General features: G+C 40.9%; 63 protein-coding genes, 3 pseudogenes and 1 riboswitch (1 of these 67 running past the window's edge). Of the genes and pseudogenes, 5 read left to right on the forward strand and 61 right to left on the reverse strand.

Features of this window, described 5'->3' with window-relative positions; translation table 11 throughout:
• Positions 1-122: 122 nt before the first annotated feature.
• The 7 genes from DWX96_RS11945 to thrH all read right to left on the reverse strand — a co-directional run bounded on the left by DWX96_RS11945 (position 123) and on the right by thrH (position 8,004).
• Complete coding sequence (locus DWX96_RS11945) at positions 123-335, reverse strand: FeoA family protein (protein WP_117697354.1); 213 nt, start codon at positions 333-335, stop codon at positions 123-125.
• A gap of 123 nt (positions 336-458) precedes the next feature.
• Entirely contained in the window at positions 459-2,054 is a 1,596-nt protein-coding gene (locus DWX96_RS11950) for a MutS-related protein (protein ID WP_118057656.1), read from the reverse strand.
• A 38-nt stretch (positions 2,055-2,092) separates the two neighbouring features.
• Positions 2,093-3,589 (reverse strand): C69 family dipeptidase, encoded by a 1,497-nt coding sequence (locus DWX96_RS11955; protein ID WP_117697357.1) that lies wholly within the window; start codon positions 3,587-3,589, stop codon positions 2,093-2,095.
• A gap of 40 nt (positions 3,590-3,629) precedes the next feature.
• Positions 3,630-4,526 carry a YARHG domain-containing protein gene (locus DWX96_RS11960; RefSeq protein WP_117697359.1) on the reverse strand — a complete coding sequence of 299 codons (897 nt, stop codon included), beginning with the start codon at positions 4,524-4,526 and terminating at the stop codon, positions 3,630-3,632.
• Positions 4,527-4,653: 127 nt separating this feature from the next.
• Positions 4,654-6,303 (reverse strand): Na+/H+ antiporter NhaC family protein, encoded by a 1,650-nt coding sequence (locus tag DWX96_RS11965; RefSeq protein ID WP_118057666.1) that lies wholly within the window; start codon positions 6,301-6,303, stop codon positions 4,654-4,656.
• Positions 6,304-6,346: 43 nt separating this feature from the next.
• Positions 6,347-7,402 (reverse strand): 16S rRNA (cytosine(1402)-N(4))-methyltransferase RsmH, encoded by a 1,056-nt coding sequence (gene rsmH, locus DWX96_RS11970; protein ID WP_022244131.1) that lies wholly within the window; start codon positions 7,400-7,402, stop codon positions 6,347-6,349.
• Positions 7,403-7,404: 2 nt separating this feature from the next.
• On the reverse strand, positions 7,405-8,004 hold the full coding sequence (gene thrH / locus DWX96_RS11975; protein ID WP_118057665.1) for a bifunctional phosphoserine phosphatase/homoserine phosphotransferase ThrH: 600 nt from the start codon (positions 8,002-8,004) through the stop codon (positions 7,405-7,407).
• A gap of 143 nt (positions 8,005-8,147) precedes the next feature.
• On the opposite strand from thrH, the gene DWX96_RS11980 reads away from it, so the two are divergent.
• Both DWX96_RS11980 and DWX96_RS11985 read left to right on the forward strand, forming a co-directional pair.
• Positions 8,148-8,549 carry an AEC family transporter gene (locus DWX96_RS11980; RefSeq protein ID WP_118057655.1) on the forward strand — a complete coding sequence of 134 codons (402 nt, stop codon included), beginning with the start codon at positions 8,148-8,150 and terminating at the stop codon, positions 8,547-8,549.
• Positions 8,550-8,771: 222 nt separating this feature from the next.
• Positions 8,772-10,265: a hypothetical protein gene (locus DWX96_RS11985; RefSeq protein WP_118057654.1), complete on the forward strand. Its 1,494-nt coding sequence runs from the start codon at positions 8,772-8,774 to the stop codon at positions 10,263-10,265.
• Between the two features lies 1 nt (position 10,266).
• Here the strand turns inward: DWX96_RS11985 and DWX96_RS11990 are convergent, their stop codons facing one another.
• Together DWX96_RS11990 and DWX96_RS11995 are read right to left on the reverse strand one after the other, a co-directional pair.
• Positions 10,267-10,554, reverse strand: a complete 288-nt coding sequence (locus tag DWX96_RS11990; RefSeq protein WP_197420827.1) for a hypothetical protein — start codon at positions 10,552-10,554, stop codon at positions 10,267-10,269.
• A gap of 23 nt (positions 10,555-10,577) precedes the next feature.
• Positions 10,578-11,111 carry a histidine phosphatase family protein gene (locus tag DWX96_RS11995; protein WP_118057653.1) on the reverse strand — a complete coding sequence of 178 codons (534 nt, stop codon included), beginning with the start codon at positions 11,109-11,111 and terminating at the stop codon, positions 10,578-10,580.
• Positions 11,112-11,366: 255 nt separating this feature from the next.
• Here DWX96_RS11995 and DWX96_RS12000 point away from each other — a divergent pair, with 255 nt between their 5' ends.
• Positions 11,367-13,076 (forward strand): methyl-accepting chemotaxis protein, encoded by a 1,710-nt coding sequence (locus DWX96_RS12000; protein ID WP_118057652.1) that lies wholly within the window; start codon positions 11,367-11,369, stop codon positions 13,074-13,076.
• Between the two features lie 69 nt (positions 13,077-13,145).
• On the opposite strand, the gene DWX96_RS12005 is transcribed toward DWX96_RS12000, so the two are convergent.
• The 22 genes and pseudogenes from DWX96_RS12005 to DWX96_RS12110 form a co-directional block, all read right to left on the reverse strand.
• Positions 13,146-14,252, reverse strand: coding sequence for an ABC transporter ATP-binding protein (locus tag DWX96_RS12005; RefSeq protein WP_118057664.1), 1,107 nt, complete (start codon positions 14,250-14,252; stop codon positions 13,146-13,148).
• A gap of 56 nt (positions 14,253-14,308) precedes the next feature.
• Positions 14,309-15,313, reverse strand: coding sequence for a FecCD family ABC transporter permease (locus DWX96_RS12010; protein ID WP_022244138.1), 1,005 nt, complete (start codon positions 15,311-15,313; stop codon positions 14,309-14,311).
• A 6-nt stretch (positions 15,314-15,319) separates the two neighbouring features.
• Entirely contained in the window at positions 15,320-16,465 is a 1,146-nt protein-coding gene (locus DWX96_RS12015; RefSeq protein WP_118057651.1) for an ABC transporter substrate-binding protein, read from the reverse strand.
• 1 nt (position 16,466) lies between these two features.
• Positions 16,467-16,715, reverse strand: a complete 249-nt coding sequence (locus DWX96_RS12020) for a hypothetical protein (RefSeq protein ID WP_022244140.1) — start codon at positions 16,713-16,715, stop codon at positions 16,467-16,469.
• 464 nt (positions 16,716-17,179) lie between these two features.
• Positions 17,180-18,382: pseudogene (locus DWX96_RS12025) on the reverse strand (sirohydrochlorin cobaltochelatase); the annotation flags it as partial.
• 163 nt (positions 18,383-18,545) lie between these two features.
• A riboswitch (cobalamin riboswitch) is annotated at positions 18,546-18,756 on the reverse strand.
• An 83-nt stretch (positions 18,757-18,839) separates the two neighbouring features.
• Positions 18,840-19,808, reverse strand: coding sequence for a precorrin-2 C(20)-methyltransferase (gene cobI / locus DWX96_RS12030; RefSeq protein ID WP_118083005.1), 969 nt, complete (start codon positions 19,806-19,808; stop codon positions 18,840-18,842).
• 34 nt (positions 19,809-19,842) lie between these two features.
• Positions 19,843-21,309 carry a cobyrinate a,c-diamide synthase gene (locus tag DWX96_RS12035; protein ID WP_118057649.1) on the reverse strand — a complete coding sequence of 489 codons (1,467 nt, stop codon included), beginning with the start codon at positions 21,307-21,309 and terminating at the stop codon, positions 19,843-19,845.
• A complete protein-coding gene (gene cobK / locus DWX96_RS12040) occupies positions 21,296-23,428 on the reverse strand; it encodes a precorrin-6A reductase (RefSeq protein WP_118057648.1) in 2,133 nt (710 codons plus the stop codon). The genes DWX96_RS12035 and cobK overlap by 14 nt, the downstream gene beginning before the upstream one ends.
• Entirely contained in the window at positions 23,425-24,162 is a 738-nt protein-coding gene (cobJ, locus tag DWX96_RS12045) for a precorrin-3B C(17)-methyltransferase (RefSeq protein WP_118057647.1), read from the reverse strand. Before cobJ ends, cobK begins: the two co-directional genes overlap by 4 nt.
• Positions 24,152-25,153 (reverse strand): cobalt-precorrin 5A hydrolase, encoded by a 1,002-nt coding sequence (locus tag DWX96_RS12050; RefSeq protein ID WP_242988792.1) that lies wholly within the window; start codon positions 25,151-25,153, stop codon positions 24,152-24,154. Before DWX96_RS12050 ends, cobJ begins: the two co-directional genes overlap by 11 nt.
• Before the next feature lie 15 nt (positions 25,154-25,168).
• Complete coding sequence (cobM, locus tag DWX96_RS12055; RefSeq protein WP_118057646.1) at positions 25,169-25,930, reverse strand: precorrin-4 C(11)-methyltransferase; 762 nt, start codon at positions 25,928-25,930, stop codon at positions 25,169-25,171.
• On the reverse strand, positions 25,927-27,036 hold the full coding sequence (cbiD, locus tag DWX96_RS12060) for a cobalt-precorrin-5B (C(1))-methyltransferase CbiD (RefSeq protein ID WP_118057645.1): 1,110 nt from the start codon (positions 27,034-27,036) through the stop codon (positions 25,927-25,929). Before cbiD ends, cobM begins: the two co-directional genes overlap by 4 nt.
• A gap of 20 nt (positions 27,037-27,056) precedes the next feature.
• A complete protein-coding gene (locus DWX96_RS12065) occupies positions 27,057-27,692 on the reverse strand; it encodes a precorrin-8X methylmutase (RefSeq protein WP_022244149.1) in 636 nt (211 codons plus the stop codon).
• Entirely contained in the window at positions 27,689-28,723 is a 1,035-nt protein-coding gene (locus tag DWX96_RS12070) for a pyridoxal phosphate-dependent aminotransferase (RefSeq protein ID WP_118057644.1), read from the reverse strand. Before DWX96_RS12070 ends, DWX96_RS12065 begins: the two co-directional genes overlap by 4 nt.
• A 35-nt stretch (positions 28,724-28,758) precedes the next feature.
• On the reverse strand, positions 28,759-29,727 hold the full coding sequence (cbiB, locus tag DWX96_RS12075) for an adenosylcobinamide-phosphate synthase CbiB (RefSeq protein WP_118057643.1): 969 nt from the start codon (positions 29,725-29,727) through the stop codon (positions 28,759-28,761).
• The gene (locus tag DWX96_RS12080) at positions 29,724-30,458 is read right to left on the reverse strand and encodes a histidine phosphatase family protein (RefSeq protein ID WP_118057642.1); all 735 of its coding nucleotides are present in this window, start codon (positions 30,456-30,458) and stop codon (positions 29,724-29,726) included. Before DWX96_RS12080 ends, cbiB begins: the two co-directional genes overlap by 4 nt.
• Positions 30,431-30,835, reverse strand: coding sequence for a bifunctional adenosylcobinamide kinase/adenosylcobinamide-phosphate guanylyltransferase (locus tag DWX96_RS12085; RefSeq protein WP_118057641.1), 405 nt, complete (start codon positions 30,833-30,835; stop codon positions 30,431-30,433). Before DWX96_RS12085 ends, DWX96_RS12080 begins: the two co-directional genes overlap by 28 nt.
• Before the next feature lie 124 nt (positions 30,836-30,959).
• A complete protein-coding gene (locus tag DWX96_RS12090; RefSeq protein ID WP_118057662.1) occupies positions 30,960-31,742 on the reverse strand; it encodes an adenosylcobinamide-GDP ribazoletransferase in 783 nt (260 codons plus the stop codon).
• Positions 31,743-31,758: 16 nt separating this feature from the next.
• The gene (locus tag DWX96_RS12095; RefSeq protein ID WP_118057640.1) at positions 31,759-32,352 is read right to left on the reverse strand and encodes a bifunctional adenosylcobinamide kinase/adenosylcobinamide-phosphate guanylyltransferase; all 594 of its coding nucleotides are present in this window, start codon (positions 32,350-32,352) and stop codon (positions 31,759-31,761) included.
• Positions 32,349-33,413 carry a nicotinate-nucleotide--dimethylbenzimidazole phosphoribosyltransferase gene (gene cobT, locus DWX96_RS12100; RefSeq protein WP_242988793.1) on the reverse strand — a complete coding sequence of 355 codons (1,065 nt, stop codon included), beginning with the start codon at positions 33,411-33,413 and terminating at the stop codon, positions 32,349-32,351. Before cobT ends, DWX96_RS12095 begins: the two co-directional genes overlap by 4 nt.
• Entirely contained in the window at positions 33,391-34,950 is a 1,560-nt protein-coding gene (locus DWX96_RS12105; protein WP_118057638.1) for a cobyric acid synthase, read from the reverse strand. The genes cobT and DWX96_RS12105 overlap by 23 nt, the downstream gene beginning before the upstream one ends.
• A 34-nt stretch (positions 34,951-34,984) precedes the next feature.
• The gene (locus DWX96_RS12110; protein ID WP_118057637.1) at positions 34,985-35,368 is read right to left on the reverse strand and encodes a hypothetical protein; all 384 of its coding nucleotides are present in this window, start codon (positions 35,366-35,368) and stop codon (positions 34,985-34,987) included.
• A gap of 264 nt (positions 35,369-35,632) precedes the next feature.
• Here DWX96_RS12110 and DWX96_RS12115 point away from each other — a divergent pair, with 264 nt between their 5' ends.
• On the forward strand, positions 35,633-35,896 hold the full coding sequence (locus tag DWX96_RS12115) for a type II toxin-antitoxin system Phd/YefM family antitoxin (RefSeq protein WP_118057661.1): 264 nt from the start codon (positions 35,633-35,635) through the stop codon (positions 35,894-35,896).
• Complete coding sequence (locus DWX96_RS12120; RefSeq protein ID WP_118057636.1) at positions 35,893-36,225, forward strand: type II toxin-antitoxin system RelE/ParE family toxin; 333 nt, start codon at positions 35,893-35,895, stop codon at positions 36,223-36,225. Before DWX96_RS12115 ends, DWX96_RS12120 begins: the two co-directional genes overlap by 4 nt.
• An 84-nt stretch (positions 36,226-36,309) precedes the next feature.
• Here the strand turns inward: DWX96_RS12120 and DWX96_RS12125 are convergent, their stop codons facing one another.
• From DWX96_RS12125 to lysS, 30 genes and pseudogenes are all read right to left on the reverse strand, one after another.
• Positions 36,310-36,720, reverse strand: coding sequence for a peptide deformylase (locus tag DWX96_RS12125; protein WP_118057635.1), 411 nt, complete (start codon positions 36,718-36,720; stop codon positions 36,310-36,312).
• A gap of 265 nt (positions 36,721-36,985) precedes the next feature.
• Complete coding sequence (locus DWX96_RS12130) at positions 36,986-37,180, reverse strand: hypothetical protein (protein WP_118057634.1); 195 nt, start codon at positions 37,178-37,180, stop codon at positions 36,986-36,988.
• Between the two features lie 8 nt (positions 37,181-37,188).
• The gene (locus DWX96_RS12135) at positions 37,189-37,413 is read right to left on the reverse strand and encodes a hypothetical protein (protein ID WP_117841920.1); all 225 of its coding nucleotides are present in this window, start codon (positions 37,411-37,413) and stop codon (positions 37,189-37,191) included.
• A gap of 141 nt (positions 37,414-37,554) precedes the next feature.
• Entirely contained in the window at positions 37,555-37,824 is a 270-nt protein-coding gene (locus DWX96_RS12140) for a hypothetical protein (RefSeq protein ID WP_176935823.1), read from the reverse strand.
• Between the two features lie 32 nt (positions 37,825-37,856).
• Positions 37,857-38,672: a sugar phosphate isomerase/epimerase family protein gene (locus DWX96_RS12145; RefSeq protein ID WP_118057633.1), complete on the reverse strand. Its 816-nt coding sequence runs from the start codon at positions 38,670-38,672 to the stop codon at positions 37,857-37,859.
• Between the two features lie 910 nt (positions 38,673-39,582).
• Positions 39,583-40,044 (reverse strand): hypothetical protein, encoded by a 462-nt coding sequence (locus tag DWX96_RS14435; RefSeq protein WP_197420826.1) that lies wholly within the window; start codon positions 40,042-40,044, stop codon positions 39,583-39,585.
• Positions 40,045-40,090: 46 nt separating this feature from the next.
• Positions 40,091-40,306 carry a hypothetical protein gene (locus DWX96_RS12160; RefSeq protein ID WP_118057631.1) on the reverse strand — a complete coding sequence of 72 codons (216 nt, stop codon included), beginning with the start codon at positions 40,304-40,306 and terminating at the stop codon, positions 40,091-40,093.
• 169 nt (positions 40,307-40,475) lie between these two features.
• Positions 40,476-40,619, reverse strand: coding sequence for a hypothetical protein (locus DWX96_RS14290; RefSeq protein WP_156454677.1), 144 nt, complete (start codon positions 40,617-40,619; stop codon positions 40,476-40,478).
• A 126-nt stretch (positions 40,620-40,745) separates the two neighbouring features.
• Entirely contained in the window at positions 40,746-41,528 is a 783-nt protein-coding gene (locus DWX96_RS12165) for an arginase family protein (protein WP_118057630.1), read from the reverse strand.
• Positions 41,525-42,136 (reverse strand): VWA-like domain-containing protein, encoded by a 612-nt coding sequence (locus DWX96_RS12170; RefSeq protein WP_118057629.1) that lies wholly within the window; start codon positions 42,134-42,136, stop codon positions 41,525-41,527. Before DWX96_RS12170 ends, DWX96_RS12165 begins: the two co-directional genes overlap by 4 nt.
• A 48-nt stretch (positions 42,137-42,184) precedes the next feature.
• A complete protein-coding gene (locus DWX96_RS12175; RefSeq protein WP_278336409.1) occupies positions 42,185-42,433 on the reverse strand; it encodes a helix-turn-helix domain-containing protein in 249 nt (82 codons plus the stop codon).
• 94 nt (positions 42,434-42,527) lie between these two features.
• Complete coding sequence (locus DWX96_RS12180) at positions 42,528-43,463, reverse strand: Fic family protein (protein WP_118057627.1); 936 nt, start codon at positions 43,461-43,463, stop codon at positions 42,528-42,530.
• Between the two features lie 478 nt (positions 43,464-43,941).
• Entirely contained in the window at positions 43,942-45,318 is a 1,377-nt protein-coding gene (locus tag DWX96_RS12185) for a sensor histidine kinase (RefSeq protein ID WP_118057626.1), read from the reverse strand.
• Positions 45,306-45,968: a response regulator transcription factor gene (locus tag DWX96_RS12190; RefSeq protein ID WP_118057625.1), complete on the reverse strand. Its 663-nt coding sequence runs from the start codon at positions 45,966-45,968 to the stop codon at positions 45,306-45,308. The genes DWX96_RS12185 and DWX96_RS12190 overlap by 13 nt, the downstream gene beginning before the upstream one ends.
• Positions 45,969-45,982: 14 nt before the next feature.
• Positions 45,983-46,723 (reverse strand): lantibiotic immunity ABC transporter MutG family permease subunit, encoded by a 741-nt coding sequence (locus DWX96_RS12195; RefSeq protein WP_118057624.1) that lies wholly within the window; start codon positions 46,721-46,723, stop codon positions 45,983-45,985.
• A 1-nt stretch (position 46,724) separates the two neighbouring features.
• Entirely contained in the window at positions 46,725-47,456 is a 732-nt protein-coding gene (locus DWX96_RS12200) for a lantibiotic immunity ABC transporter MutE/EpiE family permease subunit (protein ID WP_118057623.1), read from the reverse strand.
• Positions 47,449-48,162 (reverse strand): lantibiotic protection ABC transporter ATP-binding protein, encoded by a 714-nt coding sequence (locus DWX96_RS12205; RefSeq protein WP_117697413.1) that lies wholly within the window; start codon positions 48,160-48,162, stop codon positions 47,449-47,451. The genes DWX96_RS12200 and DWX96_RS12205 overlap by 8 nt, the downstream gene beginning before the upstream one ends.
• A gap of 87 nt (positions 48,163-48,249) precedes the next feature.
• On the reverse strand, positions 48,250-48,873 hold the full coding sequence (locus DWX96_RS12210) for a GNAT family N-acetyltransferase (protein ID WP_117697445.1): 624 nt from the start codon (positions 48,871-48,873) through the stop codon (positions 48,250-48,252).
• A gap of 19 nt (positions 48,874-48,892) precedes the next feature.
• Positions 48,893-49,474 carry a TetR/AcrR family transcriptional regulator gene (locus DWX96_RS12215; protein ID WP_118057622.1) on the reverse strand — a complete coding sequence of 194 codons (582 nt, stop codon included), beginning with the start codon at positions 49,472-49,474 and terminating at the stop codon, positions 48,893-48,895.
• A 390-nt stretch (positions 49,475-49,864) separates the two neighbouring features.
• Positions 49,865-50,203 (reverse strand): hypothetical protein, encoded by a 339-nt coding sequence (locus DWX96_RS12220; protein ID WP_117684373.1) that lies wholly within the window; start codon positions 50,201-50,203, stop codon positions 49,865-49,867.
• A gap of 101 nt (positions 50,204-50,304) precedes the next feature.
• Complete coding sequence (locus DWX96_RS12225; protein ID WP_117691176.1) at positions 50,305-50,499, reverse strand: hypothetical protein; 195 nt, start codon at positions 50,497-50,499, stop codon at positions 50,305-50,307.
• Between the two features lie 37 nt (positions 50,500-50,536).
• Positions 50,537-50,857, reverse strand: a complete 321-nt coding sequence (locus tag DWX96_RS12230) for a type II toxin-antitoxin system RelE/ParE family toxin (protein WP_117947874.1) — start codon at positions 50,855-50,857, stop codon at positions 50,537-50,539.
• Positions 50,857-51,159: a type II toxin-antitoxin system RelB/DinJ family antitoxin gene (locus DWX96_RS12235; RefSeq protein ID WP_199535179.1), complete on the reverse strand. Its 303-nt coding sequence runs from the start codon at positions 51,157-51,159 to the stop codon at positions 50,857-50,859. The genes DWX96_RS12230 and DWX96_RS12235 overlap by 1 nt, the downstream gene beginning before the upstream one ends.
• Positions 51,160-51,213: 54 nt before the next feature.
• Positions 51,214-52,185: pseudogene (gene xerA / locus DWX96_RS12240) on the reverse strand (site-specific tyrosine recombinase/integron integrase).
• Between the two features lie 78 nt (positions 52,186-52,263).
• Positions 52,264-52,869: a helix-turn-helix domain-containing protein gene (locus tag DWX96_RS12245; RefSeq protein ID WP_118057620.1), complete on the reverse strand. Its 606-nt coding sequence runs from the start codon at positions 52,867-52,869 to the stop codon at positions 52,264-52,266.
• A 174-nt stretch (positions 52,870-53,043) separates the two neighbouring features.
• Positions 53,044-53,544, reverse strand: a complete 501-nt coding sequence (locus DWX96_RS12250) for a GDSL-type esterase/lipase family protein (protein WP_330416190.1) — start codon at positions 53,542-53,544, stop codon at positions 53,044-53,046.
• A 123-nt stretch (positions 53,545-53,667) separates the two neighbouring features.
• Positions 53,668-54,864, reverse strand: coding sequence for an ATP-binding protein (locus DWX96_RS12255; RefSeq protein WP_118057619.1), 1,197 nt, complete (start codon positions 54,862-54,864; stop codon positions 53,668-53,670).
• 382 nt (positions 54,865-55,246) lie between these two features.
• Positions 55,247-55,426: pseudogene (locus tag DWX96_RS14765) on the reverse strand (YoaP domain-containing protein); the annotation flags it as partial.
• A 277-nt stretch (positions 55,427-55,703) separates the two neighbouring features.
• Positions 55,704-56,840 carry a Fic family protein gene (locus tag DWX96_RS12265; protein WP_118057618.1) on the reverse strand — a complete coding sequence of 379 codons (1,137 nt, stop codon included), beginning with the start codon at positions 56,838-56,840 and terminating at the stop codon, positions 55,704-55,706.
• A gap of 82 nt (positions 56,841-56,922) precedes the next feature.
• Positions 56,923-57,671, reverse strand: partial view of a lysine--tRNA ligase gene (gene lysS / locus DWX96_RS12270; RefSeq protein WP_118057617.1) — the end only. It continues 1,210 nt past the right edge of the window; only the last 749 of its 1,959 coding nucleotides appear in the window; its start codon lies beyond the right edge, outside the window — the gene reads right to left on this strand; its stop codon occupies positions 56,923-56,925.

The raw sequence follows: 57,671 nt of genomic DNA on the forward strand, positions 1-57,671 counted from the left end.
GCAGCCAATAAAACTGCTACGCTTAAAAGTCTAACTTTTTGGGGTCACATCAACCATCGGACTGCTTCCCTTTTTTTACGCGGATAACCCACAAAATATTTTCCCGCGTTTATACGATTTTCCTATACCTGTATCCGGTCTGCAATTTCATTTCCCATTGCAAATCTGCTGTCTTTTGCCCCAATAATTACATAGTCACGCATTTTCTGGATGAGCTGTATGCGTTCCCCCTCATCTACAGAGTGGCTATGCAAGAAATCAAGCACTTCCGGCTGACCAAACATCCACTGAATGGTATAGGTTTCACCTGGTGTTGCTTTTGACAATGCCTGCATAGAAATCCCTCCTTTTCTCCTATTGTAGTTTTCACCTGCCCTGTTAGTCAATTGCTATCTTAGTTGCAATCTTCCAACAAATAGTATACGTATATAACAGGAGTAAGATACGGATTTTCTCTTTTATCTTTTTAAAATATCCTCCAAATCCAGACCATAACGTTTGGCAATATCCCTTGCATAGCTTAAGCCATCCGGCGTTGTCCGGATGACCCGGTAACTCCGGGTACCCTCTTCTTTGCTCTCCATCATTGCCACCAGATTATCGATTTTTCCTCTATTCTTCATATGCCCATTATAGGTATCCAGCTGCTGTGTCAAATCATGAATATGGGTCACATAAAGACCGCAGCAGCCGATAATTCCAATTCCGGTCAGCACCTCTGATGCTATGTAGCCTGCCTCAAGTCCACTGGTACTGGAAAAAGATTCATCCATCAACAGCATATCCGTATCTGACAGTTGTTTCATGATTTCACTCAGTCTTACACACTCACTTTCCAGTCTGCCCATTCCATAATTATTTTCATCAGAGGATGGAAAATGTGTAAATATTCCGGACACCGGACTCATTACCGCCTCTTCTGCCGGAACAAACAGCCCCAGTTGAAATAACGCCTGCGCCATTCCGATAGAATAGGCAAAAATAGATTTTCCTCCGTGATTTGGACCGGTTATCAGATAGAATCGTCCATTTTCATCCAGTTCAAAGGAATTAGACACAATCGTTTCCTCTACGGAATTCACTGCCAGCATAGGATTGTATACATGCTTTAACTCACAGCGTTTTTCCTGCATGGACGCTATCTTCGGTCTGCACATGGCAAATCCCTTTTCTTTCATGGAAAGAATAAATTTTACTCCGGCAGTCAGAAAACGGATATCATCCAATAAAGCAATAAACATATTGGTATTAATGTGATAATAATTCTGTACCAGCGGTTCAAACTCCCTCAGCGACTTTGCAAAAATAGTCTGCAAAGCCGCATTCATGGAATAGTCTATAGCATCCTGTTCATCATTGTGCAGCACCCGGCTCAGAGGATAGAGTGCCGACATCAGATGCCATTTATCATTTTTCCCTTTTTTCAAAAGCCGGTCCATGATAGTTCCTGGATGGAACTGCTCCTCATTGACAGAAATCAGTCCGGCTTCTTTCGGTCTTAAATTGCCATCAAGATTAATACCTACGGTTACGCTTTTGATATGCCCGAAGTTCAGTTCCATTTTCGGAAGTTCCTCATTCAGGCTCTGGTACTCGCTGCTTGCTACGATTGAGTGAATTTCTTTTTTGAAATTCTGCATACCTTCCGAATGAATCTCTGCTTTTTCCAATGCATCCGCAAACAGATTTACAATTTCCTGATACATTTCAAGATATCGCACCGAACGCAGGGCTGAATCCGTCGTAAAATCACTGTTTAATACTCTTCGCATATCATTGATATTATAAATAATGGATACCGCCTTGCAAAATGCCTCGTAAAGTGATGGATTTTCCACCAGATCTTCTACTACGCCCAGACGATACTCTAATACCCGCTCATCTGTAGAGAAGAAATTTTCCAGTGAAAGGTCTGCCACTCCCCGGTAACTTTCCTTAATCAGTATTACCATAGCATCAATTTTTAATGCGTGGATAAATTTATAATCCTTCATGGGAACGGCTTTGTTCCGGTCATAATCCGGTGGATATAATAAATGAAAATCTGTCTGCATTCCACTTACGCTCCTTTTCTCTATTGTGCCCTTCTCTGTCACGCATCTGAACGTGAATATGCATTTTTCATCTGGCTGCTTAATTCAAACAGTACCTTATCCAAAGTATCCTGTGTTTCTTTCTTAAGCATTTCTGCTATCGCATTATTTGCCTGCTGCATCAGTTTCTGTCTGTTTGCTGCGTCCTTTTCTTCTGCCAGAAGTGCATCATAGGTATGCAGCAGTTCCCGCCCTTTTGCCATCACATGCATCTGATAGCGTTCGATGTGAAAAAGGGATCTGTGATAAGAGGCATCTGCCATAGCTGCAATCATACGGCTTGCCCAGTAGAAATTATCTGTAGAAACTTCTCCGGTGGTATTGGATACATATTCCGGCGTTGTCTCCACTTCCCCGTAAAACGGAACCAGCACATTAAATACATTGGATGCAAATGCTACCCACTGTATGATGCTTCCTGTATTTTCGGTAATGTCCGCCTGCTCCGGCCGCATTTCAATCACAGAAAGGAAATCATTCCGGTTAACTCCAATGGAACGGAATGCGCCTTTCATGGATTTTTCCCCATAAGAACCATATGGGTCATACGGTGTTCCCTGAAAATGTGCGGATAATACATATTTTACATCTTCGATTGTTACCTTTTTCTCCGGTTTTAAGCACCATGGAATATCATCGGATGCCGGCGTATAATCAGCCTGCTCCCCATCCCATTTATAGGTATGTGGGTTGAGATAACGCTCCATAAACCAGGCTCTTGGTGTATTGTATACATGGTCGGAATCATCATGGGAACCAAATGCATCTCTTGGATTTAACTTTCCATCCAAAGAAAGGTCAAGATGATTCTTTTCAATAAATTCCCGCAGATCCTTTGAGCACATATAGTCCTTCTGTGTAGTAAGGGCATCCTCTAAATCAAAGCTGTCAAGTCCCAGCTGGTTTGGCATTACCACATAGACATCATCCGGCACTCTTCCTGCCATCCAGTGATGTCCGCCAATGGTCTCAAGCCACCAGATTTCATCCTTATCCTGAAATGCAATTCCATTCATCTCATAGGTTCCATACTGCTCCAACAAACTGCCCAGGCGAATGACACCCTCTCTTGCACTGTGAATGTACGGAAGCACAATGTATACAATATCCTCTTCTCCAATGCCGCCGATAATCTCTTCCCTGCCATTTTCTGCCGGATGGTAGGTCACCAGAGGATCTGCTCCTAAGACGCGGGGATTGGAAGTTATGGTCTCTGTTGCAGTCATGGCAATCTTCGCCTCATTGACACCGCAGGCAGCCCAGACACCTTCCCCTTCTACCGCATTCGGCATTGCCGTGTAACGCATCGGATGCTCCGGCAATTCTATTTTCACATGAGATAATACCGACTGATAGATTGTCGGCTGTTCTTCCGGATGAATTACCACATATTTCTTAGGTGTAAAATGTCCGGCACCGGAATCATCATTTCGTGCAATTATGGTTGCTCCATTATAAGAAGCTTTTTTCCCTACTAAAATAGTTGTACATGGCATATCTGTTCTACCCCTTTTCCTGTTTCATTGAATGTTATTTCTAACGATAGCCCATCTTCGTCTCATAGTTCACGATGGTATCCTCATTGGTTCTCTCTATTTCCGATAACATATCTTCTTTGAAATCGTCCGGTTCAATGGTTCCGTTGTACCAGGATTTTCCATCGAAATATTCCTGCAGTCCTTCATCTAAGAATTTTCTTCCATGTCTTGCATAGATTTCATTTCTGGCAATCCGAAGGTCCTCCTGGGTCAGATTCTCCAAATCAGCTTCCGTTAATAATCGGCTGGCACTCTCCGGAAGAATATATTCTGCTTCCTCTTCTCCAACTGCTCCGTCTGTTCCCATGTCCTCATTTCCGGTTGTATCTTCTTTATTTATTACTTCGGAAGTTTTCTCAGATGCTTCCTGCTGTCCGCTTACACCTTTCCTATCTGTCTGCTCTGTAGACATTTCCGTCTCTGTGGTCTGCTCCGTTGTAACCACCGGCTTATCGGTAATATCATCCTGCTTTGCCGGCTGATTGCCCTTGATAAATAACAATACTATAATTGCAATCAGAATAATAATAAGAACTGCTGCACCGATTAATAAATATACCATGGCACCGGAGCCGGATTTCTTCTCAGTTTCATTCTTATTTTTATTTGATATTTTTTCACTGTTCTTTGTTTTTGTTACTTTCTCATTCTCATTCTTTTTTTGTTGTGGATGTGGTGCCGGGCTTGCCTGTCTTACCGGGGTCTGCTGCTGTGTCGGTGCCTGTTGCGGTACTGAGTTTCTCTGCGGTACCGGAGTCGGTTGATTTACCGGTGCTTTCTGCGGTGTCGGATTTGGCTGGATTGCTCCCGGCTGAAAAGCTTCTACTTTCGTTCCGCATTTGGTACAGAATTTTGCATTTACCGGTAATGCATTTCCACATTTTGTACAAAACATTTTCTTTCCTCTTTTCTGTTATTTTATGTTTCTTTTGTTTCAAATTTTCAAATTATTTTTATTATAGATTCTATTGTACAAAAATGCGGGACACCAATTCCGTATCCCGCATTATCTTTTTTATCTTTTAAATTTCTTCCCGTCCTGTTCTGGAACGAATTACGAATAATACGCCAATTAATACCACGATACAAACCGGAAGTGCCAGCCATGAAATTCCTGCCAGTCCGACTGCCTGCAGGATACCAATCAGGAAATAGCCTAATAAGCAGACAACCGCAACAGTCAATGCATACGGAAGCTGGGTTGCTACATGGTTAACATGCTCACAGTGACCACCGGCAGATGCCATAATTGTGGTATCTGAAATCGGTGAGCAATGGTCTCCACAAACTGCTCCTGCCAGACAGGACGCAATGGAGATTACCATCATCTGTCCGCTTGGGAATACACCAAGAACAATCGGAATCAGAATACTGAAGGTTCCCCAGGAGGTTCCGGTTGCAAATGCTAAGAACGCTGCTACCAGGAAGATAATCATTGGCAGGAAGCCCTGCATTGCATTTGCTGAATTTGCTACCAGATCAGCCACGAATACTTTTGCTCCTAAGAGATTGGTCATTCCGGATAAGGTCCATGCCATAGTCAGAATCAGAATCGGAGCAATCATCGCCTTAAATCCTTCCGGAATACATTCGGTAAATTCCTTAAAGGATAAAACATCACGCAACATGTAATAGATAAAAGTAAATACCAGTGTTACTGCGCCGCCAAGAACCAGTCCGACGGAAGCATCACAGCCGGAGAATGCCTCTACAAAGGAAGTTCCGCTGAAGAAGCCACCGGTATAAATCATGGCTACGATACAGCTTACAATCAACACAGCTACCGGAAGAATCAAATCCAGTACGTGAGAGTTTTCTTTTACAACTTCCTCTTCATTATCTTCATACGGTCTTCCCGGTGTGGTAAACAAATCACCTTTGATTGCATTCATTTCATGGGTTTTCATCGGTCCGAAATCCACGCGCAAAAGAGTAATTCCAATTAACATTACCAATGTCAGCAATGCATATAAGTTATATGGAATTGTCTGGATAAATACCGCAAATCCATTGATTCCGGAATCTGCCGGAACAGAAGAAGTAACTGCTGCTGCCCAGGAGCTGATTGGTGCGATGATACATACCGGTGCTGCCGTTGCATCAATAATATAAGATAATTTTGCACGGGATACCTTGTGCCGGTCTGTAACCGGACGCATTACACTTCCTACGGTCAGACAGTTAAAATAATCATCCACGAAAATCAATACACCAAGAATCATAACGGAAATCTGCGCTCCGATTCTGGTTTTAATATGCCGGGATGCCCACTTTCCAAATGCGGCAGAACCACCTGCACGGTTAAGAAGGGATACCAAAATGCCAAGCATGACAAGGAATACTAAAATTCCCACATTTCCTGCATCTGACAGTTTGTATATCATACCACCTTCTTCCTGGAATAAAATGGTATTTAACATTAATTCAAGGTTAAAATTGGAATACAGTAAACCACCTACAATAATTCCTGCCAGAAGTGAGGTATAAACCTCTTTGGTAATCAATGCCAGTCCGATTGCAATAACCGGCGGAAGCAAAGATAAAATCGTTGCATAGACTTTACACTGATAGCTGTCAGCATCAGCAATTGTTCCTGGTGTCTGGCTTGTTACGACCATAAGTATCACAATAATCGCAATAAATACCAGCATACCAATCTGTTTTCTTTTCATTTTCACTGTTTTCGTCTCCATCTCATTGTATTTTCAAAATAACCTACTCTGCCTTAATTGCCCAGCGCATCTTAGTAGAACGTGCCCGTCCGTTCTGCGCACACTCCTGTGCAGATGGGCGGATTACATCTTTGGCATAATCGGCATAAATGCCTGCCCGATAGCCTTCTTTTAATGCTTTCTTTACTAACTTGTCTTCGCCGGAATGGAAAGTTAAAATTGCGGCTCTTCCGCCCGGTTTCAATGCATCCGGCAGTTTCTCCATGAATTCATACAGCACTTCAAATTCACGGTTCACATCAATACGAAGTGCCTGGAAGGTTCGTTGGCAGGTCTTTTTTATCGTATCCTTTTTCTCTTTTTCCGGTAGAAAATCAAGCGTCTTTTCAATGATATTCCTTAACTTTGTGGTGGTATCAATCCGGTTGCCTTTTCGAATCTCATCGGTAATCGCTTTTGCCAGTTCTTCACAGTATGGCTCATCCGAATTTTCATAAAGCATTCCCGCCAGTTCATCCTTTGTAATGGCAGCCAGGCGTTCTGCTGCACTGATTCCGGCTTCCTGGTTCAGCCGTAAATCCAGTGGGCCATCCACTTTAAAAGAAAATCCACGCTTCGGATTATCAATCTGCATGGAAGATACACCCAGGTCCGCAAGAATAAAATCAAATCCGCCGGCTTCTTTTGCAATTTCATCTATCGTACAGAAATTCTGTAATCGTATTGTCAGAATATCTTCTCCAAAACCGGCCTCTTCTAACCGCTTTCTTGTCCTGGCTGATTCCTCCGGGTCTACATCCGTTGCATAGATGTGTCCCTGCCCTTTTAGGCACTGCAGCATTGCTTTCGTATGACCGCCATATCCCAAGGTCGCATCAAAGCCTGTTTCTCCCGGTTGGATTTTTAAGAAATCCAGAATTTCATTTACCATTATGGAAATATGCATTCCGGCAGGTGTGTTTCCTTTTTTTATTACATGCTCAATCGTATCTTTATATTTTTCCGGCTGAAGTTCTTTATATTTTTCTTCAAATTTCTTCGGATATTTTCCACTGTAACGCACCCTGCGTTTGTGGGTTGTCTGGTTTTCCTCTGCCATAATTAAAGAGCCTTCTTGATTGCTTCCATTAACTCATCATAAGTCTCAAATGCAGGCAGTTCCGGATGGTCTTTCTTAATCTGCTCGGTGCTGCGGAATAAGAATCCTGCTTTACTTGCCTCAATCATTCCAAGGTCATTGTGGCTGTCTCCGCTGGCAATCGTCTCATAACCAATGGACTGTAATGCTTTTACTGTAGTCAGCTTGGAATTTTCAATTCTCATCTTAAATCCGGTAATCTCACCGTCCTCTGCCACCTCCAGAGAATTACAGAAAATGGTAGGCCAGCCTAATTTCTTCATCAGAGGTCCTGCAAACTGGGTAAAGGTATCACTGATGATGATAACCTGTGTCATGGAACGAAGTTCATCTAAGAACTCTTTTGCTCCCGGCATCGGGTCAATTTTTGCGATGGTTTCCTGAATTTCTTTTAATCCAAGTCCATGTTCTTTTAAGATGCCAAGTCTCCATTTCATCAATTTATTGTAATCCGGTTCGTCTCTTGTAGTTCTCTTTAATTCAGGGATTCCGCTTGTTTCTGCAAATGCAATCCAGATCTCCGGTACCAATACTCCTTCCAGATCAAGGCATACAATGTTCATGTCCATAATTAATCCTCCATACAAACATATTTAATTCAACAAATTACTTCCCTAAAGTATACCTTATTATGAATAAAAGTACAAGAAAGAACCTCATTTTTCAGAAAGCCAAAGCTTTTCTCATAGCCAATATGTGACAAGCTATGTTAATCTTACCAGAGGTATCGGTACACCATACAATTACCTCTGTTGGAAATGTAAGCTTCAGTCTTGCGCTGATTTTCCTGGGTGCAACTCTTTCTTATATTTCCTTAAAGAATCTCGACTTTATTTATGATTATTTCTTTCTGGTAATTGTCAAAATGATTCTGATTCCGGTTGGTGTTGCAGCCGTGGTATCACATTTCCTTACTCCGACCGAAACAACCATTCTTACCCTGATGGCATGTATGCCAGCCATGTCCGCCATTCCGATGATGGCAGAAAACTACCATTCCGATGCGGAATTTGCTTCTAAGACCTGCTTTGTCATGACACTTTGCTCCGTCTTTACGATTCCGCTGGTCTTCTTCCTCTTAGAACTTCTCGGCATCCACATTGGCTGATGATTGGTCTTCTTTCTGAAATATGCTATAATGAGCAGTGCCATCCCATAAAATAATAACCGGTTTTGCTTGCAAAACACCGGTTATCATTTTATGGGATGATAGTGCGAAGCACGTACATCTTGAAAATCTTCGATTTTCAAGATGCACTGCGTACTAACTTAATAGTGACTTATCAAATGCTTATTTTAACTTTAAGAAACCCTTCAGAAAGGAGTCTCCATGAGTATCTTATCCAACCTATCCAGTAAAAAACGTACCTTTGAAGTAGCAGAACCAGACCGGAAATATCTGGCACAGGGCATCTTCTTCATTGCCCTGGGAACCATTCTTATTTCCTGCATTACCGTTACAGAGCTTAATCTGATGCCTCGTTATCTGCTGCTGGCTGCCGGTATTATCCTTGGCATCTTCGGCTGTTTCCGATTATTGAAATTCCATAAAGACGCCAAAGCTTTCCGCAACTACGAACCTGCCTGGGACAAAGGCAGAGGCATGTATGACCGGTTTGCCAAAGAATATAACCAGTGGAACGAAGATGAAACTCCTCCGGTAAGCTGTGATGGTGATATTACATATTTTCTGAAATTACAGCAGGAACGTCTTAAGGAAAAGGGACTTCATATGGAAAACCGTGTCATTCCGGGAAAGGGAAATACTTTTGGTACTGCCTGTCTCACCCACAAGAGTGCCTGGTATACCTCGGATACAACTTATGAAGAAATCCGCCATAAGTTCTCTTTTTCCAACACTTCCGGTGAACTCTATTCCCGTGATACCGAGCAGGTTATGTATGAAACAATTGTACACAGCCCTAACGAACAGCAGCTTCCCTTTATTACCGCAACCTGTCCAAGCTGTGGTGCCGTTAATCTGGTTTCCAATCTGACGGAAGGCTGTCCTTACTGCGGTACAAAATTTCGCATAACGGATTTATTTCCCCGTGTCATGAATTTATCCTTTGTAATAAATCCATCCTCTAACCGGAATATGCAGGTATTTCACAATACCATTTTACTTACCATGCTGACATTTTTTGCTGGATTCTTCCCATTCTTTCTCATTGAAAAACAGGAAATTCTTCCTCTGGCACTGTTCTCTGCTTATCTTGCCGCACTAATTGGTGGCGGATTCTTAGGCTTGCTGTTAGGAGATTTGCTGCTTCTTATGGGGCTTGGCAACCGGGATGGCATGAAACATATTTCGGCTTTTGGCTTTCTGCGTACAAAACGGAAGTTAAAGGATACGATGCTTCGTTATGATCCGAATTTCTCTTATGAAAAGTTTGAAAGCCAGATGATTTCTCTTGTACGCATGGCGGTATTTTCCAATGACCCATCCACGCTTTCTTCCTATCGTGGTGGTACATTAGACGAGCGTTTCAAAGATATCATTGAAATGACTTATACCAGTGGCATGACACTGAGAAATCTGTCCGTGGAAAACAATCAGCTGCATATGACCTTACGAACCTGGTGGATAAATTACAGCGAAAAAAATGGAAATATTTCCAAAACCGGTGACTGTATTGATGTCACTCTTTTGCGAAATATTTCCACTCCGGAACCACCTGGATTCTCCATCAGTTCCGTTATCTGTAATAGCTGCGGTGCCAGCTTTGATGCAGTACGACAGCGGTATTGTCCATTCTGTCACAGCGAATATCATATGGAAGATAAGACTTTTATTATCGAAGATATGAAATTAATCCGATGAACTATTCTTTTTCTTCAAAACCATGCTGCAGAAATTCATTCCATGCAGCATTGGTTTTTTCTAATTCTTTTTTCTGCATAATCGCATTCCGGTCACTTAAAATGGCAAGCATTTCATCTACAATTTCACCCTCCGGCAGATATTCATAGTGTGATAAATACCATAACATCCTCTGTGCCGTAAAATCCGTATTCAGATTCCGGGTAATGACATCACAGAATTCTTCCGGATACCCTCGCTCTGTCATGATATGATAAAGCTCTATACTCTTTTCCGACTTCGGTTTCATTTTCCATTCCTGCCCTTCGTCTCTTAGAATTCATATTTTAATATGGCACAGTTCTTCACGCCAAATGCAGCATATTCTTCATTGGTCATTTCATAAAAATAGGACTGCACAACTCTTGATATGCCATTGTGTGCCACCAGAATATAAGTCTTATCGGAAGCTGTTACTTCATCCAGAAGATTGTAAATTCTCTGTGCCAGATGCAGCATAGATTCTCCGCCGTCATAGCGGGTGATAAACTGTCCCTTTGCAATCTTAAATTCTGTTCCATCCCGCGGTGTGGATTCAAATCTGCCAAAGTTCTGCTCTTTTAAACGAAGCTCTTCCCTTGCCGGAATTCCGGTAATTTCCGAAATATGCAATGCAGTATCTTTTGCCCGGATTAATGGGGAATATAATATTTCATCCGCCTTTATGCCTTCTTCTAATATTTTCTTTCCGGTCTCAATTGCCTGCTTATGTCCAAGCTCAGTCAGTGCAATATCTGTTGCACCACATATCTTATTTTCTACATTCCATATGGTCTGTCCGTGCCGGACAAAATATACATATCCCATACTGTTATCTCCCTTAATGCCTTATTTATGTTCTTCGTCATTTTAGCGGTTCACCGGAAAAATGTCAATTTTCATATGTTTAAACAAATTTGAGGAATAATCAGTTTCCAAGTCACTTATTGTCTAAATAATTTTGACTTATTTCCCATAAAGTAGTAAAATTATGATAAATATTTAGATTTTCGCTTTTACTTTTACTATTGTATAACGCAATTGGTGCCATAGTGCCATTGTATATAACGAAGGAGGAACGTTATGTTTGAGAATCTTAAAATTAGAAAACGTCTGGGGAAGGCATTCCGTATTATCGTGACATCCTGCTCCATCGCAGCCGTCCTTGGTGTGGTTATGCTGATTGTAACCATGACTCTGTATAAGAATGCCCTGAACAATTATGGTTTTTCACAGGGTGACATCGGCAAAGCAATGGTTGCCTTTACCGATACCCGATCTGCCACCCGTGCTATTATCGGATATGATGATGACAGTCTGATTAGTCAGATGTCCGATACCCATGATGAAAGAAAGGCCACTTTTGAACAGTATTGGGAAATCGTAGATGAAGTTACTACCACCAGCAAAGAGCAGGAAATCTATGATTCCATTGATACCAAGCTGGAAGATTACTGGACTACTGAGCAGAAAGCAATTGATACCGGCAAAACAACTGACCCGGGTCAGAGCGCAAAAGCCCAGAATATAATGGTTGATGAAGTAGCCCCATTATATGATGAAATCTATTCCGGAATGAGGGACTTGATGAATACCAAAGTAACAGAAGGAGATCGTTTAGCAGATACACTTTTTGTTGTTTCCCTTATTTTTATCATTATCATTGCTGTAATTATTATCGTATCCATCCTTGTTTCTTCCAAGATGGGAGCTTCCATTGCAAGGGGAATTTCAAAACCTTTAGTCGCACTGGAGAATCGTCTTAGCACTTTTGCACAGGGTAATTTACATGACCCTTTCCCGGAGGTGAAATCCAACGATGAAGTTGCAAGTATTGTAGCCACTTCTACTGAAATGGCCGAAACACTAAACGCACTCATCACTGATGTAGGTGTTCTGATGGAGGGCATGGCAAATGGTGATTACACCATTCAGTCCGAGCATTCCGACAAATATGTCGGTGACTTCGAACAGTTACTGACCGCAATGCGTGGCATGCGTGATGCAATGGTACATACTATCCAGATGATTGGAGAAGCTTCTTCCCAGGTTTCTGCCGGTTCCATGAACCTTGCAGAATCTTCCCAGAGTATGGCAGAAGGTGCTACTGAGCAGGCCGGTGCCGTACAACAGCTTCAGGCAACAATCACTGATATTACAAGTAATATTGAACAGTCCGCTGATCAGGCTCAGATTGCTTATGATCAGGCAAAGCAGTATGCTGCTGAAGCAGAAGACAGCAGTGCTGAAATGAAAGCCATGGTTGATGCTATGGCACGTATTGATGAAACTTCTAAGAAGATTGGAAATATTATTTCTGAAATCGAAGATATTGCTTCCCAGACCAACTTACTTTCTCTGAATGCTTCTATCGAGGCTGCAAGAGCCGGCGAAGCAGGACGTGGATTCGCCGTTGTTGCTGACCAGATTCGTCAGCTTGCAGAGCAGACAACCAAATCTGCTGTAGATACCAGAGACTTAATCGAAGGTGCCCTTCAGGAGATTGCTGAAGGTAATGCTGCTGCAGACCATGCTGCTGAATCTATCGGAAACGTTGTAAATGGTATCCAGCAGATTGCTGAATCTTCCAAGCACATCAGTGATGTTGCTAAGACTCAGGCAAATGCCATGGATCAGGCAGAACAGGGTGTAAACCAGATTTCTGAGGTAGTTCAGTCCAACTCCGCATCCGCAGAAGAGACCTCTGCTACCAGCCAGGAGTTATCTGCACAGGCAACTTCCTTAGATGAACTTGTTGGAAAATTCATCTTACCGGAAGACACTGAACAGTAAAATATACCAAAGCCCGTGAAATCATAAAACAACTTTGATTCCACGGGCTTTTCTTTTATTCCAATTTCTTTATTTCAATTTTCCCTGTTCTTCTGCCAGGCTTCGCAGTTCTTTATTTAACATATTATAAGGTCCGAAATTCTCGCAGGTGCAAATACAGGTTTCACAGCCTGCAAGTATTTTCTTAGCTTCTTCCAGTTGTGCTTCTTCCATCGGATAAAAAGCTTTTGCAGTAATGACTTTTGATGCCAGTGCCGTTGCAACAGGATATTCTACGTCATTTTCAAATAAGATTCCTGCTGCAAATGGAATATGCTCTCTCTGCAGTCTGTAATAGGTTGGTATTGCAGCACCACCGCCTCCGATTACGAATACATTCGGGGCCGCTTTATTTCCCGGCATCTGCATGATTCCAAGCATGGAATCAAAGTTCTTTTCCTCAATTCCATAAAGCTTCTGTACCAGCGAACCCTGAAAGATTTCTTCCGGTGTTCCTATGTGGCTGACGGTGGTTCCATCTACACAGGCTACCATATCCGATACTTTCTGTACCAAGTCAAGTTCATGCAGTGACATCATTACTGCTATATTCCGTTCCCTTGCCAGTTTCCGGATGCTGTTTAAAATATCAAGCTTATAACGGATATCCAGATAAGAGGTAGGTTCATCCAATACCAGGATTGCTGTATCCTGGCAGATGGCTCTCGCCAACATAACACGCTGTCTCTGTCCGTCACTGATTCTTGTAAATGACTGCTCTGCCACCTCTTCCGCATGAACCATGGTAATTGCCTCATCCACCAGTTTCCAGTCCTGCTTATCTAAGATTCCAAGTCTTCCGGTATAGGGATATCGTCCGGTTGCAACCACATCCCGGCAGGACATCAGCTCCGGATGAATATGCTCTGTCATTACCATGGAAAGGCTCTTTGCAATTTCTGCCTCTTTCATTTCCGAGGTTGCTTTCCCGTTCAGGTATACTACACCATCAAGGGATTTCAACTGCTTTACAATACTCTTTAGAATCGTAGATTTACCGGAACCATTCGGGCCAATCAATGTCAATACCCTTCCCGGCTCTGCCATTAGATTGACATTCGAAAGAATGACCTTTTTTCCATATCCAACTGTGAATTTGTCTGTTACAAGCCCCTGTTTTCTTTCAGAAGATTTCATTTTTCCTGCCATGCATTCTTTCTCTGTGGACTCTTTTTTTCCTGCTATCTGTTTTGTCATCCCCGCTCCTCCTGTCTGCGCAGCATCATTACAATTACCACCGGAACCAAAAAGACCGCTGTAACGGTACTGATACTTACTTCTGTCGGTGCAAAGAGTGTTCTTGCGATTCCATCACAAAACAGTGTCACTACCGCTCCCCCCAGAAAGCAGCCCGGTATCAGCACCAGTGGTTTTGCTGTTCCTGTGGCAGATTTTATCAGATGTGGCACCGCAATTCCTACAAAGGAAATCGGCCCTGCAAACGCTGTTACACAAGCCGACAATAAGCTGGATAACAGAATCAGGCTTACCCGGAGCACCGTTATATTAACACCCATATTTCTGGCATAAGTCTCTCCCATCTGATACGCACCAATCGGCTTTGCAAGAAACATTGCCGCAAGAAAGGACAGCAAGGTCAGGATAAATATCATCAGGATATTCGACCAGTTCATTCCGGAGAAGCTGCCCTGGGACCAGTTGTGCAAATTTACGATATTCGAATCATCTGCAAAAGTAACACAGATGTCTGTAATTGCCGAGCAGATATATCCGATTAGAATTCCGCATACAATCAGAAGAGACATTCTATGTACCTTCATGGAAATTAAAAGTACAAATCCCATTGCCAGAAGTGAGCCGGCAAAGGCTGCTGCTACCATTCCAAAAGAACTGATTGTAATTCCCCTTCCCAGAAGATAAATCATTGCCAGTGCTACCATAAGTTTGGCACCGGAAGAAATTCCAAGCACATACGGACCTGCAATTGGATTTCCAAAAAAGGTCTGCAGTAAAAATCCGGAAATGGACAATGCTCCCCCCAGCATGACAGCAGCAAGAATCCGTGGCAGTCTGATATCCCAGATAATATGATAAGCGGTGCCTTCTTCTGTCTGTTTCAGTAAAATATTCCAAAGTTCATCCCATGAAATCGAAATACTTCCAGAACCAATATTCCAGAAAATTAATCCCACCAGCAATATAATAATTGTTATAAAAGAGACTGCATACCGCTTCATTTTCTTTTACCTCAGCTTCTTTAAATATCCTGCTTCTTCTGTATCTGTATTCTGAAATATTTTATTCAGATCTTCCATAAAATCTCCGATTGCCGTGGATTTCTGGAAGAAATTATTTGTGGTACAATAGACATTTCCATCCTGTACTGCCTGAAAATCTGCAAACAGTGCATTCTTCTGCTTCAATTCCTCCAGCGTACTGATTTCGCCTTCAATTGTACTGTTATATATTAAGATATCGGCATTCTTTGCATCTGCATAGAAATCCTCCATCTGTATGTTCATTGTGGAAAGTGCATTTTCTTCTTCGCCCGCCAGTTGTTCCGGCACATAGGTTCCACCGGAAAGAGCAATCATCTGCGCTACATAATCATTTGATTTCCGCACACTGATTGTTCCGTTTGCTGTCACACTGAAAAATGCTACTGTTACATTGCAGCTTTCTTTCTTCATAATCGGCTCTAATTTTTCTAATTCTGCTTCATAGAAAGAATCTGCTTCTTCCTCTTTATCAAATAATACTCCATATAAACGGATCCATTCCAGTCTGCCCAATGGGTGTGATTCATAGCTGGAACGCTCCACAAGTACAGGGATTCCAAGTTCTTCCAACTTTTCTTTTACTTCCGGGTTATGATAAATCATTGTATTTTCAATTGCCAGATTGCAGCCTTCATCCAGAATGAGCTCATAGTCCGGAGTACTGTATTTTCCTGCATATAAAATGTCTCCTTCCTCCATTGCCTGCCTGGCTTCTTCTACATACCAGCCATCTTCCTTCGTTCCGGAAAGCCGGATATCTGACATGGCATCAATCTGTCTTACTAAATCCATGACAGAAGTGGATACCAGATATGTTTTATCCAGCGGCTGCTGTAAAACTGTAACATCCTCCGGTATATTCAGCGGCACTGCCGCTCCCTCCGGAATAAGCAAAAAACGACCGCCATCCACGATCGTAATCATTTTGTACCCGCCATATTCATCAACACTATACTGTGTTGCATAATTTAATTCCATACTCCCGGTCCTGCTGAGAGAACTAAAATCTACGGTATCTGCTTTTTTCTCCTGCTTCTTTGTACCACAGGCACAAAGAGTCAGAAGAAGTATACAGATAACGCTTACTATCATAATTTGTTTTTTCTGCATTTTATTTTACCAGTTTAAAATTCAATGTATATTCAATTTCATGAGGTGTGCTCATTGCAACAGTATCACCCACTACTGCAATGTCACAGTCAAAGCCGGATACCGGAATCGTAAAGGTGGAATTTCCACCCTTGTTCTCATTCAGATACTTCGTTCCATCTACTAACATGTAATCATAGTTTGGACTGCTCCACACAACGGTTGCAGTGATTTTTCCATCTTTTATCACAACCTTCGCCGGTGAATCCACCGTTGCTCTTCCGGTTCCGCCCTCTAAAGTTACTTCTGCCTCATAAGAGCCATCAGCTAATTTTTTTTTTCAGGATTAGAAACAGATACTTTGTGGTCGTACCATTTTCCCTTTGTTCCAATTAATGCAAGGTCAAAGTCTTCATCCACTGCAGGAACCGGAACATCAAAGCCGTATACTTCTTCGCTGGTTCCATCACTGTATTCTACTGTATCTGTAGTCGGCTCAAGAAGCTTGGCTCCATCCTTCTGTGCATCTGCTGCTGTTCCAGCAAATAAATTTACAATGTTCTTAGATGGAAGCGTGATATGTGCTGTCATTTTTCCATCCTTTACCGTAAGTTCTGCCTTGCCTTCTTTTGCTTCATTTACGTGAAACATTGTGCTGTCTGTGTTGAAGTCTACGGTATAAGTTCCATCCTCTAAGGTTGCAGAGGAATTGGAACCACCTGCTGTTGCAAGTGGCTCTGCCTCTAAAGCAGCCTTTGTATGTGCTACATAAATATCCTGGACTGCTTTAATTCTTCCAAGACCTTCAATCTGTGTATCTACACTGTCAAATGCTTTGGATGCTTCAAACTGGCTCTTCCAGGAATCTTCATCATCTCCAGCCATATCGTTGTTTGCGTGGTCTCCGGCAACAACCATTAACGGACGAAGAATTACTTTTTTGTATCCTGCTTCTTTTACTTTTTCAATAACTGCTTCACATGCGGTATCTTCCGGTTCACCTTCTACGGTTCCAACAAATGCATTTTTATAATTCAGTTTCTCTAACTGGGTCTGCATCTGGTCATATGTTACATTTGCAGTATGGGAAGTACCATGTCCCATAAATACAAATGCTGTTCCATCTTCTGCTGCTGCATCCATGCTGTCATATCCTGCAGCCTTAACTGCTTCTGATGTAATTGCTTCTGCAACGGCAGCTTTATCTTCGTTGATTACAGTTGCGTCGCTTCCAACTTCACCTAACAGAGGTTCTGCGATACGGACTGTTTCGAATTTATCCTGATACTTCTCAATTGCTTCTACCAGTTCATCATATTCTGCACCATGCATTAAGTGGGTCGGCTGTACCACAAGATTCTTAACGCCATTGTCTACCGCACGCTCTAATGCCTGATCCATGTTATCGATTTTTTCGTCATCACGGGCCTGTATATGGTTAATAATAATCTGTGCTGTAAATGCTCTTCTTACAGACCAGTCAGGATTTGCTTCCTGTAATGCTTTTTCAATGCCGCCGATATCTGTTGCGCGGCTGTCATTAAAGGATGTACCAAAGCTTACTACCAAAAGCTCATTTTCTCCAATATCATCCTGATTTAAAGGATCATCCTTTGATGCATCTCCGGTATCTCTTCCAAAGTAATCCGGGTCTGCATTTTCTCCGGATACCAGTTCCTTCTGAGCATCTGTCAGTGCATCCCATGCTTCTTTTGCTGCCTTACACTGTGCATCTGTCTCATCAGTTCTTTCCTGCACATAAATTGCATCAATCAATGCTGCTACTTCATCTGCTTTTGCCTGATCATCCTTTTCATCTTCTGTCGAAACAGCTTCTGTTGTTTCAGTTGTCCCTGTTGTTTTCTTATCACCACATCCCGCAAACATGGTTGCAGCCATAGTAAGTGTAAGAACTACAGTCAATGCTTTCTTTTTCATTTTTTTCTCCTTTTCTCATGTTCTGGTTTCACTTACACATGAAAAAACTCCGTTCCATATTGCTATGAACGAAGTAAATGACATACTAACTACAGGAAATACGCTTTACGGATTTCCCTTGTTATCAAACAGTACAGCCAATTACTCGTGACCCGGAATCTCTTCCCGTACCAGATAAACGGCAGGTTTCCTGACTCAAAGATTAACGCTCCGTAATCACCTTCCCAATGTCTGTGCATCAGTGGCGCTTTTAAAAGCCTGACTACGTTACTCCCTTCTTACAGTGACGAGTTCGTACAGGATTTACACCTGTTTCCCTTTTACCCTGCATATGAATGAATTTCATTGCAGGCACCGGTTATCTTTCTATGAAATCGCTACTATACTAACACACTTTTTATTTTTTCACAAGCCATAGTTCACCCCGCCTCAACAATCTTCACCCTTAAAAAGTTCTCTAGCCTTTCAGCCGATGGGTCAGTACCTTCATAATGGCATCATAATGTTCTGCCTGATGGGGATATGTGCAGTTGGTACAAATCTTAAGTTTTCTGCCATTTGTCTCTTTGTACTCCGGTGTTCCCGGACAATGCTCCATTTCATACATCGGGCAGTAGCAGAACATACAGTTAATCTGCTCAATGTCCCTATGGCAGGGATAATAAGCGCATGCACGATTCTCAAAAAAGCGGCTGCTGTTATGCACCGGCTCATCTTTTGTCTTTACAATCACGATGGTAAAATATCCGCTGTTTTCCGGTATGTTATCCACACCGGAAAAGACTTTTTCTTCCTCTTTTCCACAATCAGAAACACTATACACTTCTAACGGACGGATAGTGCTTTCCTTTTGCAGCATTTCTTTTAACTGCTTCAGCTTCCTTCCGGACTTCATATAGATTCTGGTGCCGGAAAATTGTCTCGATTCTTCTATCTCATAGGAACCGGGAATAATATGAATCTGCTCTTCCTTTTCTCCCAGCGAAATGCCAAGTCTTGCTGCCACTGCACAAAAAGACGGTACACCGCTGACCATTTCCGTATGGCCACCATGCTCTTCGATTTTCTGTGAAAGATAAGTATAGGTGGAATAAATTGCCGGATCCCCCAGCGTTAAAAAGGCAACCTTTTCTCCCCTTGCAAGATATGCTTCTATATTTTCGCATATCTTATCATGGGCTTCTTCTAACTTTTTCTCATCTCTGGTCATGGGAAAATTCCATGCCACAAGCTGATGTTTCCGGATGTCCGGCACCAGTTTTTCTACAATCTGAAAAGCATTACACTCTTCTATCGGTTCGGACGGCACTACTATGGTATCGCAGCATTCTATCACCTGAACCGCTTTATGGGTCAAAAGCTCCGGCTCCCCCGGACCTACTCCGATTCCATATAAAATTCCGCTCTGTGCTTTTTCTTTCTGCATCTGTCTTCCTCTTATTTTAAATTATCTTTTACTTCTATTTATCTTTTTGCTTCAATTTCGATTGTTGATACAATCCTGCCTGCTGATAGAAATGCTCCACAAAAGAAGGGTTGGACGGATAATAAAGATGAGGAAATCCCCACCAGTGATTTTCTCCTTCCCAGACACACTCCCAGCTTCTGTTTCCGGTCGGTTTCTTTGCCACGCAGTCCGTTCCATTTTCCGTACTGTCAAAATAATGGAATTCGTGTCCCCGGATTCCTTCTTTTTCCGGCAGGAAACAGCTCTCTTTCTCGGTAAGCTCCACATAGCCAAAACGCACCAGCTTTCCCCGGTAATCTGCATCTGCATCAATTACGCCCGCCATGGAATATTGTCTGCCTTCCATATCCTTCAGTGATTTATGAAGATAAAGAAAACCCCCACATTCTGCCAGTGACGGAAGTCCGCCCCGGATGGCTTCCCGGATGGCTGTCTTCATGCTGTCATTTTCGGATAATTCCTTTGCAAAAAGTTCCGGATATCCCCCTCCTAACAGTAATCCGCTGATATGCTCCGGCAATTTCTTATCATGCAGGGGAGAAAACGGCACCAGCTCAAAGCCCCTTTTTGAAAGCAGTTTCAGGTTCTCCTGATAATAAAAACAAAATGCCTCATCTCTTGCGATGGCAAGGCGGAGTTTACTTTCATGGGTGTCATTTTTTTTGATATCTGCTCTCTGGAATACCATATCATTTTCATAGATATCTGCTCTCTGATATGTCACTTTGTTTTCGTGACTATCAACTTTTGGGGCTGCCGCATCCTTTTCTCCGGCTCCCCCAATTGCTAAAATCCGCTCTATCGATACCGTTTCTTTTAAGCTGTCTGCCCCGCGGCATACCTGTTCTTTTAAATCACGCTTTTCTTCTGGAAGTTTTAAGCCTAAGTGGCGGCTCTCCAGATGAAGCTCCTTCTGTTCGGTAAAACAGCCCAGCACTTCTATGGATAATTTGGTTTCGATTAACTCTTTTAATGACGCATAGAACATTTTGCTGACCCGGTTTAGTATCACGCCCTTTATGATTCCGGCTTTGTCATAGGATAAAAGTCCCTGTATCAGTGGAAGTATCGTTCTTCCCATGCCATGTGCATCAATTACCAGAATCACCGGCAGGGAAACAGAATTTGCCAGGTGATAGGTGGAACCTTCTTCTAAAATTCCGCCAAGTCCGTCATAAAGCCCCATGACACCCTCTACCACTGCAAATGCATCTTCCGGTGTCTCTTCCATAAATATCTCTTTTGTCTTTGTTTCGCCGGTAAAATATGTATCCAGATTTCCGCCCGGCACACCTAAAATCGTCCGGTGAAACATCGGGTCTATATAATCCGGTCCGCATTTAAATGCACAGACATTGACTCCTGCTTCTTTCAAGGCTTCGATTAACGCACAGGTAATCAATGTCTTTCCACTGCCGCTTTTGGGTGCTGCAAGAACTACTCCTTTACGCTTCTGCATCCGCTTCTCCTCCCTGCAAATCAAAGGAACATATCATAACCGGATTTTCCGCCTTTGGCATATAATAAGAGCCAAGCTCATGATAACGGCTGACCTGCATCTGAATCAGTTCAAAACCACAGACCGGAAAACGCTCTTTCACCTGCTTGAATTCTGCCACCGTCTCAAGACTTATAGCATTCATTACAACTCTTATTCTTCTCTTTTTTGCTGCCAGTACTTCTAAAATTTCCATCAAATGTCCACCGCTTCCCCCGATGAAAACATGGGTTGGCTCCTCTAATCCATTGCATGCCTCCGGTGCCATTCCCCGGATAATCTCCATATTTGCTACCTGAAACTTCTCTTTATTCTGTGCCAGAAGTGCTAGCGCCTCTTCTTTCTTTTCAATGGCATAGACTTTGATTCCTTTGGATAAATGGGCTGCTTCCACAGCAATCGAACCCGTTCCGCTTCCAATATCATAAAGCACCGAATCTTTCTGAAGCCGCAGGCTGCAAAGGCTGACCTGACGCACTTCCCCTTTGGTCATTGGAACTTTCCCACGAATAAAGGCTTCATCCGGGATTCCCGGTGACAAAGTTGCCGGCTCTTCCTGCGCTTCCTGTTCCCTGCGCTTTCCCTGCTCCGCACATTCTTCATTCGCTTTCTGTTCTTCCTTCTCTATCATGACAACATACAATCCTTCCTGTTCTATCTCCCTGCATGCTTCCGGTGTAAGCACCATCAGCTTCTGCTGCGGATAAGATAACTGGTACCCCACTGTAATTCTGCAATTCTCTTTATCCGAAAAAAGTGCTCCTAATTTCCTGATGTCTTCTGCTCCGGATACCAAAAGAAACAGCTGCCCATTTTCATGCAGCCTGTGCAGCACTTCTGCCTGCCAGCCATCCGTATCTGTTTTGCCATGTATACTGTAAATTCCGGCATTTTCCCAGCTTACGCCACAGGCTGCTGCCATCATCTGAATGGAAGAAATGCCCGGAATGCTTTGCAAGGTTCCATGAAGTATGCCCTTTTGCAGCGCTTCCTGCAGACAGATTCTTACCTTGCTCCAGCCACTATAAAAACCAATATCCCCGGAAAAAAGGATGACTACCTTCAGTTTTTCATGCACCGCATACTGTCTGCTCTTTTCCTGAAGCCATGTAAGGATTTTATCCGGCAGATAAAGTGCCTCTTTTTCAAGCTTCGGTGTCACCGCCTCTATCAGACGTTTCGCACCTAATACAAGGTCCGCTTCTGCCAATGCTTCCTTTAACCGGACGGTCATCATATCTGCATCCCCCGGTCCGATTCCTGCCAGCGTAATCATAAGCTCCGCCGGTCTTAAGGAAAGGTTTACCCCTGTTAATGTTTCGATTTTCTCACAGACTGCATCAAAGGAAAGTCCGTCTTCCTCTGCTGCCTCCCGACGAATGACCAAAAGCGGGATATGATTTTTTAAAGCTGCTTCTTTTTTTTCTAAAAAGCCTCCGGTAATGCCGCCCTGCTTTGTTACCATACATTTTATCCCGTACTGATGAATCAGTGCATCATTGAATTCTTCAGAAAAAGGTCCCTGCAGTGCCAGAATCTGTTGTGGCAGAATTCCTTCCCTCCGGCAGATTTCAAGACTTTCCAGCCCCGGCAGTACCCGGACATAAAGACGTTTTTTTACTTCTTCCGATTCGGTATATACGGAAAGTTCCTTGCTTCCTGTAGTAAGAAGAATGTTTCCCTTGATTTCCTTTAATGCTTCTGCACAGGCCTCATTGCTGTCAAAGAAACGAAGTCCTGCTTCTTCTGACGCATGGATGCTCCGTTTCAGCCGTAAGTAAGTGACCTCAAGTCCATCCTCTTTCATTCCGACAACGCAGCTTTTTATGGTTCTGGTCACTTCCACCGCATAGGGATGAGTGGCATCGATTACAAGGTCAAAGGATTCTTTCCTTAGATATTCTGACATAGCTTCTTTGGAAAGGCGTCCTTCCTGAATCTTCACCTCTGGATGCTCTTTCATGACCAGCTTTCCATAATCGGTTGCCACCGATACAGTGTGGGCTATGCCTGCTGCCGCCATCAGCTCCGATAATTTTCTTCCTTCTGTTGTTCCTGAAAAAATGATTATTTTTTTCATTGCTCTATCTTATAGCCTCTTGGTGTGATTAATTTTCCATCCTGAATTCTGGTTCTGGAATTTCCAACAAAAACGGTAGTAAACATATTTACTGTTTTACTCTGTAATTCTTCTAATGTACAGGTAACTGTGCTTTCTCCGTCTCTTCCGATATTTTCCACATAACCGCATGCGCGCTCCGGTTCTATCTCCTGAAGCAGAATCTTACATGCTCTTTCCAAATAGTCTGCCCGCTTCCGGCTGGACGGATTATAAAGTGCAATAGCAAAATCTCCCCGTGCCGCCATAATCAGCCTCTTTTCAATTAACTCCCATGGTGTCATAAGGTCACTGAGACTGATTACACAGTAGTCATGATTTAATGGTGCTCCAAGAACCGCTGCTCCGCTGTTGGCTGCGGTAATTCCCGGTATCACTTCCAGTGAAATCGCCGGATATTCTTTTCCGATCTCATACATCAGTGATGCCATTCCATAGACACCGGCATCGCCGCTGCATACCATTGCCACGCTTTTGCCTTTTCCGACCTCCTCAAAACACATTCTGCAGCGTTTTTCTTCCTGCCGCATCGGCGTGGAAAGAAATTCCTTGTCTTGAAAACGTTCTCCTAGCAAATCAAGGTATACGGTATATCCGATGATTACGTCCACCTGTTCTAATACTTCGATGGCTCTGCCTGTCATCATCTCTTCTTTTCCCGGTCCCATTCCAACAATCCATATTTTATTCTTCATATAAAGTCAGTCTCCAATCTTCTTTTGCTATAGCCAGTGTCATTCCATTTTCCGCTTTTTTCTGAAGCACCAGCCTTCCATTATCCCGGCAGGCTGCCATGGCTGCCCGCTCGCAGACATTGTCTACGCCCACCTGGCTTTCCACAAATACCGATGAATCAAAGGTACCGGACACACGGCTTAAGGTTTCTGCATCAAAGGTGAGAAATGGAATGCCATGTTCTGCCGCAAGTTTTAGAATTGCATTTTCATCCTTCTTTTTATCAATCGAAGCAATCGCCCGTATCTGTTTCCAGTCTACTCCGGCTTCCTTTAAACAGTTTTCTGCAAATGCCTTAAGTTCCTGTTCTTCTTTATTCCTTCTGCATCCGATTCCAAGAATATATTCTTTGGGGATTAAGGTCAATAATGGTTCCGGCTTCTGCCCATCCTCTGGTGTGCCGATTGCCACATCCACTTTGGCGGCATATTCCGGAGCGATTGTCATGGAAAGCTTCCTTTTTTCCAGCACCTTTGCAGAAACCTTCTTAATGCCTTCTTTTTTATCAATGGATAGGTCATGCTTTTTTGCAAATACATCTATGGCAAAGGCATTATTAATGTCGGTCGCTGTGGTAATTACCGGAACTGCTCCTAATAACTCTGCCAGTAAAAGTGCTATCTCATTTGCGCCTCCTACATGCCCGGATAAAAGAGGAATGACATAATTGCCTGCCTCATCCAGTACCAGCACCGGACTGTCTGTCAGCTTGTCCTTAAGAAATGGGGCAATTGTCCGCACTGCAATTCCGCATGCTCCGATAAAAATGATTGCATTTCTTAGGGAAAACTGCTCCTTTGTCCACGCGTTCAGATTTTCCACCTGTTTTCTGCCATGATAAGTATGAATTTCACAGGGAAGCTGCTGCTCTTTCGAAAGTCTTTTTATCTTTTCGGCAAGCTCTGCTCCCTTTTCGGTAAAGCTGATGACACTCCATTTCAATGACTGCATTTTCTTTCCGCCTTCTTATGATTTTTTTGCTGCCCGGAATTCTGTGGAGAAATCTTCTGCATACAGTCTGGATTTGCTGTATCCGCTCTTGTTAATGACATCTCCAACGAGAACCAGTGCCGTTTTGGTAATTCCATGTTCTGCCGCTGTCTGTGCCAATGTTTCTACCGTGCAGATATATATTTCTTCCTCCGGCCAGCTTACCTTATAAGCCAGTGCCGCAGTGGTATCCTTTGAATAGCCACCCTTTATCAGTCGCTCAGATAACTTCTCCAACATTCCGGTGCTTAAATAGATTGCCATGGAACACTGATGGGCAGCAAATGCCTCAATGCTTTCTTTCTCCGGAACCGCCGTCCGTCCCTCCATTCTGGTAATGATAAGGGACTGGGAAATATCCGGCAGGGTATACTCCAGATTCATGGCTGCCGCTGCTCCAAAGCAGGCACTTACTCCCGGCGTAGAATCATAGGCTAGCTTTCTTGCATCCAGCTCCTGCATCTGCTCCTGAACCGCTCCATATATGCTTGGTTCTCCGGTATGCAGCCGCACCACATCTTTTCCTTCCTGCTCTGCCTCCACCATAATTGCAAGGACTTCTTCCAATGTCATCACTGCACTGTTATATACCTGACAGTCTGCTTTGGCATAGTCTAAAAGCTTGGGATTTACCAGTGAACCGGCATAGATAATCACATCCGCTTTCTCCAAAAGATGCATTCCTCTTACGGTAATCAAATCCGGTGCTCCGCACCCTGCTCCAACAAAATGAATCATTCCTTTTCCTCCAACAGTTCTTTTAATAATGCCTCTGCTCCCGGCGTTACACCTAAAAGTCCGATATCATTACTATAAACCATACATTCTATTTCCAGCCCATCTCCGGCACGATGCTTAAGATGGTCTTCAATTTTTTCCATGACATATTCCATGGCAGGTTCTAAAAGTCCGGCTTTTCGAATCCGGTCTACCGCATCCTCTGTACCAATGCAGTCTAATATTTCCCGAAGCAGTGTCACTTCTGCGCCCGCACGGATTGCTGCCGCCGCCAGAAGCTCCATCCGGCAGTCTGCCTCTTTGGAATGGGTGTTCATAATGCCGCCGGATACCTTTATCAGCTTTCCGATATGACCGGTTAAGAGCATTTTGGAAAATCCAAGTTCTTTTACCATGTCAATGGTCTGTCCGATAAAGTTGCTGCATTTTACACTGCGCTCCAAATCATAACCATAGGTCCGTTTCATAAATTCCAATCCGTAGTTGCCCGGTGATATGGCAACAATAGAATGACCTTCTGCCCGTTTCTGTTTCAATTCCACTGCTATGGTATCTAGCAATGCCTTATCACTCATAGGCTCCACAATCCCGCTGGTTCCAAGTATCGAGATTCCGCCCTTTATTCCAAGTCTCGGATTAAAAGTCTGCGCCGCAAGATTTTCTCCTTCCGGCACTGAAATTACGACTTTGATTCCGCCCTGAAAATCAAACAGATGGCAGACCTCTGATACTTCTTTTGCAATCATCTGCCGTGGTACCGTATTAATTGCGGCATTTCCTACCGGCTGGTCTAATCCCGGCCGCGTAACCCTGCCAACACCGATGCCGCCATCTATTTCTATCTGATTGTTATTTTCTTCACAAATGCTCACCGCTGCATAAATCCATGCCCCCGTTGTCACATCCGGGTCATCCCCGCCGTCCTTTTGTACCGCGCAGGAAACTTCTGTTTCCTGAATTTTGATATGCTCCACCTTTGCATGGTAGGGAATTCCCTTTGGTGTCTCAATGGTAATCTCTGTTTTTCTTCTTCCACTCAGCAGCATATAGACTGCTGCCTTTGCTGCGGCTGCGGCACAGCTTCCGGAGGTAAACCCATACTGCATCTTTCTTCCCCCTGATTTTACTATCGTCTTAATTGATACAAAATTGCATTGCAGATAGCTGCGGCAACATTGCTCCCGCCCTTTCTGCCCCGGTTAATGATATACGGTACTTCTGTTTCCATAATCAATTCTTTTGCCGGTACCACATTTACGAAGCCTACCGGAACTCCGATAATAAATGCCGGCTGGTAGCGTCCCTCCGTTATCATTTTATGAAGCTCGATTAACGCCGTCGGTGCATTTCCCACCGCAAAAATAACTGGTTTTTCAATGGCTGCGGCTTTCTCCATGCTGATGGTGGCTCTTGTTACCTGCCGCTCTCTGGCAAGCTGTGCTACATCCAAATCCGCCATAAAGCAATGGGCTTCTCCGCCAAATGATGCCAGTATTTTCTTATTGATTCCGGCAAGTGCCATATTGGTATCCGTTACAATATCGGCGCCCTTAAGAATCAGTTCCTTTGCAATTTCTACTGCATGGTCAGAATAACACATTGTCTCTGCATAATCAAAATCTGCGCTGGTATGTATCACACGCTTGGTAACAGGCTCCTGCTCCTTAGGCAATACAATCTGACGCTTTTCTAATTCCTCTGAAATAATCTCAAAGCTGCGTTTTTCAATCTCTCCCGGCAATACAAATTCGATGGGATTCATTTCTCTGTCACCTCTCTTAATGCGCTTATCAGCCGCTCATTCTCTGCCTGCCCTCTTACTGCAATCCGGTAATATCCTTTGGACAGACCTCTGTAATTTTCACAATTTCGAATCAAAATCTGTTTCTTTAAAAGTAACTCATATAATGGCAGCTCTGTGTAAAATAAAATATAATCTGCCCGGGAAGGATACACCCGGAAGCCTAAGGATATCAGCTCTTTTGTCAGAATACTCCGCTGCTCTTTTATGAGTTTTCTGCTTTCCCCGATAAATTCCGTTTCTTTTGCTGCAGCGCATCCTGCCATCTGGGCAAATACCGATAAGTTCCATTCCGGAAGCTGCCTTGTAATCTTCTGACAGACTTCCCTGTTCCGGCAGATAAGATAACCCAGCCGGACTCCCGGTATGGCAAAGGTCTTGGTAAATGCTCTCACCTGAATCAGATTCCTACATTTCATGCCAGCTTCCATTTCTTCATAAAGCTCTGCTTCTTCACAAAACGGCAGAAAGCATTCATCTACCACCACTATTATATCAAGCTCCTGACACCGCTTTAAAATCCCTTTTAAAATCTCCGGTGGAATTAACTGTCCGGTGGGATTATTGGGATTAGCAAGGTATATAAGCTCCGTTTCTTTATCTAATGCCTCAATAAAGTCCTCTCCCAGCACAAAATTATCCTGTTCCCGCAATGGAAAATAACTTACTTCACACGCTTCCGTTCCGGCAGCCCACTCGTAACCATAAAAAGAAGGAACCGGAATCAGTATTTTCTTTGGTTTTAATGCATGAAGAATTGCAGGAAAAAGTTCAGAAGCTCCATTTCCGCACAATATCTCATCTGCCGCTACCTTATCCATCTCAGCAATGGCTGCCTTCAGCTTCTCCTGCCTGATATCCGGATACCGGCTGCATAAAGACACCGCTTCCCTAAGGGCTGCCTCTACAGATGCCGGTATGCCCAGAGGATTGATATTTACAGAATAATCTAACGATATGCAATTACGGTAGATGTCTCCTCCATGTACCATATTCCTGTTCCTTTCCTGAATTTTCATCCTTTCAATCATATAAAGAATAACAATCCCATCACCAAAAGGCAAATGCCTTCACATAAAAATGCAGTCGCATACAAAAGCCGGTTTGCTCTTCTGATGTCCTCGTATTCCACCGGACGCAGTGCATCTCCGATAAACGGCTTTTTCACCAGTTTGCCAAAATACCAGGCATCCCCTGCCAGCTGTATGGACAGTGCTCCTGCACAAACTGCCTCTGTCTGGGCAGAGTTCGGGCTGGCATGATGATACCGGTCCCTTTTATAAATGTAATATGCATGTTTCCTGTTATATTCCTTTCCAAGGAAATACGTCCCTGCAATCATCAGGTATGCACTGATACGGGATGGGATATAATTGCAGATATCATCGAATTTTGCGGCAGCTCTGCCAAAATGAAGATAACGTTCATTCTTATATCCTACCATGGAATCCATCGTATTGACTGCCTTATAAAAAAAGCCCAGAACCGGTCCGCCAAGTGCGGTATATAGCATCGGTGCAATGACTCCATCCGAAGTATTTTCCGCCACCGTTTCAATGGCAGCCTTTGCCACTCCTGTTTCATCCAGCCGCTCGGTATCTCTGCCTACAATCATGGAAACAGCATGTCTTGCCGCTATAAGGTCATTCTCCTTTAAACAATTATATACCTTCATGCTCTCTACTTTCAGGCATTTTGCAGCAAGAATCTGATAGGTCATAATCATTTCCAAGATAACACCTGCCACCGGATGAATCCGGTACGCAAGAATCAGAAGAAGTGCGGTCACCATAAGAACTGTCAGCAAAACAAGCGTAACCATTCCAATGCCTGCTCTTACAAGGTATTTCTCACTGCACTCCTTTTTATTCATTCTTTTTTCCAATATCCCTATAAAATTTCCAATCACCCGGATGGGATGTGGCAGCCAGTATGGATCTCCCAAAAGAAGGTCCAGGCAAAATCCCAGTCCGAACGCAATCATGTGATAAATCATATTGTAATCTCCTCAAGGGAATCTAATTTCCATTCTTCTCCGCAAAGTCTGAGCTTACAGCAGTAGCCGCCTCCATTTTTCACCTGATAATCAAAATAATTTCCTCCTGCAAGAATGTGAAGCAGTGCCATAATTGTGCCGCCGTGTACAACCGCTGTCACGTTCCGGGGCTGACTTTCTGTTATCGGATTTTCTGTCATTTGACTTTCTGCTATCAGTTTTTCAGGCTCCCGGAGTTCTGTTATCTCATTCGCTGATGACGTCTTTGCAGTATCTGCTACTTCTCTGGCAATCTTTTCCTCTATGATTTTTGTTGCAGTAAGAAGTCCTCTATGGCAGCGTTTTATATATTCCTGCTGGCTCTCGCCTTCCGGAAAAGGCAGTGTGCCATTGCTGTCAATCCATTTCTGATAATAGGCATTATTTTTCAAATCTTCGTAATTTTTTCCCTCATATGCGCCAAAATTCATCTCCCGCCATTCTTCTATCGGATAAGCTTTCTTTCCCGGAAAAAGTATACCAGCACTCTCCTGACAGCGCAGCATCGGACTGATGAAAAGCAGCCATGTTTTTTTTAAAATGTCTTTTTCTGCAAGAATCTCTAACTGCTTTCTACCTTCCCCGGATAAAGCTTCTTCTGTTACACCCAAATACCGGTGTTCCCGATTTGACGGGGTCTTTCCATGACGGATAAGCAATAAATTTATTTTAATCTCTGGCTGATTCCACATACAATGCGTTCTACCCTTTCTGCCTTTTCGGCAATCCGGATCTGTAGTCTTCCGGTCTGCTCCCTGTAATCCCGTTCCAGAGCATCCATCGGTACAATTCCGTTTCCAATCTCATCACAGATGAAAATAAGTCCCGGATATGTTTCCAGCAGTTTATCAGCCAACAGCTCCACATCTGTCTGCTGCTCAAGACATTTCCGAATCCACAGGTGTAAATGGTTGATGACCGGATTCTCAAATTCCTGCAGTTCTTTTATCATTCCATCCCAGTCTGCAGGAAGGTTTTCGCCCTCTATCACCTGACCTTTACATTCCGGGTGAAGCTTTAACACATATTCCTTTTTTCCCTGGTAACATCCGCCCAAAAATAATTCCATGATTTTTCCTTTCTAGCCTGCTATAAAACAAAGAATGTGCCACGGCACATTCTCGCGCCTGCGGCGGTTGCTTGCGGCATCTACCTTATACGCCGCAGTGCGCATACTCGCGGAGCGTTTTTTACTATACAGGAAAGCAATTTCCTGTATAGTGAAAAACAACTACCACTGCAACTGCCATGGCATTTTCGCATAATGACACAAAATATCCTGCGGTATCACCATTGATTCCGCCAAATTCCTTCCGGCTTTTCCAGCTATAATAACCATAACAGAGCAATGCCACAACTACTGCTGCAAGCCCTGCCCACAGGTTTACATAAATCATACATCCACTGTAGACAACTGCCTCTATGATGAGGACTGCCAGCACTCTTTTTTTCTGGGCGCTGTCTGCAAAATAAGCAAGCATACCATCCTTTTTTGCTGCCTTCAGGCTCACCACACCAATTCCGCTTAAGCTTCGTGATAACGCAAAGCCAATTCCCACTACAAGAATTGCAGACAATTCCGTAAGCTCCGCATATGCTGCTCCATAAATAAGATAATATAAAACCAGCATCAATACGGAAAATGCGCCAATATGAGGGTCTTTTAAAATTGCCAGCTTCTTCTCCTTATCCTGATAGGAATGAAATGCATCCATGGTATCCATAAACCCATCCATATGAAAGCCACCGGTAACAAGCAGTGGAATTGCCACCGCTATCAGGGTTTTGCAAAGATGGCTTATCCCGGCTGCATTTCCCAAAAAGAACCAGCCGGCTTCCAATACTCCAATGATAAGACCAATCAATGGGAAGAAGCAGAGGTGATACTGCATATCTTCTTTCTTCCAGTCAAACTGCGGCACCGGTATTTTTGAATATATGGAAAATGCAATGACGAATCCTTTTAAAATTTTCATGTATTCCTCTTCTTTCTTAAATTCCATCCTTTTTTATGAAAATCGGAATTCCTGCTACTACTTCAACGACCTGCTCTGCCCGCTCTGCAATCTGTCGGTTTACATCTCCTAACAACCGGATATAATCCATTGTGGATGCATCATAACGGATTCCGTCTTCAAATATCTGATTCGTGACAATAATCAGTATATCACAGGAATCATGCAATGCCGTTACTCCGTTTATAATTTCACCCGAAAGCTGCCTTATTTTTTCTTTATCCATCACAGCAGACAGATTTTCTTCTGAAAACATTTCGTTGGCAACGAGGTTCGACATACACTCCAATAAAACTGTTTTTCCAACTCCTGCTGCAGCTTTTCCGGCTGGCACTCTTTCGGTTGCCACTTTCTTTGCTGCCTCTTTAAGTCTTCTCGGCTGCTCTATCGTAAGAAAGCCTTTTCCTGCCCGCATTTTCTGGTGACGCTCTACTTTTTTCTTTCCTTCTTCATCATACACCTGCATGGTGGCTACATAATAAAGGCTGCCGTTGCCTGCGGCTTTCACTGCCATTTGTTCTGCATATGCGGATTTTCCGCTGCCGCTTCCACCGATTACCAATGCAATCATTCTTCATACCTCTTGTACTGTTCTATCTCAAAATTTACAAAGGATGCTCCCTGCAAATACACGCCCAGTGCCACATCCAACAGGGACATCATCATCACTGCACCGGTTCCCTCACCCAGTGCCATATCCGCATCCAGTACCGGATCCAAATGCAGCTTTTTCATAATCGCTGTCTCTGCCAGTTCCCGGCTCTTATGGGATGGTATCATATAATTTACGGCACCCTTGCAAAGGGTCTCTGACAAAAGCGCTGCAACGGCACTGATGACTCCATCGATGACAACCGGCATCTGCTCGATTGCTGCTCCGATAAATACGCCTGTCAATCCGGCTATGTCCAGTCCACCTACCGTCTTTAATATGGTAAATGCATCCGCATCACGAAGGGAATATTTTTCTATCGCTTCTTCAATTACCCTGCATTTTCTTTTTAATGCTTCATCCGTTAATCCGGCGCCCTTGCCGGTCACCTGCTCTACCTCTAAATCCAAAAGTGCTGCTGCAACGGCTGTACTTGTGGTTGTATTTCCGATTCCCATCTCTCCTGTGGCAAGTATCTCATACCCTTCTCTGTGGCATTGCTGCACCAGTTGTACTCCGGTTTCTATTGCCTTTAAGACCTCTTCTTCTGTCATTGCAGGTTCCTTGGCAAAGTTTTTCGTTCCCTTTGCAACTTTTCGTGGCAATACTCCGGGAATCACTTCGTCTGTATCAATTCCAATGTCCACCGGAATTACATCCACGCCTGCCACTGCTGCCATCTTTCCTACAGAAGAATTATTTACTCCCATGGCTTTTGCCACTGCAAAGGTTACTTCTTTTCCACTCTGGCTGACCCGCTCTTCCACCACGCCATTGTCTGCACACATAACAAGAACTGCTTTTTTCTGAATGGATATTCTGGTTGTCTTCTCTATGGCTCCAATCTGTGCAATCAGATGTTCAAACTTTCCAAGTCCATCCAGGGGTTTGGCGATTCCATCCAGCTTCTCTTTTACCCTGCGATACCAACTGTCATCTAAAGGCAAAATCTTTATGCTATCCAATTCTGCTTTTGTCATATTCTGCCTCCTGCAGCATTCCATAAACCGCTTCCATATCAAGATATTTCCGCAGTGTATCCGCCAGCAAATCGTACTGGCTCTCCTTATACTGCTGATAATTCATGCCCTGATTATCTTCATAATGCACTCCCTTTTTCTCCGCTAATGCCCGGATAAAAGTAGATGCGATATCTCCTTCATCAAAAATGCCGTGGACATACGTTCCGTAGACATTTCCCTTCTGCACAACGACTGCATCCTGTATACAGGATTCCTCCTGTGCATGCGCATGAGCTTGGGCTTGAGCCTGTGTCTGCTTTGGTTCCTGTATCTGCTCTGTCTTCTGTGTTCCGCCGGTATGTCCCATATGAATCTCGTAGCCCTTGTATTCTTTGCCGGAAAGGGAAGCTAACATACCGGTGAGAAAGTCTATGGTTCCCGTTACCTGACGGCGTACCTTTTCCCGGCTCATCACCGTCTTAAGCGGCAACAGCTCCATGCCCCGTAAGCTGCCGCCTTCCTCTACCGAATAGGGGTCTTCGAGGCTTTCTCCTAACATCTGGTAACCGCCGCAGATTCCAATAACCGAAGTTTCTGCGGAGAGTTTCTTTATCATAGCTTCCATGCCATTTTCGCGCATCCATTTCAGGTCACCCATTGTATTCTTACTGCCCGGCAGAATAATGGCATCCGGATGATGGATTTCCTGCACCGAAGTCACATAGCGCACCGATACGCCTTCCATATGCTCGAAAACATCAAAATCCGTAAAATTAGATATTCTCGGATAACGGATAACTGCCAGGTCTATCAACGCCTCTTTCCGATGCTTGAATTTTCCGGTCAGGCTGTCTTCATCCTCAAGCTGTACCTTCATATAAGGCACCACTCCGCAGACCGGAATGCCGCCTTTTTCCTCTAACATCTGAATGCCCGGTTCCAATATGGATACATCTCCGCGGAATTTGTTGATGATTAAACCTTTTACACGGGATTTTTCCTGCTCTTCTAAAAGCATCAGCGTTCCTAAAAGCTGTGCAAACACACCACCCCGGTCAATATCTCCTGCCAGAAGAACCGGTGCATTTACCATCTCCGCCATGCCCATATTTACAATGTCATTTTCCTTGAGATTAATTTCTGCCGGACTTCCGGCTCCTTCTATTACAATAATATCCGCCTGCTCTTCCAGTTTGTGAAATGCCTTTAAAATATCCGGGATAAGCTTTTTCTTATAGTTAAAATATTCCCGTGCCGGCATATTACCAATGACCGTACCGTTGACAATCACCTGGGAGCCAATATCATTTGTAGGCTTTAAAAGAATCGGGTTCATACAGACCTGCGGCTCGATTCCTGCTGCCTCCGCCTGCATAACCTGTGCCCGTCCCATTTCAAGCCCTTCTGTTGTAATATAGGAATTCAATGCCATATTCTGCGACTTAAAAGGCGCCACGCGGTATCCATCCTGATGAAAGATACGACATAAGCCTGCTGTAATCAGGCTTTTTCCGGCATTCGACATTGTTCCCTGTATCATAATCACTTTTGCCATGTGATAAGTTCCTCGATTTCTTTTGTTTTCTATACTATCTTGCTTCCAGTCCCTGAAGCAGTACCACATAACATGCGAAGTCTCCGATTCGTTTTCGCTCTTCCCCTAACCAATCATCCCAGTCATTGCCCAGCTTATGCTCATACATATAGACGGACAGTTTGTTTTTCGCACTGATCACAAGATTATGACAGCGGGTGCGCTCCGCATCTGCCTGTCCTTTCTCTGCCAGCGATTTCTGGTTCCATCCGTTTCTGATTCGCACATAGTCTACTGCACATTTCAAAAAACGGTCTATGAGTTCCCTGCAGGCTGCATCCGCTTCCCCCTGCTCTGCAATCTGGTTCCAGATCTGCATGGCTTCTTCAAAGGGCAGTGACGTCTCCTGTTTTAAGTACTCTTTGTATGTTGTATACATTGGACATCCTCCGCATATTTTTATCTTAACAGATATATTGTATAACATTCCTTGTTTTTAGAAAAGATACTTTCCTTTTTGATTTATGATTCTGCTTTTCATATTTCTCTTCATCTATGTGCGCTTACTCCAAAGGAATATATTAAGCATCTCTAACCTGCTACCGGCAGTTTTTATATTTATTTAACTACTATTATGGAGATGTCCATTAACCATATAGCCAAATTTTTGTATAATTTTGTTATCAAACAGGGCGGTGTTTTTATGCCAACAATTAAATCAAGTGCTGATTTAAGGAATAATTACAATGAAATTTCTACATTTTGTCATAATTATCCTGAACCAGTTTTCATTACGAAGAATGGAAAAGGTGATCTTGCTGTTATGAGCATTGAATCCTACGAAGAACTGACCAGCCGCTTTGAACTTTACAGTCAGATTAAGGAAGGAATGGACGATATTGCCACAGGCAATACCAGACTATTTTCCGAAGCTATGGCTGATATCAGGAGCCACCGCAGTCGATGAGCTATCAGGTTTATATCACTTCCACCGCAGAACACGATATTATGCGTGCTGCGGATTACATTGAATTTACCCTCAAAAATCCTGATGTTGCAGATAATCTGTTAGATGCTGCGACCGAGTGGATAGACTCATTAGCCGACCTGCCACAGAAGTTTCATCCGGCAGACGATCCAATACTGGCAAGCTGGGGCATTCGTTTTGTGAAAATTAATAATTACCTTGCCTTTTATACGATTGATAAAGAAAAACAGACTGTAATCATCGTCCGTTTTCTCTATCAGAAAAGTAACTGGACTTCCATTCTTCGACAGGGATTTCACCTCGTTTAAGGAATCTGTTTTTATGCAGGTTCCTTTTATTTTTTCAATATATATCATGAGCAAAATTTACTCATAATTAACATTCTCTGCTCATTATATTACCACTCCATTGCAGTGGTCGATCTCATGCTGGATAACCTGCGCGGTAAAGCCGAAATATTTTCCATGTTGTGGTTTAAAATCACCATTCAGATAATCCACCTCTATCTCCTGGTATCTTGTGCAGGCTTTGGCTCCATCCAGCGAAAGACAGCTTTCCTCTGTACTGTAGCCGCCTGACTTCTTCGTAATCACCGGATTCACCATTGCAAATTGAAATGGGCCTGCTGCCACTACAATAATCGCTTTGTTTATGCCAATCATATTTGCTGCCATTCCAACGCAGGTTTCCCGGTTCGCCCGAAGGGTATCCAAAAGGTCTGTTATTACCTGCTTATCTGCAGGCGTTGCCGGTATTGCTTTCTCTGAAAAAATGTGTGTTCCTTTTACTATTTTCCTAACCATAATTTATCTCCAATATCTGAAACTACTCATTGAGCAAAATGCAGACTTTCAAGCCACAATTTTGTTCGCTGCTAATTTAAAATAAATACGTCTGCCTGCTGCAAAGCCTCCTTTGGCATTGCCGTCTGCTCTTTGCGGTTCCAGTATTACGCTGCCTGTTCAAATTCTTCATGTGTCATATAAAGTTCATCCCCTGATTCTGGCTTTATTTTTTTGCCTTTTCTTTTATCCCGTCATTTTACCCTTTTATTTCTCCACGTTTCTTTTATCGATATTCCTGGGATACCTCTAAATAGCTTCGCTTTCCACTGATATAATCTGCATAGGCAAGTTCCGGGTCTTTTCCACAAAATACCGTGCAAAGTCCGCACATCTCGCAGTCTGCAATACATGGAAAAGCATTTTTGATATACTGTCTTCTTTCCGCTTCAGTAGAGGTCTCTATTTCCGGCGCTCTCATATTGCCACCTACCTGACGGTGCCGGAATTGCTCCGGTATTCCTCATTGATTTCCCGCAACTCCTTTACGCCGTTGATATATGGCTCATAAAATGCATCCATGGAACCGCCACCTAAATTATCGCAGCCATTGCAAAAATCACAGGCTCCTCCGCACTGGTTCAGGCCCTCCTGCACGATACGAATCCGCTCTTCCCTGGTTGTATCTTTGATTAAAATACTTTTTATTTCCATTCAGCCATCATCCTCTCCCAACTTTTTGTCTTTCAATATAATTCAAATAATTTCTCTCTTAAGTTAAAGTTTAGCACGAAAAAAGAGGTGCCGCAACCGACACCTCTTGTGGGGTTTTATCCTATTTTCTATTTTAGAATGTTATAAAATATAATGGGACAGGAACTCAAATAATTTCTGATTCGTTTCTTCATTCAGTTCTTCAGCCTGCAGATATTCCGGCAGTGGAATTCCCTGCTGGCATTCTCCGCAAATATCAATGCCAAGTATATTTCCGTTTTCCAGAAAATGCGACAGCAAACGTTCCAGCATCGGAAGTGACATATTCCCCTGACTCCAGTTAGTCTCCGTATATTGTTTATCCAAGATGTCTTTATCTATGGAAATATAAACCGGCAGATTCTTTTTCATTTTCTATATAAAATGGATAGATATCCACCTTATTAACTTAATTCTGTTGTGTTATTCCTAAGCCATTCTGTAATGTCATCAATTACCTTATCCGGATCACAGTAATAACGACGGTCACATATTTCAAACGAAATTGTCCCCTCATATCCTCTGCGCTTCAGATCTTTATAATACTTTTTCATTGGAAAATCTCCGTCTCCGGGAACTGTATGTCCCCGATCGTTAAAATGCACATGAACAAGCTGAGTACCTAAATTATCCATATAGTCATCTATGCTTTCTTCGGCGTAGGTCATCTGATCCAGATCTACCATACCATGTATGTGAGATGAGCCTGTTTCTTCTATCATTCGTTTCAGATCTGAACTTTTTATCAGCACATTTGTTGTTGTTACCTTCAACTCCTCCAGCATCAGCTCCACATTCTTTTTCTCACAATAAGCACCCAACTGCTGCAGAGAATCCCTGCAATACTTCCATGCATCTTCCGGTGACTGATCGAAATATCCAAATCCGGTACTGATCTGAACTTTATGGCAGCCAAGAAATTCCGCCGTATCAATAGCTCGCTGATAATAACGAATACTGGACTCACGTGTTCCTCTATCCTGTGTGCAGAAGTTAACCGGGTATGTACAATTCTCCGGTGTCATTGCCATAACACTTAGGTCTCTTCTCCTAATCTCCTTTTCCAATTCAAGTAATGAAAAAAGGGAATAATCAAATATATTAAACTGTGGTGCACTACAATACAAATCAATACTGTTAAATACTGACTGTTCTACCTTGTCCAGGAATTTCTTCAGCGGATATCTCAAATAATGATAATTCATTGGTGCAAATTTCATTTCTTCCTCCTGTATTCTCCATAATGATTCTAAGATCATGCGCATGTCTTTATTGGTAGTACGTACAATAGTAATTTCATATCTCGCATTTGTTATGTATTACTTTGTATCTGATACAATAGTATATCTGCACAACTTCTTTGTCAATACTATCTATTTTTTTCGTTAAATTGACCAATTTCCATTATTGTTTTTTATTGTATCTGCATAACAAAAATATATTGTAATACATATTCTATTTCAAAATGTATCTTTTTGATACTTGTAAATGTGCTCATAGATGCATTTATCAATATCATCCAACTCATTTTTGTATTATATTGTTATACTAAAAGCATAGAAGTTTGTATTTTATTTTTCAATATTTTTTCTTTTTTTGCTACAAAAGAACAAATCTGCATATACAAATAGTCTCAAATGTATTATTATATATACACAAAAGTATTCAACTATAAAATCAGATTACAATATCTGTTTTTTTATTTACCGGAAAGGAATTTTCATTAAATGGAACTTGATAATGCCATAGCCACACCACTTTATAAACAGCTTGAAAAACTGATTCTGGACAAGATCACCAATGGAACACTTGCCAGATATAGAATTTTGAGTTTTTGGTTGCTTCTCGCGCACCTTTAAAGTCTCTATGCTTTTGATTCGTTCTTCTGCCGGGACTTTGTAAACTATTTTTCCGACATATTGCATTCCTCCTTCTTAGCATTCATAAATATAGGGCTCATAATCATTGCATCTGTATTCTTCAAAATTTTTTCTTTCCTTACAATTTGGACACCAAATATATTTGTGGTGCCCTTTTTCCCTTGCTTCCGCTTTCTTTCTCGAAATTGGAAACTTTAAGCCACAATCTGGGCAAATGCAGGTAGAAATAGTGTATGATTGTCTTTTCATTTTACCAGTCCTCATCAAACTCATCCATGGCATCATCTACTCCATCGGCATAATCCTTGTCATTCTCGTATCTCTCATCGTCATAATCGTCGTCCATATAGATGTCATCATAACCATCGTCATAAGATTGATATGATGATTCACTTCCTGATGTCGATTTATTCGTATAGTTATTGCTATCAGTATAACTATTAGAGCTGCTACCTGTGCTATTCGAAGAATGTTCTTCAGATGAACTATCTGAAGATTTTTTATTATATGAAGGTGTTTCGCTTGATTTACTTTTTTTACTACTCGGCTTGTGTTTATAGCAATATTCACCTTCGTATGCCCTATCATTGTCACAGCCACTCTTGATGCATTTTTCAGATTCATTTGATACATTAATCATTACAACTGCGCATATGATGCAAACAGCCGCTATGGCAATCATTAATACTTGTGTAAATGAATTCTTTTTCATATAGTTTTCCTTCCTTTCTTTGACTTCCATCTTTTAATGCTTAGCTCTACTTTGATGAACCAGAGCAGCATATTGCAATAACAACAAGTACTACAATCACAATAATTAATAATGCCGGTTGTGTAAATAACCATAGCATTGCAAAAATAAGTACTGCTCCGCCGACAAATTTTCCAATTGCAGCTAAGCCTGAGAAATCACCATCACACGCTGCCACAATTGAACCAATTACAAACAGTAAGAGCAATGCTAATATATGCATATATGCCGCCTCCTCCTTGTTCTTTTCCTCATAATAAAAGCCATCCTTGAAAGACTATCGTTTCGTCTTTCTTAGAATGACTCTATTATTGCAAATTACAAGTCCATAAATCTTCTCTTGTGCATCGAATCTTTGTTCTTTAATTGTTTTTTCATTCCTATTGGTCATTTTATTTTTCCACCCTTATCCTTGGCTTATTAGCCTCTCTGCCTTCCAGCCAAGACACTGTAGCATTTGCAAATATTGCGATTTCAACAAATGCAAATATCGCAACGATTATCACCTTCACAATTATCCTTACTGTAATAACCATAATTTCTATCAATTCTTTTTATTATCTTCTGAAGTTCTTCACTTTCAGATTGTATAATGCCGTCACTTTCAACCATCACCTAATAGGAGCGCTTATGGGGGATATCCTATTTTCTACTATGGAATGTTATAAAATATAATGGGACAGGAACTCAAATAATTTCTGATTCGTTTCTTCATTCAGTTCTTCAGCCTGCAAATATTCAGGCAGTGGAATTCCCTGCTGGCATTCTCCGCAGATATCAATGCCAAGTATATTTCCGTTTTCCAGAAAATGTGAGAGCAATCGCTCCAGCATCGGAAGTGACATGTTCCCCTGGCTCCAGTTTGTCTCCGTATATTGTTTATCCAAGATGTCTTTGTCTATGGATATATAAACCGGCAGATTCTTTTTTATTTTGGAAATCTTATTTTTGTCTTCTCTGGTATGAATTTCTTCTGCGGAAAAAGTAAGGAGTTTTTCTGATATTTCTTTACGATTCATCAAGCCATCATTTTCCCGATAAAGCTGCTCTATATCCTTCGCCTGCGGTCCGATTAATACCAGTTGCTGCAACCATGGATTCGTCTCTAACACCTTTTCTGCCCAGTCTCCGCAGCTTGTCATGTGCTCAATCATCGGCTTTTGCATGTCCGTATGATGGTCAAATACAACAAGCTGGAATTCCTTTTGAATCTGGCTTGTCATAATTTCTGTCACATAATGATAATTTCCGGAATCCAGAAAATGGATTCCATGAATTCCATATGGCTTGATTTTTTCTCTGATTTTCTCTTCTGCCTGTCTGGAACAATACAAATCACACTCTTCAATTTCAGAGCAGTCCAGCCAGTGGATGCCGGTATTCTTTGGTATATTTTCATCGCAATATACATGCGAAAAATCTAAAATCAGATGATTGGTTGTCATTGTTGTGCCTTTCTTAGTCTTGCTACTTTTCCAAAGGGTGGATTCACATCTTCATTATCAATCAACCAGAGAACCGGAATATCAAGTATATCTGCTTCTTCTGGAAATAAACCATATCCATCAGTAAATATAATAATGACAGATGGCAGGTCGTGTTTCATATTACTTTTTATATAATGAAACACAACCGTAAAATCAGTACCACCTCCACCATATGGTATTATTTTTTCTAATTCATTAATATTTTCAAACGAAATTGGTGTGGTTACATCTGTATCAAAGAACCCAAGCTTTCCCTTTATTTTACCATTAAATTGCTCAATAACACCTCTAATTTCTGCATATACTGCTTCAAGAGCATCTTGATTTACTGAACCGGAAGTATCTGCCCAAAACAAAATTTCTTTTGTGACAAAATCTCTTTCGTTGAAATCTGGCAAGTCTGAACTGTTATATCCAAACAATATCTCGTTTCTTACGAAATCATAAATGGCAGCTATTTTGTTATATTCATCTAATTCTATCCATTTACGATTTTTTATGAGAGACTGTATACTCTCTACATCGAAATTTAGCATTTTAGTCATTTCAAGATATTTCTTCTCCATAATATCGCCTCTCTTTCTTCTTATGGCTCTATTATAGAAAACAAACCTCTAATAAACTTTCAAAAATTCGCTATCTTTTACTGTACTTCTCACCGGAAGCCCCATCATCCTTTTTACTGTAGATGCAAAATGTGATGGTGAATCAAATCCTGCGTTTAATGCTGCTTCTGTTATCCGTTTCCCAGCTAATAAATCTTGAAATACTCTTTCTAACTGATGCAGTGTTAAATATTTTTTAAGCGTTATCCCTACCTGTTCACTAAACAAATGAGATAATCGGCTTGCTGAAATACACAATTTTCCAGCATATTCCTCTATCGAATGTTCTTCACAACTACATTATTCCAATTAATGACACGATTCGTTCGTTTAGGATATAAATACTTATCTACTAAAACTTACGCCAACACTTCTCTTTCAAAAATGCCTTAATCTCATCTTCATTTCGACCTTCATAATAAGCTACAAGAAGACTCTTGAATTCAGGCACAATATTCTCCGGCACAACTAACAATCCAATACCTTTTCCAATCATAAAATGATTAGCAAAGATAATAGAAGCTCTCTTATTACCATCAATAAAAATCTGTGTCTTCATACAATAAAGCGTAAGCTCAATTGCAATATCAACGTCCTCAAGTCCTGAGTTTATAATTTCATCTATTTTCTCTTTTACATCCAACTCATTTGGAATTGGAGGCACATAGCTTGAACCACCAATCGTAACAGGAACAACTCTAACGGAACCACCATTTTCGAAGAACCCTTCATTTACCAGGCGTGCTATATGACTTACCATATAATAATTGCAAGGAGAAGCCACTACATCCGGATCCACAATAAACTCCCACGCATGCTTCAAATTTAAGATTTTTTGAACATCAGTCGCTTTTACTCCGTTAACTTCGCCATTTTCCAAAATAGTTTCTGTCTGTGGAAATGTAGTGGAAACACCTTCCAATACAGCCTGATCATAAATCAGACTTTTGACATTAGCTCTAGCAAAGTCAATATTAAGCTTTACTCTTGGTGACAGTTCGCTTTCTGTATATCCAAGCTTTGCTAAGTCCTTTTCGATTTTTCTAAGTTGCTTTTTAACCGCTCTTATTTGCTGCGATTGATTAACTGCAAGTGCGTAGAGCTCCTCAGAATATTTATCTATATAATTTGATTTGTATTTTCCAGCTTCTCTTTTTCTAACATAAATATATTTCTGATCATTTACAGTCTTGACTTCAATACTTCCATCAAATGCAGAGATATTAATTTGAGCCTGCAAATCAGCTTTTTCATTTAGTAATCTTTGGATTTCTGTTATATTACTCATTCATCCATCTCCTTTTAGGGTGATTTTATAATTATATATTGGCACTTTTTCACCCTAAATTCAATATATTTTTTAAATCTAGGGTGATTTTTTTATTATATTTTTTTTATATTCACCCTAAATCATATCGGACAGGTTTATTTCTTACTCGCCACCTGTAGAGGTGGGAGTCTTCTCCGATGAGATAAAAATGTTTTAGATTCGTTTCTATCTTTTGTATTCGAAAGCATCCCCTGTGAATTTAGTGCTAATTGTGTTGGATCCTTGGGACATCCGCGATTTACAACTCTAGTAAATGAATCTCCTGTACTAATCATCATAACATCATAATTCCCAGTTTCCTTATTAGTTATTTCAACCATTCGGTAATGATGTTCTTCATTATTAACCCTTGTAATTTTTGAACTTCCACTGTCATCCTTTACATATTAGATAAAAGCATGTAAAATTTCTTTTACATAGCTTAATTGCGGTCTATTTAGCTTGTTTCTTGACTACTCAGGAAAAATATTTCTACCCTCGCCCCACCTGTATTTTCAGAATTTGAAAGTTTAATACCTCCACCATATTTTTCAGCCACAGTTTTTGCAAAAAATAGTCCCATCCCATAATGGGCTTCGCCATTTCTACTTGTGTCATCCATAAAAAACTGCTCTGTGCCATGCAATAATGCTTCTTTTGTAAATCCTGATCCGCTATCCTCCACAATGAATGTCAGCCGGCCATCCTGCTCCTTTGCGTCAATATAAATGATTCCATTTTCTTTTGTATGCTCCACTGCATTCTGAATCACATTCATTACTGCTCGGAACATTGGATCATAAACAATCGTTACCTTTTTATCACTTTGTTCCGCCTTCCAATCTATCTTCTGGTGATAGATTTCTACCAGTCCGAGTGCCTGTTCCTTTATATCTGTGAAAAAATCTTCTAACCTCACCGTTGTATAGGTAACATCACTGCAATTCCATGATTTTGTGACATCTATCAACTGTTTTACATAACTTTGTATCTGTGTTGTGCCGTTCAAAACATAAGTGATATTATTCTTCTGTTCTGTGGTCAGTTCAGTCTCTGAAAGTAGTTCTGCATTTCCCCGTACAATCGTAAGAGGTGTTTTAATATCATGCGCCAAAGCAGACATCTGCTGTTTCTTTTCCTGCTCTGTTTTCCACTGCTTTTCTAAAGATTCTCGCAATGCATCTCGCATATCATCGATTGCCGATAAACAGTCATCAAACTCTTTGATACCGGAACAGGATGTCTCATATTCCAGATTTTGATCCTTTATTTGTCCGATTGCGTCTAATACAGGCTGCATCTGCTTTTTGATTCTTTTTCCAAAACGTATGGACGGAATGATGATAATCGCTACCGCTCCAATCACAGACATAATACTCATCACATTCTGTGGTCCTATAAAATGCTCCCTCAAAAAAGCTGAATGATATTGAGGTGTCAGGCGATATTGCAATACAACATATTCATTTTCCCTTACAATTACTTTATAAAAATATTTCCCGGATGCGTTTCCGTACTTTGCAACATTCCATGCTATCTGTTCGTATTGTTCTGACAGATCTCCACCTATTTTCTCTCCATTCTCTGAAAAGATTACATAATCACAAAGTGCGGGAATCATCTCAGCAGTTACTTTATCCGCATGTAAAATCGTATCATATGCTTCATTAATCTTTTGCTCTGCATAATTCGCCGGATAGATACAGCCCACACTAATCAAAAGGTACAGCAGCAGCCAAGCAACAATCACCAAACCTACTAATGATCCAAGCATGACTAGTACATATCTCATAAAAATCCAGCTGAGTGCATTGCTTCTCTTTACTCTTCCCATTTATATCCAATCCCCCAGACTGTTTTTATCGGTGCATAATCATAATCCGCAAATTTTGCTCTTATATTTTTGATATGCGTGATAATGGTACTGTCATTACTCTCACTGTCAAAACCAAAGACCTCTTCTAAAATCTGTTCTTTCGAGAAAACCTGTCCCCTGTTTTTAGCCAGGAATTCACAGATTTCGTACTCCGCTTTCGTAAGAGGAAGTTCCTTATCATCAACCAATAGTTTCTTTTGAGACATCTGAATGCAGACTCTCCCTAAAACCATCCGGACAGAATGTTCCCTGTGCTCTCTTCTAAGATGTGCATGAATCCTTGCCCGAAGTTCCATCACTCCAAATGGCTTTGAAATATAATCATCTGCTCCTAAAGAAAGTCCGTTTACCAGACTGTTTTCCTCCGTTTTTGCCGTAAGAAACAAAATCGGACAATCCACAAGTGCCCTGATTCTTTTGCATAATTCGAAGCCATCAATTCCAGGCATCATAATGTCCAGTAAAATCAGGTCATAACGATGTAATTCTTCCATATTAATTTTTAGTGGATCACTTACTTTGGTAACCAGATGTCCATCCTTATTCAAAATGCTTTCTATCATTTCCAGAATTGCCGGTTCATCATCAACTGCCAGTATTTTTGCCATAGTTTCCCTCGATTCTATTCCGATATTCTGTTTCCTTCCCAGTGGTTTACCCACCAAAAATAGTATACCATACTAATCACTGTAAATATTAAGCAACCTGGTATGAATGACAACCATTCACCTACACTAGTTTCTCCCAATACAGATTGCAGATAAGTATATGGTACTCTACCCGTCCAGCAGACAAATACATATTTCCACACATAATCTCCAAGTCCGGTAAGCATCAATGCACTAATTAGTCCTGATATAATCCCTGCTCCAATGGATACCCCTTTTCCAAACTGAAAAGCCAGAATCAGCTGCCACAGATAAAGTGGAACACTGCTTCCCCACAGTAGCAATGCTGCAAATATACATCCTTTCATGATTTCGATATCGCTTGATGCGATTCTTCCAAATCCAATTCCGAATATGATTGCTGTCAATAGGATAGAGCACAGACACAAAACCAGTAGCATCAACAGTTTCGATAAAAATGCTGCAGGTTTATCCGGTAAAGACAACAGATTTTGAAAATCACCTGCATTTTGTTCCTGCTCCATCACACTTGCTGTAAAAATTCCAACAAGTACTGGAAGTCCTGCTCCTATTGCCTGATAAAATGCAATCACTTTCATATTTTCATTCCATGGTGAAAAAAGGTAATACACTAAAAATATAACGCTGGTTAGAATCGGAATCAGTACGTGTGCCAGAATCACAGATGTTCCTTTCATCTTTCGCAAGTCTGCATTCAGAGATCTTCCAAGCATCCTATCTCACCTCTCTTCTCTCAAACCATTTCAGAAACAAAAGCGTTGCAAGAACAAACCAGATCATTGAGAGGCAGATCCCCGGAGCAATGACTCCCGTATTCAAAAATGGATTCCCCGATTCTGCCGCAAGACCATTCGGTAAAATATGAAGTAACGGACACATCATTCGCATAGAGATTGCCGAAACAAGTACATACCAGATCCTGGTTTGTGATATTACCACACCGCTGACGGTAATAAACAGACAGACGAACAGGTTTACAATCATTCCAAAGCGTTCGCTTAAAAACAAAGCTACCGGAATCTCCCATAACTCAGAAACCGTCAGAAACAATACTGCAATCAACGCTCCTCCAACTGGAACATGTGTCGTTAGAAGAAAGCCTCCAAGCGTTGCTCCTGCAAACACAATCACATTAGAAAACAAAATCATGTACCCAATATAAATAATTTTCCCCAGCAACAATTTTCTTCTGTCTGTGGGAATGGTCATTAAATGATAGTATTTTATCTTTTTCTCCTGCGCTACAGAAAGATAACAAAATAGAGCAATCATCCCCGGCAGCAAAAGTGTATACCACCAGTTCCAAACACTTTCTGCATAAGCATTTGTCATCCCAAGAGTAAATATAAATGCCATGACAAATGTAAGAAGAGGAAATCCCCAGATAAACTTTTTTCGCATGGTTCTTTTGGCTTTTTGATGTTCTGCTTTTATAATATTAACCATGGATTTCACCTGCTTTCTGGTTTTTTCTTACCACATTCATAAACAAATCTTCAAGATTATCTCCCTGCTTTAATGCTCCTTCGTATCCTAAGATTCCACCTGAAATAATCCCGACTTTATCTGCAAGTAACTGTACCTCTGAGAGAATATGACTGGAGAGAATTACAGTGATTCCCTGTTCCGGAAAAGACCGGATCAGCTCTCGTAATTCCTCGATGCCTATTGGATCTAATCCATTCGTAGGTTCATCCAATATCAAAAGTTCCGGTTCTCCAAGCAATGCCATTGCAATGCCTAGTCTTTGCTTCATCCCCAAAGAAAACTGTCCTGCTTTCTTCTTTCCGGTGTTTGTAAGTGATACAATCTGCAAGACCGCATCAATTCTGTTTTCATCTGTACCAAGCAATAATTGTCTTACCTTCAAATTCTCTCTGGCGGAAAGATTTTCATAAATAGGCGGATTCTCAATTAACGCTCCTATTTTTGATAAATCTTTCCTATCCCAAAGTTTTCCATCAAAGTAAATCTTTCCTGCAGTGGGTTTCATCATACCGGTCAACATTTTCAACGTGGTAGATTTACCAGCGCCATTCGGTCCAAGCAGTCCATAAATCTGTCCTTTTTCTATATTGAGTGAAACATTATTTACCGCTTTCTGCTTTTTAAAATATTTACATAGATTTTGTGTCTGCAACATCATTTCCATCTTTTCTATCCTTCCTTCTATATTTTATTTCTTACTGAAATATAATCTATCAGGGAAAAATAAAGATTTGATGAAGTTTGCTACATTTTAGAAAATCTGTCCCGGAAGTTTTTCCTTCTCCATATACGGGAACTCTCTATCAAATGCCTCCGCTTCCTTTTCATTTACCAGATACCCTGCCGGAGGTGCATACTCTCCTGTAATTCCATTAAGATATCCCGGTATCAGTTCTTCGCACAGAAAAAAAGATGCATCCTCGCCTTCCGGCAATCCATGATAGCGGATGCCAAACTCACTCGCCTGTCTGAATCCGCTTTTTCCATAAAAATCAATATTTCCTTCAAAACATAGTGCTCCGCATCCAAGCTCTTTTGCTTTTTCTAAAGAATAATCCAGTAAAATCTTTCCATAACCCTTCCTTTTAAGCTTCGGTGCAATACAGATCGGTCCCATAGTCATAATGGGAATACTTCTGCCATCATCGGCTGCAATCACAGCCTTCATAAACATGTTCTGTCCAATTAACTGTCCATCTAATGTCATGACAAAATCCAGTTCCGGAACAAATGCGGGATCATTGCGAAGTTTGTGGAGTACATAATGCTCCAGACAGCCTGGTCGATACACATTCCAGAAACTCTCCCTTACCAGATTTTCTACCTCATGGTATTCATTTTCTCTTTCCAATCGAATGATAATATTTTCCTTCATTTTCTTTTTCTCCACTTCTTTATATAATGCTGCTAATACTTTTTTCAAACCGCTCTTTTATTCTTGTTTTATCCTTTGCTCCATCATACAGACTATAGTAGAAAAACATGATGGAATAAAACATGGTTGCTTTTTTATCTGCCTCCACTATCCCCATGCTCTTGAATAAATCCTTCACATATTCTGCCGGACCAGACACAAGATACTGCTGATACAATGCCTGCATCTCCTCATTCCGAAACTGCTCTAACGTAAGCATCTTTCGAAATGACGATGCAAAATCATTTTCTGTCCAATACGAAAACATAGATTTACTGTATTCCACGAAATTGTCCGTAGAAATCTCTTCATACTGTTCCGGTTCATTTTCCTTTTTATCAGCAGGCATTTCATGTGATTCTGCCTGTTCGCCATCCCCCTGCTCCATCTTTTTTACAATATGTTCAAAAATATCTCTCTTACTCTCATAATGCCTATACAATGCACCTTTTGTCATGCCAAGCTCCCCCGCAATCTGACTGACAGAAACTGCTTCATATCCATCTCTCGCAAATAAATGTAATGCAACAATCAATATATCTTCCTTTGTAGTTTTTGACATACCCAAACCTCCTGTTCATAAAATAAACGACCGTTTACATTTTGTTTGTAGTAAACGGCCGTTTATTTGTCAAGTCAGATATCTCTACACATTTTTACATAACTTTTTTATGATAATTTTGTCTTTAATGGGAAACAGATGTCAATCTCCATATAACCATCTTCCTCTATCTTCCGATAAATATCAATAATCGGTCGCTCATCCAGCTCATTCTTTCCCTTAGGAGGACTCATAAACAAGGGGAAAACGATATAACACGATACAAGATGTAATGGAAAGGATACCAGTGAAAAGTTTAGTATTTTCAAGGGGGCGACGAGATTTTTATAACAAGATATAACAGTTATTAAATCCTTTAAAAATCGTCATCTGAAAACTGAAAGTTTCCATTTATTTCTTTTTGCGGTATTTGGGTTCAATACCTACTACATACGCTACCATAGCCGCAATACTAATAAGCATTGCACCCAATATAGGTATAATAATCAAACCCGAATTCTGCCCATCTAATAAAGGCAATCCAATTAACGTAAACAAAACACCATACACGCACCACAATATGCCCAAAGCACGATTATAGCCTTTCACATCTTCTATGGGCGCTACCTCAGCATTTGCCCAAAAACCGAAAGGTTTTGCTTTCTTGGAATTAAAATCATAAATGCCCATTACAATAAATAATACGCCGATTATTACCCAAATAACAAATGCTATTAATCTTCCTTCCATAATATGTATCCTTTCTTTGTAGTTCTGTAAATTCAAAGCTTCGCGAGCTTTGTACTTTCTTTAATTTTCTCAGTATTACTGAAAGTTTCAAGTGGAAATTATCAAATCAATTTTTTCGCATTATCTGCATTCAATTCAACATATCCACATTTTGGACATACATAACATGAAACAGTACTATTCTTTTCATTCTCAAAGATACCGTTTTTCTTATTAGTTAAATAAACAACCGTACCTACTGCATCTCCTTTTAATTTTGCTTTAATCATTTCCTCTTTACATCTTAAACAATCCATCTTTATTCCTCCATAAACTTCAAATAAACGCGTGCTTTTATAGCTCGCCTCTCAAACGTGCTTCTATATCAGATGCCGTGTATAACACATCCGTTACAATTACCCTTTCGTCACGGATTGTATAAAACACTGAATAATTATCGACGAGCATTCTACGCAACTCCATTCTCTTTTCCGGCTCAGAATCCATAATCCTAAATCGTTCTGGGAAAGTGTCTAATGTAAGTATTTCATCAGCAATGCTATTATATTGCCCCATTGCATTATCTGGAGCAAGCAAATCTATAGCAATATAATTGTATATATCTTCCATATCCTGCAAAGCTTCTTTTGTAATCTCTACCTTATATTGCTTCATTAATGCCTCTCTCTAAATGCCACAAACGCACTAGCTGCATCCTCAACATTTCCTTTCTCTATATCGGCATATCCTTTTTCTAACTTTTGATGAATCTGTGTAACAGACATCGTATCTGCATTCACTGAATTAGCTGCTTTTGGTAATACAATAGAAAAGGGAATTCCTCCTACTAATGATATTTGTTTTAAATACATATCTATAGCAGTAGCCATTGGTATCCCTAATTGTGCCAATACACTTTCTGCATTTTTTTTTACATCTGGATTTACTCTTATATTTAATGTTGCTGTTTTTCCCATAGAATACACCTCCATCTTTCTTTTATTGTAACGTCTTTTGCGTTACAAGTCAATCTATGAAATATATTTTCGATGCGATAGCTTCACATTGTTTTGATTAACCATTGCATATCTGAGCGTTGTATCTATTTGCTCATGTCCCAGAATTTTCTGTACCTGTTCAATCGGCATACCTTTCTCAATTGCTCTGGTGGCCATCGTCCTTCTAAACTTATGTGGGTGTACCTTTTCTACACCTAACTTCTTCCCCATTTCTCGTAATCGTAACTCCACACCGCTTTAAGTAAGTCTACTGTGTGGTTTGTTTAACGACACAAATAACGCTATATTATTATCTGTCCTTGATTCAATATAATTCAACAAATGAATTTTGGTCTTAGCATCAAAATATGCTTTCCTCTCTTTGTCTCCTTTGCCATAAACCACGCATTCCCGCTCAGAGAAATCTATATCATCAATGTTCATCCTTACCAATTCGCCTACTCTAATTCCTGTTGAAAGCAGAAAATCAATCATTGCCCTATCACGCAGATTATTACAATTATCTCTAAGAATTTCTATTTTCTCATCTGGAATGGTATCTTTTACAATAACGGCAGTCTTTACCTTATGAATTCTTTTCATTGGGCTTTTTATAATATAGTCCTCTTCCTCTAGCCACGAAAAAAATGTGGAAAGACTTCTACGAATATTATCAATAGTTACCTTTCCACAATTATTTATCGTTTGATACTCTACAAGATATTTTCGTAGCATCTCGGTCGTTATCTTTATGACCGGAATATTTATTGTATCCAACATCTTTTCAATATTACACCTATAATAGCGTATTGTTTTGTCAGAACACCCTTCTAAATGCTTTGCAGTTAAAAACATATCTAGAAAGTCCATATTCGTTGTCTGCAAATAATCAGATACAGTATTTTCAGATAACCGTTTTGCTAACACCTCTTGTAGTTTCTGCATCTGCGATGCATTTAATACTTCTGCCATGTCATTGATGATGTCATAAATTTCTCTACTCATAAGAGCACACTCCTTTTTGAAGGAGTATATCGTAGAAAAATCAGCACATCAACAGAGCGTATTACTGAAAGTTTCACCTTATCTGGTTAAAACATGTTTGCAATATTTTGTACATCCACATTTTGGACAAGTTAACTTTCTTTTGGTAATTGTATGAGGTCCCATAACATAGGATTTCATATCAGGAACAAATCGCTCCTTGCATTCAGGACATTCAAAGGCTCCTGCTTCTCTATCTAATACACATGCAATAGCGATTCCCATTACCATTATTACAAATCCAATCCCCATCAATAGCACTCTAGTCCATACCTGCATTTCAAACATTCCCGCAACAACAAATAAAGGTACTGCTGCAACAATTACCAAAACACTAACCATTGCAGACATTATAATCTTCTTTTTACTCTCTTGAGCTTCTTTCACTAAATTCACCATATTTTCCTCCGCTTTCTTTTTATAATCCATCGCTTGCAATCTTTCACCAGATAGAAGTTCATTTACTGTAATTTCTAGTTCATTGCAAAGTGGAAGTAACAATGATACTTCTGGGAAACCATTACCCCTTTCCCATTTTGAGATTGTTTTATCGCTGATACTAAGCTTATCTGCCAATTCCCGTTGAGTATATTTTTTTGCTTTTCTTTCTTCAGCAATAAATTTACCTATTTTAATTTGGTCCATAGGTTCGTGTCCTCCTTTCTGGATTCATTGTATAAATTCCTACTGTTTATTTACACCCACGTAACGTAGAATATGGTGAGTTTTAGCGGTTTCTATGCTCCGTAGAGTTGTAATTTACTTAAAAAAATTCCGATTTGTTTACTTTTTGTTCCACTAATAAAACCCTTTCATGAATTACAAATAAGGCTTTAAAAACTTAAAAACATTCAAATATCCATTTGCATACATATGTACACCATCAATGGCATACTCCGATTTCTGTTCACCATGTTCATCAACAAGTGCTTCATTACAATCAAGGTAACGACAACCGTATTTTTCTGCTATTTCTTTTAATCGATGATTACATAATATAAGATTTTCAGGAGTACGGAGTTTCATCCATTGGATTGATTGTTCTGTCTGCCATGGCAGGTGAAGATTTGCAGGATAAAACCCCCTGATAAAAATTTCCACATCTGGAATACGGAATTTGATAATTTCCATGATTCTACAGATATTATCCATTAAATGTAACATCCACTGATCTCCAAATCGTTCTTTTGTAATATCATTAGTACCGATATTGATAAATATCTTTGATGGCTCAAGATCTAAAAGCAATGTATCGATATTTTCCAGAAACTCATCTGTATTCAATCCACTAACGCCGCGATTATATATCTTATATATCACTTGTTCAATACCCTAGCTTCGTGCAATTTCACAGACAGGAAACATTTCCATCAAGGATGATCCTGTAAAAAGGATTTGTCCTGTTGACTCCCGATTTTCTTAATTATATAAACTGGAATTCATCTATCTGCATCGCAGCCATCTGCAAATATCGACCACCTGCACACCCTGATAATCATAAGTTTCATGATGTGTCCTTGCAATTACCATCTTAGGATATGCATCTCGTATTGCAAGCAATGGCGAATATTCCCTCTCAAATGTTGTTTCATCTGAAATATTGTCACTTACCTGAATGTATATCAGTGTGTCTCGTTTCTTTGCTACAAAGTCCACTTCTTTTTTATAAAGTTTACCAACATATACCTCATAACCTCTCCTTCGTAACTCCAGATAAACAATATTCTCATAAACCCTTCCAAAGTCCATATTTCGTGTACCATTGACTGCATATTGAAATGCTGGATCACAAAGATAAAACTTACTATTGTTTTCGAGATATTTTTTCCCCTTTAGGTCATACCGTTTTGCCTCATAAAATAGAAATGCGTTCTCTAAATAACCAATGTATTTTGATACTGTCTTTCTGGTAATCTCTCTTTGGTCATTATTTAATGTCTTGCAGATATTATTGGGAGAAAGTAGGTTGCCAATATTATCCATCATAAATTCAGATATACTGGCAAACTCTGATGTATTTCTTATTCTATATTTCTCAACCAAATCTCTTATAAGAATAGTCCCATACACATCTCTGATATAATCATACTGTCTATCCTCTGTCTTATATACATAAGCTCCCGGCATACCACCGGTTCGGACATACTGATCAAATGCATCATCATACCCATCCGTAATTCCATAATAAGTCAGATATTCCACAAAAGAAAAAGGATATACCTTTATTTCCATCGTTCTTCCAGTAAAAAGTGTTGCCAGATCTGAACTTAACAAAAATGCATTTGATCCGGTAACATAAATATCATAGATTCCTTTTGTATAAATACTATTGATTGCAAGTTCGAACTGAGGGCACATCTGAACCTCATCAATCAATAATACGTTATTCATTCCTTCTTTATATTGACCCAGGATATACTTATGCAATGCATGATATTCCAGTAAATGATCAAACTCTAATTCCTGAAGGTTTATCATTACAATATTGCTCTTTTCCTCTAACGACTGCAGATAAGTGATAAATTCCTGCAGCAAAACAGACTTGCCGCTCCGTCTGATGCCCGTGATTACTTTTATATCTGGCGTCCCATATAATTCAATCAATTCATCTAGATACTTTTGCCTTACCATAAACTGCATATCACTATCTCCTATTCCCATTTTTTTAAATTTCTTTATATTTTGGTAATACATTTCATGCATATTCTAGCACAGTCAGCTGCTTCTGTCATTATTCTATTCCCATTTTTCTCAAATAATTCATTTTCTGGTAATGGCATTTTCTTATAGAACAAAAAAGCAGCAGACATTTCGTAAGCACATGGTTTGACGTTTCTTCCTAAAACAGACCACTCTGATTGCAGTTTAAATAGACTATCTTCACACCATTCATTTTAAATCTCGCCTCTGCATTGCCCTGTGGATACGGCTTCTTCCTGCTGTAACTGCAATCCATGACACCATTCTATTTCAGCGTATGAATATCCTCAACCTACGGAGAGTAGAGTTCGAATTTGCTCATTTATTTTTCCATCCCATCCAGAAGCTTTATAAATCTTTTATCATTCATCTGCTCATTCGTAAGGTATTCTCCATTATAAAACAATGCATAGGTTGTAACCGGTGTCGGAGCATTTTGTGCTTCTTCTTTCGTTTCCAATCTGGTTGCCTGAAACGGAACCTCTCTTTCCCTGGCAACTTCAAGAACACGGTATGTGTGCAAATGATGAAAAATTTGTGCAAAAAAAGAGGTGCTGCATTGTGCAAACACCTCTTTAGATAGATTTTTAAACGATTCTAAATTTCTATTATCTGCTCCACTTTTTTCTGAATATTGTCTAAGTTATCATGAAATATCTTAGTATAGTCCAATTTATTTATCCTTTAACCCATAACATTGGTACAACATATCTCTCATTTTTTCATTGAAAATTATAGCCCAAAAAGGCATTTTTGTTCAATGAACTTAATCTGTTAAATTACATCTTAAATTTATATTTTCCTTTTCCGTGACCGGATACTGGTTCAATAATATCTGCCTGCACCAAATTGGAAAGAAGTTTTGAAGCACCTGAACCTTTTAGCTCAAGAAGCTCCATAACTGCACTTCTTCCAAACACCTCATCAAAGCCAAACTTTTCAAAAAGTCTATGAATATGAACTGTCGTTTTTACTGAAAAATCACTACCTTTTTCGGAAAGCACACTTTCAATATCCACTTTTGTTTCTTGAATGTCCACTTTTTCATTCTCAATATCCACTTTCGAATCTCCAATGTCCACTTTTTCTTCGTTCAAAAGTCCACTTATATGAAGATTTCGATTATGAAGCTCATTTTTCTCGTTCAAGAGCAGATTTCTGAGAAACGCTTCCAGATACTCCGTTGTTTCGTGAATGCCTTTTTGCAGATTCGTATAATTTGCACGGACAAGTGCATTTCTAAAATACCACGCATTTTCCGCAAATATATCATTTGTTACAGAAAAGCCAAGTGTCCCGAGATACTTGATAAAGAATACTGCCGTTGTCCTTGTGTTACCCTCACCGAAAATGTGGATTTGCCACAATCGTGAAACAAACACTGCAAGATGATGGATAATCTCATCCATCGAAAGTCCTTTATAGCTGAAATCCCTTTCCTGTGAAAAATCATATTCAAGCGTCTCTCTCAATTCTGATGCACTTCCATACATTACAGTTGTGCCATCAAGTACCCACTCTTTTTTCGTAATATTGTAATCTCTGATTTTCCCGGCATGCTTATATATTCCCTGAAAAAGTTTACGATGGATAGAGATATATTCATTCGGAGAAAAGGAAAATGCTGTTTCAGAAAGTATCCCTGCAATACGGGAAGATACCTTATCCGCTTCTTCTGTACGTTCCTCATCCGAAAAATGCACAGGTTTTTCCCCATAATAGCTGTCAATAAGGCTCTGTGCTTCCTTTATCGTGATTTTACCCTCAATGTTCTGAATTGCAGTATCAATCAAATATTTTGATGGTTTCAGTCCGTCTACAGCCTGAAGTCCGATTGCTGTGCTCCAGACATAGCTTTTGCCTGCTTTATCTGGTTCTGCCTCTTTCAGATATTCTTTAAATGGATCTTTTTCCATACCCGCTACCTCAATTCATATGCATTACCTTTATGGCAAAATCCCCCACCAGTAACCTGATGGGGAATATCTATTTTTATTCTTAATATAATTTTGCACCAGCAGGAATATGGTTATCAACCATAAGAAGATGAAGTTCTTCATCTTCTGAATCCTTAAGGTTATTTACTGCTGAAAGTAACATACCACAGGATTCGATTCCCATCATCTTTCTTGGTGGAAGATTGGTGATAGCGATCAGTGTCTTTCCAACCAGTTCTTCCGGCTCATAGTAAGCATGAATGCCAGAAAGGATGGTACGGTCTGTGCCTGTTCCGTCATCAAGTGTGAACTGTAACAGTTTCTTTGACTTAGGAACTGCTACACACTCTTTTACCTTAACAGCTCTGAAATCTGACTTACTGAATGTATCGAAGTCTACTTCTTCCTCAAATAAAGGCTCAATCTTTACGTTGGAAAAGTCAATCTTTTCAACCGGTTCTGCAGCCTGCGCAGAAGCAGTGCCTGCAGCCTGTACTTCGTTGTTGTTAGATGCCTTAGCTGCCTTTTTATCGGAATCAAGACTCTTCATCGTCGGGAAGAGCAATACGTCACGGATTGCCGGTGAATCTGTCAACAGCATAACCAGACGGTCAATTCCATATCCGATTCCACCGGTAGGCGGCATTCCGATTTCCAGTGCGTTCAAGAAATCTTCGTCGGTATGGTTTGCTTCCTCATCACCGGCTTCGAATGCGGCATCCTGTGCTGCAAAACGCTCACGCTGGTCAATCGGGTCATTTAACTCGGAATATGCATTACACATTTCCCATGTATTGATAAATAATTCAA

Origin of the sequence: Roseburia sp. AF22-2LB, from assembly GCF_003461125.1 — a bacterium.
GTDB lineage: Bacteria > Bacillota > Clostridia > Lachnospirales > Lachnospiraceae > Roseburia_C > Roseburia_C amylophila.

Coding starts and splice junctions, on each gene's coding strand:
- DWX96_RS11945 (WP_117697354.1), bottom strand. CDS start 335: ATGCAGGCATTGTCAAAAGCAACACCAGGTGAAACCTATACCATTCAG.
- DWX96_RS11950 (WP_118057656.1), bottom strand. CDS start 2,054: ATGCAGACAGATTTTCATTTATTATATCCACCGGATTATGACCGGAAC.
- DWX96_RS11955 (WP_117697357.1), bottom strand. CDS start 3,589: ATGCCATGTACAACTATTTTAGTAGGGAAAAAAGCTTCTTATAATGGA.
- DWX96_RS11960 (WP_117697359.1), bottom strand. CDS start 4,526: ATGTTTTGTACAAAATGTGGAAATGCATTACCGGTAAATGCAAAATTC.
- DWX96_RS11965 (WP_118057666.1), bottom strand. CDS start 6,303: ATGAAAAGAAAACAGATTGGTATGCTGGTATTTATTGCGATTATTGTG.
- rsmH (WP_022244131.1), bottom strand. CDS start 7,402: ATGGCAGAGGAAAACCAGACAACCCACAAACGCAGGGTGCGTTACAGT.
- thrH (WP_118057665.1), bottom strand. CDS start 8,004: ATGAACATTGTATGCCTTGATCTGGAAGGAGTATTGGTACCGGAGATC.
- DWX96_RS11980 (WP_118057655.1), top strand. CDS start 8,148: ATGTTAATCTTACCAGAGGTATCGGTACACCATACAATTACCTCTGTT.
- DWX96_RS11985 (WP_118057654.1), top strand. CDS start 8,772: ATGAGTATCTTATCCAACCTATCCAGTAAAAAACGTACCTTTGAAGTA.
- DWX96_RS11990 (WP_197420827.1), bottom strand. CDS start 10,554: ATGAAACCGAAGTCGGAAAAGAGTATAGAGCTTTATCATATCATGACA.
- DWX96_RS11995 (WP_118057653.1), bottom strand. CDS start 11,111: ATGGGATATGTATATTTTGTCCGGCACGGACAGACCATATGGAATGTA.
- DWX96_RS12000 (WP_118057652.1), top strand. CDS start 11,367: ATGTTTGAGAATCTTAAAATTAGAAAACGTCTGGGGAAGGCATTCCGT.
- DWX96_RS12005 (WP_118057664.1), bottom strand. CDS start 14,252: ATGAAATCTTCTGAAAGAAAACAGGGGCTTGTAACAGACAAATTCACA.
- DWX96_RS12010 (WP_022244138.1), bottom strand. CDS start 15,313: ATGAAGCGGTATGCAGTCTCTTTTATAACAATTATTATATTGCTGGTG.
- DWX96_RS12015 (WP_118057651.1), bottom strand. CDS start 16,465: ATGCAGAAAAAACAAATTATGATAGTAAGCGTTATCTGTATACTTCTT.
- cobI (WP_118083005.1), bottom strand. CDS start 19,808: ATGCAGAAAGAAAAAGCACAGAGCGGAATTTTATATGGAATCGGAGTA.
- DWX96_RS12035 (WP_118057649.1), bottom strand. CDS start 21,309: ATGCAGAAGCGTAAAGGAGTAGTTCTTGCAGCACCCAAAAGCGGCAGT.
- cobK (WP_118057648.1), bottom strand. CDS start 23,428: ATGAAAAAAATAATCATTTTTTCAGGAACAACAGAAGGAAGAAAATTA.
- cobJ (WP_118057647.1), bottom strand. CDS start 24,162: ATGAAGAATAAAATATGGATTGTTGGAATGGGACCGGGAAAAGAAGAG.
- DWX96_RS12050 (WP_242988792.1), bottom strand. CDS start 25,153: ATGCAGTCATTGAAATGGAGTGTCATCAGCTTTACCGAAAAGGGAGCA.
- cobM (WP_118057646.1), bottom strand. CDS start 25,930: ATGATTCATTTTGTTGGAGCAGGGTGCGGAGCACCGGATTTGATTACC.
- cbiD (WP_118057645.1), bottom strand. CDS start 27,036: ATGCAGTATGGGTTTACCTCCGGAAGCTGTGCCGCAGCCGCAGCAAAG.
- DWX96_RS12065 (WP_022244149.1), bottom strand. CDS start 27,692: ATGAATCCCATCGAATTTGTATTGCCGGGAGAGATTGAAAAACGCAGC.
- DWX96_RS12070 (WP_118057644.1), bottom strand. CDS start 28,723: ATGGTACATGGAGGAGACATCTACCGTAATTGCATATCGTTAGATTAT.
- cbiB (WP_118057643.1), bottom strand. CDS start 29,727: ATGATTTATCACATGATTGCGTTCGGACTGGGATTTTGCCTGGACCTT.
- DWX96_RS12080 (WP_118057642.1), bottom strand. CDS start 30,458: ATGTGGAATCAGCCAGAGATTAAAATAAATTTATTGCTTATCCGTCAT.
- DWX96_RS12085 (WP_118057641.1), bottom strand. CDS start 30,835: ATGGAATTATTTTTGGGCGGATGTTACCAGGGAAAAAAGGAATATGTG.
- DWX96_RS12090 (WP_118057662.1), bottom strand. CDS start 31,742: ATGAAAATTTTAAAAGGATTCGTCATTGCATTTTCCATATATTCAAAA.
- DWX96_RS12095 (WP_118057640.1), bottom strand. CDS start 32,352: ATGATTGCATTGGTAATCGGTGGAAGCGGCAGCGGAAAATCCGCATAT.
- cobT (WP_242988793.1), bottom strand. CDS start 33,413: ATGACAAAAGCAGAATTGGATAGCATAAAGATTTTGCCTTTAGATGAC.
- DWX96_RS12105 (WP_118057638.1), bottom strand. CDS start 34,950: ATGGCAAAAGTGATTATGATACAGGGAACAATGTCGAATGCCGGAAAA.
- DWX96_RS12110 (WP_118057637.1), bottom strand. CDS start 35,368: ATGTATACAACATACAAAGAGTACTTAAAACAGGAGACGTCACTGCCC.
- DWX96_RS12115 (WP_118057661.1), top strand. CDS start 35,633: ATGCCAACAATTAAATCAAGTGCTGATTTAAGGAATAATTACAATGAA.
- DWX96_RS12120 (WP_118057636.1), top strand. CDS start 35,893: ATGAGCTATCAGGTTTATATCACTTCCACCGCAGAACACGATATTATG.
- DWX96_RS12125 (WP_118057635.1), bottom strand. CDS start 36,720: ATGGTTAGGAAAATAGTAAAAGGAACACACATTTTTTCAGAGAAAGCA.
- DWX96_RS12130 (WP_118057634.1), bottom strand. CDS start 37,180: ATGAGAGCGCCGGAAATAGAGACCTCTACTGAAGCGGAAAGAAGACAG.
- DWX96_RS12135 (WP_117841920.1), bottom strand. CDS start 37,413: ATGGAAATAAAAAGTATTTTAATCAAAGATACAACCAGGGAAGAGCGG.
- DWX96_RS12140 (WP_176935823.1), bottom strand. CDS start 37,824: ATGAAAAAGAATCTGCCGGTTTATATTTCCATAGATAAAGACATCTTG.
- DWX96_RS12145 (WP_118057633.1), bottom strand. CDS start 38,672: ATGAAATTTGCACCAATGAATTATCATTATTTGAGATATCCGCTGAAG.
- DWX96_RS14435 (WP_197420826.1), bottom strand. CDS start 40,044: ATGAAAAAGAATTCATTTACACAAGTATTAATGATTGCCATAGCGGCT.
- DWX96_RS12160 (WP_118057631.1), bottom strand. CDS start 40,306: ATGCATATATTAGCATTGCTCTTACTGTTTGTAATTGGTTCAATTGTG.
- DWX96_RS14290 (WP_156454677.1), bottom strand. CDS start 40,619: ATGGTTATTACAGTAAGGATAATTGTGAAGGTGATAATCGTTGCGATA.
- DWX96_RS12165 (WP_118057630.1), bottom strand. CDS start 41,528: ATGACAACCAATCATCTGATTTTAGATTTTTCGCATGTATATTGCGAT.
- DWX96_RS12170 (WP_118057629.1), bottom strand. CDS start 42,136: ATGGAGAAGAAATATCTTGAAATGACTAAAATGCTAAATTTCGATGTA.
- DWX96_RS12180 (WP_118057627.1), bottom strand. CDS start 43,463: ATGAGTAATATAACAGAAATCCAAAGATTACTAAATGAAAAAGCTGAT.
- DWX96_RS12185 (WP_118057626.1), bottom strand. CDS start 45,318: ATGGGAAGAGTAAAGAGAAGCAATGCACTCAGCTGGATTTTTATGAGA.
- DWX96_RS12190 (WP_118057625.1), bottom strand. CDS start 45,968: ATGGCAAAAATACTGGCAGTTGATGATGAACCGGCAATTCTGGAAATG.
- DWX96_RS12195 (WP_118057624.1), bottom strand. CDS start 46,723: ATGCTTGGAAGATCTCTGAATGCAGACTTGCGAAAGATGAAAGGAACA.
- DWX96_RS12200 (WP_118057623.1), bottom strand. CDS start 47,456: ATGGTTAATATTATAAAAGCAGAACATCAAAAAGCCAAAAGAACCATG.
- DWX96_RS12205 (WP_117697413.1), bottom strand. CDS start 48,162: ATGGAAATGATGTTGCAGACACAAAATCTATGTAAATATTTTAAAAAG.
- DWX96_RS12210 (WP_117697445.1), bottom strand. CDS start 48,873: ATGAAGGAAAATATTATCATTCGATTGGAAAGAGAAAATGAATACCAT.
- DWX96_RS12215 (WP_118057622.1), bottom strand. CDS start 49,474: ATGTCAAAAACTACAAAGGAAGATATATTGATTGTTGCATTACATTTA.
- DWX96_RS12220 (WP_117684373.1), bottom strand. CDS start 50,203: ATGGAAGGAAGATTAATAGCATTTGTTATTTGGGTAATAATCGGCGTA.
- DWX96_RS12225 (WP_117691176.1), bottom strand. CDS start 50,499: ATGGATTGTTTAAGATGTAAAGAGGAAATGATTAAAGCAAAATTAAAA.
- DWX96_RS12230 (WP_117947874.1), bottom strand. CDS start 50,857: ATGAAGCAATATAAGGTAGAGATTACAAAAGAAGCTTTGCAGGATATG.
- DWX96_RS12235 (WP_199535179.1), bottom strand. CDS start 51,159: ATGGGAAAAACAGCAACATTAAATATAAGAGTAAATCCAGATGTAAAA.
- DWX96_RS12245 (WP_118057620.1), bottom strand. CDS start 52,869: ATGGACCAAATTAAAATAGGTAAATTTATTGCTGAAGAAAGAAAAGCA.
- DWX96_RS12255 (WP_118057619.1), bottom strand. CDS start 54,864: ATGCAGTTTATGGTAAGGCAAAAGTATCTAGATGAATTGATTGAATTA.
- DWX96_RS12265 (WP_118057618.1), bottom strand. CDS start 56,840: ATGGAAAAAGATCCATTTAAAGAATATCTGAAAGAGGCAGAACCAGAT.